Genomic DNA, 57,671 nt, shown 5'->3' with positions numbered 1-57,671 from the left:
CATAGCCTTAGCCAGTAAAATTCACTGAAAATTGGCCTATCCCTTGGTAATTAATGTTAACAGGACTATTCATCGCTACCTTTACAACACCACAATAGGAACCTGTAATAATAACTTGTCCTGCTCTCAATGATATTCCTCTTGCTGTTAAGTGACTAACAAGCCAATAAAGTGGATTCTGAGGTAACTCACATGGATGAATACCTGCAAAGACTTGCTCAGTTTTTTCTTGGCTAATATTAATGTCAATTTTTGCAGCTTTATAAGCAATAGGTTTGTCAATAACTGGGCCTAAATACAAGCCTTGATTACTTAAGCCATCAGCTAAGCGTTCAAAATGATTAGCATCGTAGTCTATAGAAAATCGTGGTTCAATTAATTCTAATGCTAAGCGTGTTTCCCCTACTGCATCATCGATTTCATCATTACTGTATGTTTGACCTGCAGATAAATCATTAGCTAATACAAATGCAATTTCAGGTTCAATTAGGGCATAACCTTTCATTGATTTTATTGATTTTATTGAACAATCTTGCTGCTCTGTGGATAATTGAGATAATAATGGCGCAACGATCACATTCCCGTTTTGTTGTGGAATTAAGCATTTCCACCCAATATGCTCACTGGAGGTTTGAGCCATCATGATTTGTTGCATAGCAAACGCATCATCAAGTGTCTTGGGCGCATTGTTTCGTAAATCGGAAACAGGTATAGCTTGTTGTCGCTGCTTTAATAAATGCGTTGCAGCATCTAATTGAGATTGACTGTATTCTTGTTTGTCCTCGTTCATGTGCAAATCTTGATGTTCTTGCACATCGCCCTGCTTTGTTTGATTAAACTCGCTCACAATAATTCCTTTAATAACATCAATTGATTTTTAACTGATTGAGCAACACGTTGCCTTGATTTCTATTAAATAAATTTAAACATATGATGTTTATATAAACAATGTAAATATATTCACTAAGTTTTTAGTCAGCACAAAAAAGCCCAACTATTGTTGGGCTTATGTTTTACAACTTAACAATGATTGCTAGTAAGAGAAACTTACTTCATTAACTGCGTCAGTCGTGCTTTAGCATCACTTAATAGTGTTTCAGTTAACGATTGCGCTAACTCACCATTACGGTCTTTAATGGCATCGAAGACTTCTTGGTGAAATGGAATTGAGCTTTTATTTTCTGCATCATTTTGGTTGGTGACTCGAATACTGACCAAAAGTGATGAAAAAATCACACACTCCATAGAAATAAATAATTCATTGTGAGATGCGCGTAGAATTGCGCCATGATAGTGGGCATCGGCTACAACGAAGCGATCAACATCATTGGTTGAAGAAGCCATCTCTTCAAGGGCAGCCGCTATTGCTTGAATATCTTCATCGGTCGCATTCATGGCCGCTAGTGACGCAGCTTTGGGCTCAAATGCGAGTCGAAACTCCATCAATTGAGTTAGGAATTCTGGATTCAGTGGTGCTGAAAGGTGCCAAGCCAGTACATCATCGTCAAGTAAAGCCCAATGATTTCTCGCTTTAACTTTCGTACCAATACCACGGCGAACATCTAATAAGCCTTTACCTACCAGAATTTTAACGGCATCACGTACTACAACACGGCTAACTTTGAAGCGCTCAGCTAGCTTGTTTTCGTCATCAATTAACGTCCCAGGAGTATAGGTGCCGGCAACAATTCTACGACCCAGTTCTTTCGCCACTTGAACAGGTAAACTCGGTGACATCGAATTTGTTCGTCTTAAATCGTAGTATGTTAATTCACTCATGTAATTATATTGTCCATAAAAATAACTACATACTATTTATCTGATTTTAGGACAATAGACAACCGCCAGAGACGATTAATTGCTGTTTTGAGTCAAAGAAAGTCGAATACTGGCATCATTCAGCAATTTTTCAGTGAGCTTTTCTGCTTTATCACCATCTTTAGCTGCAATAGCTTCATAAACTTTTCGATGAAAAGGCACCGACGCCCCATTTTCACGAGGATCTTTATTCGTGACTTTAATACTCACTAATAACGCAGAGTAAATCACTCCTTCCATTGACGCTAAAAAGCCATTGTTGGCGGCTTTCATCACTGACTTATGAAACAGTGAATCGGCAATGATAAAATCTTCTGCGGTATTATTAGCTTGAGCCATTCTCTCAACAGCTGATTCGATGTCGGCTAAATCTTCTGCAGTAGCACGCTCAGCAGCCCACCTAGCCGCTTTAGGCTCAAAAGCCAATCGCACATCCATCAATTGTTTTAAAAAGCTAAGATTTGGTGGCGCAGATAAATGCCATGCAAGAATATCGTCATCCAGCATATTCCATTTATCTCTTGATTGAACACGAGTACCAATTCCACGTCGAACTTCTAACAGTCCTTTACTTACGAGGATTTTAACTGCGTCGCGAACAACAACTCGGCTAACTTGATAACGGGCAGCTAATGCATTTTCATCATCAATTAGACTATGGGCTTCAAAAGCGCCTGACACAATTCTGCGACCAAGCTCTTTCGCGACTTGCACCGATAGACTTGGAGACATTCCTTGGGTGCATTTTAAATCGTAATATATTAATTCACTCATAAGTCCTATAGAAACATAGTATGTTTGCAGTGTCAATTGAAAACAATCAACACCTTGGTCTTTATTCTATATTTTTAGCCATTTGTTATAGGTCATAAAAATTAATAGCGGTTAAGTAGCATAAAAAACTAAAAAAAATGCAGCCTTACGGCTGCTAAAGATACAGAAGTGAAATAGGAAACTAACAAGGTAAAATAAAAAGGTAATTAATTTAGCAATTTATTACTTAATGAATGTTAACGGCGGCTTGATACCCCTCAACATAAGACAATGCATTTTGCTTCGTTTGCTCAGCTGACATGCCCGCTTTGTATAACCCGCTACCTAAACCAAAACCACTGGCTCCAGCATCTAAAAACGCTTTCATTGTACTTGGGGATACGCCACCTACCGGTAAAATCGGCATCTCTTTTGGTAGCACAACTGACATCGCTTTTAACCCTTTAGGGCCAACTGTATCAGCAGGAAATAACTTTAATGAATCTGCACCTGCATTAATTGCGGCGTAAGCTTCAGTCGGGTTCAAGAAACCAGGAACGCTATATAAAGACAGCTTTTTACTGTATTGGATAATGTCGATATCTGCATGAGGCGATATAATAATTCTCCCACCCGCCTCTTTGACTAAATCAACCTGCTCCTTCGATACTACCGTCCCTGCACCTATTACAACAGATTCACCATACTTTTCACTTAAGCGTTTGATGCTTTCATAAGGATTAGGAGAATTCAGTGGCACTTCAATTACACGATATCCTGCTGCTACAAGTACATCAGCTATAGCGATCACTTCTTCAGGAGTCACGCCACGTAAAATTGCCACTAAAGGTAATTCTTTTAATGCATCTGTTAATGAAATAGTCATTATCCTTTGTCCTTTGATGTTACAAGTTTTGCTTGTTTTGCGATATTTAACATGCCAACGGCAGACGCTTTCGAACTACTAACCGTCGTTGATAAATACCCCAATTCTTTTAATGCTTCGCTGTATAAATAATTAAGTTGTGAACCACCAATAAGATAAATATGTTCAAGATTAGGCGATGAGGTCAGTACTGCATTGAGTTCTGCTCCAATGAGTACACCAGAAATATAACTTGTGACATCTGATTCAGTTAAGCGCTGTTCTAACCTTAATGTTCTGGCGCTAAATAAATGATGTAATAATCCACCTTCACGTTGACTGGTATGAACGCCTTGCAAGAAGCTCGCAATATCAAAAGCCATTTCGTTATTGGTGTTGGCTAGACCTTTACCTAAAATGCTATGTTCAACAATCAGGTTATAAACCTCACCAGTCATATGCGTAGATAAATCATCAATTACTGCGTCACCCGCATCACTTTTTGCCATTCTGATCCACTTTGAGTGTGTACCAGGTAAACAAAACACGAGTTTTTCAAGTTGTGTGTTATTTAATAAGCCTAACTCTTGCTCCAATAAAGCCACTGCGCCAAATGCCTGTACTTCTTCTCCGCGCATGACATCGGGTTGTAAATGACTCGTTTGGCACTTTACTCCAGGCACAATGTGAATATTAAGTTGCGCTTGATTAGTCACTTTATGTAACTGTTCAGCCGCTTGCATGGCATCTGCTGGACAGCTGATATAACCTGCATCACTCCAGCCTTGCGCACTGCCAACCATTCCGGCCATCAGTATTGGTAAGCGGCTTTTGGTATTTGAACTGTTTTCCGTTTTGCCTTGATCATTTATCCAAGGACTTATCTGTTGAAATAAGGTTGATTCGAATTGCTCTTTGTCTAAATTAAGCATGCCTTTTGCTGCACTTACTTCAGATAATATTTGACCCCGTTGATCCAATAAGAAGGATCTAAAGTTACTACTTCCCCAGTCAACCGCGATTAACGCAGGTTGAGACGATGATTTTTCTATCATGAGAATGTTCTCGATATGCTATTAAGAGACTTCGTAATGCTTAATAAAGTCAGGATCTGGCTCGACTCCGATCCCTGGACCTTGAGGTAAAGCAACACTTCCTTGATTTTCTTTAACTTGTTTAAGAATGTTTAATGGCTCTTTTAACAAGTCTTCACGAAATCTATTTGGCGTTGTGTCATATTCGAGCATAGGTTGAACGGGATGGGCTGCACCAGGCAAATCGGGTAAGGCAGCCAAAAGGTGTAAGTTTGTGCCTACCGCAATGGCAGAGCCCCAAACATGGTTAATCACTGGAATAAAATGTGCGTGCGCCATTGCGAGCACTTTTTGATACTCAGTAATGCCACCGAGTGCACAGACTTCTGGCTGTAATAAGTCTACGCAGCGATTTTCAATGAGATCTCTAAAGCCCCAACGAGTAAACTCAGCTTCGCCACCAGCAATAGTCATATCTAAGGCTTCACATAAATCGCGATACCCTTGTTTATCTTCTGGTGCCACAGGTTCTTCAAACCAATAAACGCCGAGGTTTTGTAACTCACGTCCTAGTGGAATCGCTTCTCTTGCGGTGTAAGCATGATTAGCATCAACCATTAAACGCATGTCATCGCCAATGCCTTTTCGTACCGCTTCGACTAATTTAATATCGCGCTCAGGGCTTAATCCAATTTTCATCTTGGTTGCGTTAAAGCCCATTGCTTTTATTCTTGCACTTTCATCAGTAAATCGAGCTTCAAGATCATCGTAGCGCTGTAACATCATCCCATAACCATAAGCAGGGATACGTTCTCTAAACGCACCGCCAAGTAGCTTATAAACGGGTTGATTGTGGAATTTTCCTGCAATGTCCCACAAGGCAATATCGACACCTGATAAGGATTGGATTGGCATCCCTTTCTGACCATGATCTCGCATCAAGTTATAGACTTTGTGCCAAATCACTTCTCTGTCTAATGGATCCATCCCCAAGATCATTGGTTGGATAACTTTCTCGACTATGGTTTTGTTTGCAAAAGCGATCCCGCCGCCCCCAAAACATTCACCCCAACCTGTAATCCCTGCATCTGTTATAACCTCAACAAGGTGGGTTGTTCTTTGGGCGTAATATTGCTGTGAGTAACCCAATTCTTCTTCAAGATCGTATTGCAGTACGTGACTTTTTATTTCAATAATTTTCATGAGTAACTATCCTAAATACTGATTAAAGAGCACGTGAAATACGTTTGTAGCTAAGGTAATCGTCGAGCGCTAGCAACGAACAATCTACCCCAACTCCTGACTGCTTGATCCCAAAGTGTGGCAGATTAATCGCATATTTAATGCCGTTAACTTGCACTTCGGCAAACCTCAGTTCACTCGAAAAATGGGCAATTCTGGTTTCATCTTGGGTGAAAATATATGAGGTTAAGCCCGCATCAGTATCATTAGCATCAGCTAGCACAGCCTCATCGTTTGAGAAGGTTGAAATACAAATAACGGGACCGAAGATTTCTTCCTGATATATCGCCATCTTTGGTGTGACACCCGTTAAAATGGTCGGACTATAGTAGTAGCCAGTCTCTAATCCTTTTGGCTTTCCGCCACCTGTAAGTAGTGTTGCACCTTGTTTGATTGCATCCTTAACGAGATTATCAATACGAATCCAAGAAGCCTCATCCATCAAAGGTCCCATATCGATGTCTGCATTTTTATCGAAGCCGACCTTAACGTTGCTTGCTTTAGTCAGTAGCATGTCGATAAATTGTGCAGCGATCGTTTCATCCACAAATACACGGTTTGGAGTTACACAAATTTGACCCGCATTACTGAATTTAACGCCACTTATGACATCAGCAGCAGTATTTAAATCTGCATCTGCAAACACAATAGCGGGCGCATTACCACCTAGTTCCATTGAATATCGTTTGATCGATGTCGCACCGGTTCCGATAACATGTTTACCTACATTGGTTGAACCGATTAATGTTAAAAGTGCTGGAATAGTGGATGATGAAATAGCATCACCGACTTTATGATCAGGACCCGATATGATGTTAACAACACCAGCAGGCAAACCAATTTGAGCGCAAAGTTCACCTACTGCATAAGCTGATAATGGCGTTTTTACCGATGGTTTAATGACAATGGGACAGCCTGCAGCCATCGCAGGACCTATTTTGTAAGCCAAATTAAGTAAAGGAAAGTTCCAAGCTAAAAAAGCGGCAGCGACCCCTAACGGTTCACGTCTTAACTCATGTGAATGGGTGCCCTCTTTGTCTTCGAGCGGCTCTTGCTCCATGGTTAACATCGCATCAGCATAAAACTCTAAACTATCGACTAACATTTGGAAATCATCTTTCGTTGATGACCAAGGCTTTGCCATTTCTAGCTGAATACAATCTCGTAAATGCTGTTCATTTTCTACTACCGCATCACGGAGTTTAAACATCCAATCAGTACGTTCTTTAATCGATGTTTTCGACCAAATCGGAAATGCATTTTGTGCTGCCACTAATGCTTGCTCAGCATGTGGAATATCTGCAGCGGCGATACTGCCTACAGGTTGCAATGTTGCTGGATTAACAACATCTGTCGTTACATTGCTTGTTACAAGCTCGCCACCGATATAAAGTTTTTTATAAAGCATTAGTACAGCTCCATTTGTATCATTTTAAAACATTACTCGTTGTTAACTGCTTGCCTAGTTAGCGCAAAGCTAAGTCACCTATTAATAGGTCTCATCACAAGTAAAAATTCACAACCACATAACATGATAACTATTTAAACATATGATGTTTAAAATAACAATCCTATCGGCAGAGATTCTCTTAAAATTGTTAAAAAAATGTTTTACCCTCGATATGGGTTTTAAAGCAAGGTTGGTTAATAGCGTAAATTCAGACAGTTATTCAATAAAACAGCTAACACTCCAGCTGTGCTTGCCGCTCGAAGGAACCTGCGCATATTCATTTTTGGTAATAGCCTGTTGCAGTGAGTCATGCCCGCCTATACAGGGTTCCAGCCCAACAACATAGGCTGGCGCTAATGCACTTCCTGACCATCCTTGATAATTGAGCCAGAGCCCAACATGACTCACTTCATCGGAATAATATGAAAAGCCACAGCGCTGCGCACCGTTATCACGAGTCAGTGCAACTGTGATCAAGTTATTTCGAGCATTGTTATTCATGGGCTTACTAAAGAGCTTTGATGCAAAATGGCTTTGTTTGTCCATCACATAAGATAAACAACAATATTGAGAATATCGCTGATTATCGCAGGACTGACTCGCGAAGGGCTGATTTAAAGACTGAGCACCTGCTTTAAAGGTATGGTTTTCAATTAAGCTATCGATATTGGAAGGAGCGTAAGAGTATGGCCAATGAATTACTGACTCTGAATGATTAAAAAAACGATTAAAGCCATTATCTGTATAAAATTGTTTTACGTTGTCACTAAGTTGTATTTGCATGCCAGGTTGCGCAGCAAATATTGGATGCATTGACCACATATAAGGCAGTGGATTCAGACCAAGATTGACCAGTTGATAGTGAATAACAAATTCATGACTGTCTTTATGTAAAGTAATACTGCGAGTAAATTGATACGGCAGCTGCCTACCTTGGCAACATAAAGACAATGTCACACAGTTATCAGTTTCGATGATTTTAGTTATCTTCCAAGGTAAGCACCATAGTTCACCGTGATCTGGCAGCGCTAAACCCTTATAACCTTCTGCTGAGTAAATCTCTTGCTTAATACTTGGAAAACATTCATCCCAACCTCCCGTATCGAATCCATTAATAAAGGAGTCGCCATATTCTGGCACTGACATCTTGGAATAAGGTGACTGCTGCAGCCATTCATATTGATTCGTTAACGACTTTAACGAGATAATCTTAGCCCCTAATTCAGGTACAATGCTCATAGATACACGTGCATTAGCTAAGGTAATCACTTCAACATTGGTTTCTTTCTTGCCTGATAAAGCCTTTACGAAAGAACGAGTCAGCGTCAACATCAATGATAATTAATCGTGATAAATAACAGAACGTCCACCGTCAACAACTAAGCTTTGGCCAGTCATAAAACTTGAATCGTCTGAGGCTAAAAATAATGCCGGCTTGGCAATTTCAGCTGTCGTGCCATTACGTTTCAATGGATGTACATCGCCCATTGCTTTACGTGAGCCTTGTGGGTCATCGGTATTATCCCATGACTTGAATGCCATAGGCGTCTCAATCATACCTGGACATAACGCATTTACGCGGATATTAAACTGGGCAAACTCAACCGCCATATTTCTTGTTAACCCGATAACGGCATGCTTTGTCACTGCGTAAGGAAAGTAACCCGGTACAATTTTAAAAGAATGAACCGAGCCCACATTGACTATGCTACCTCGTTGATGCTTTTTCATGTATGGGTACACGGCTTTACTGCAAAACCACATTCCATCTACATTAACTGAAAAACTTTTTTTCCACGCATCTACGCCCACAGCATCTATATCATTGCCTGGACTTATTAATGCAGCATTATTGATGAGTATACTTGGCTCACCTAACTCTGCGACTGTATGAGCAACCATGGCATTGACTAATGTTTCATCTGAGATATCCACGGCAAAAAAAGTGACATCAAATCCTTGAGCAACAAGTTGACTTGCCACTTGCATACCTAGTGCTTCGTTCCTATCAGCAATACACACTTTAGCACCTTGCAGGCAAAACTCCTGTGCAATAGCAGCTCCAATACCATCTGCGCCGCCTGTAACAATCGCAACTTCACCTAATAAACGTTCAGACATAGTTATCTCTATTATTGTTTTGTGTTATTGATATTTCTTGTATGAGCCAGTTTTAGGATTAATGTAGCTCATTTCTTTGCCACTATTTTGCAGTGACCAAATCACGTTCAATCGCTTCAATCGTTTTACCTTTTGTTTCTGGCAAGATTAACCACATTACAATGCAGCCAATAAATGCCACGCCACCATAATACAAAAACGTATTGGCAGCGCCCATATTTTCTAATTGCCACGGGAAAAACTGCTGAATACTCCAACTTGATATACTTTGCACTAATGCTGCGAAAGGTAAAGCGACACTCCGTACTCGACTGGAGAAAATTTCAGAAAATATGACCCACATGATCGGGCCAATTGACATGTTAAAAGCAGCTAGAAATGCAAATAAACCGAACAATACAAAAGCTGGATTAATATTAATTGATGCGTTAATCACAGCGCCACTCACTAACGGCAACTCTTTTTTGGTATATACACTCGCTAAGTCAGCTTTGAGTTCAACGTCTGTTTGGTAGTGTTTACCTAATAACGGTAACAATTTATCGGCATCAACTTGCTGCTCTGCAACCTTTTCAATCACAGGTTGGTTAATCACGTAGCTTGCATTATCAAAACCATACCAAATAGAGACATGGGCTAAGGTAATTAACAACAAGCCAATCACGGTCAGCGCTTTTCGACCCAGTTTTTCAACGGTAAAAATAGCCACTAAGGTAAACAACACCGACACACTACCTAATACAATGGTCTGCAAAAAGGTGTTTTCTACACTCATGCCTATTTGTTCAAATACGGTAGGCGCATAAAATAGCACAGCATTCATACCCGTTGCCCCTTGAACCACCGCATAACACACGGCTATTAACACTAAAAACCGCATTGGCTTACTGAATAATAATTTAAGTTGCTGCATCACTGACTGGCTACTGTCTTGCTTAACAGTTTGTTTAATCTCAGCCATCAAAGGGGCAACTTCACCCTGCTCAGTAATTCTTTCAAAGACTGTTTGGGCTTCTTGATCACGTTGTTTACTGATTAACCACCGAGGAGACTCTGGGATGGTCAATAATAGTGAGAACCATATGATGTTAGGAATAATTTCGAAACCTAACATTAATCGCCAAATATTTTCATCTGTTAATGATTCAATGTTTCCAATTGATTTTACAAGGAAGTAATTAATAATAAATGCACAGAGGCTGCCTAAGGTAATTAACAACTGATTGACCGACACAAACTGACCACGCTGTTTAGCTGGCGCTATTTCGCCGATATACATGGCGGACACTGTGATGGAGGCAAAAGCAACCCCACCGATAAATCGGCCTACCACCAACATTTCATAACTTACTGCAAATGCCGATATAACTGTTGATAGTGAATACGTAAGCGAAATCCCAATCAGCACCTTTTTACGCCCAAAACGTTGACATAAACTGCCTGTAAAAAATAACGCTAGAATAACCCCAACAATCGCACAGCCCACAACATTGCCCGTTTGCAGACTGGTCAACTCAAATTGAGAACTCACATAACGAAGTGCGCCAGAAATGTTTGCAGCATCAAGTCCAAATACAAATCCACCGAAAGCGGCAATCATCGAAAATTTAATGGCTTGAATATGTTTATTCGTTTTTGTTATAGCGTTGTCTGCGGTTGATGTCTCTATCACGGTGAAATCCCCAGTTTTTTGCAGTCAGTTAACCTTGCTTATGTCTGGTAAATTCACTTGAGTTTCACCAAGGTACAATTTACTGATAAGAGGGTTTAGTTATAATTTATTAACAAGATTTAAACATATGATGTTTGAATAGGCAATATGTTTATGGGAATGTTAATAAAATTATTCCTGAGCTTAGAAAGTCCGGATTTACTCAGAGATAAAGGAATTCATCCAGGATGAGAATGACGAGATAAAAAAAACGGAGTCAGTGACTCCGTTCAATGAAAAAACAACAATAATCTAGGCAATGATCACAGCTGGCTCATATACGCCCTTGATCTGCTCAGAGACTAACAGTGTTGTGCCATGTTCATGCGGTAATACAGGCTCTTGTTCAAGTCCACATTGCGCTGTCGTCGTATATAGTTGATGGGCATTAGCGCCTCCGAAACCAGGACAAGTTGGCCGCAGAGTCCCCACATCAATGCGTGATAACTCTTCACCTGATGGTGAAATACACACCACACAAGCGCCATCCCATAGTGCTATCCACACATTGCCACTTGCATCAACAACAGCCCCGTCGGGTGAAAATTTTGTTGAAGAAAAATCTGCAAATAACGTCGGCTTAACGCCCGCTAGCGGTGCACCATTTTCAGGGTCTAGTTCAAGACTAAACATTTTCTGCGACTGTGAATCTGCGTAATATGCTCGGCAACGAGACTTATCAAAGCACATCCCATTAGGAATAGTCAGTTCTGAAATATATTGAGTCAGATCACCTTGATAGTAACGATAAAAACTGCCTTTATTGAGGGTTGCCTCGTTATCCATGGTGCCGATCCAAAAGCCGCCCCAAGGATCTGCCCTTCCATCATTACTGCGATTCGTTGTTAATGTATGTTCTACATTAATAATTAACACTGTTTTTTGAGTTAATAAGTGAAATTGATATAAGCCTGTTTCTGTGGCAATTAATAAATGGGCTTCATCAATCCAGCCAATGGCCGTGGCCATTTCGGCTAACTGATATTCCACAGTTTGTGTAGCACTCTTGCCTCTGATTAATTTATTGGGAAAATCAACCCAATAAAGCGTTTGCGTAAGTGGATGCCACAACGGGCTTTCACCAACATAGTTAATTCTTGCATCAAAAAGCTTACTCATAACATCCCTTGTAACACATGCTGTTATTTTGCAACATTCAATCAGTCCCTAGTCAAACTACCAATTGGTATGTGAGCCATCACGTTTGCTTAAATGCGGCGCTTCAACTTCAATCGGCGTCGCTTTTCTAAACGCGGCTTCATTCACTTCGACACCTAAGCCGGGTAATTCAGGTACCGTAAATTGAGGGCCAGATAAAGTATGCTGCACAGGAAATAGTGCCTTATCATGGGCTCCAAATGGGCTGAATGGCCCTTGATGGGTTTCCATTAAACTAAAGTTAGGTAAAGCTGCTGCAAAATGGTTGGTTGCTGCAGTACAAACTGGCCCTAGGGGGTTATGAGGCATGACATCAATATAATGCGCTTCTGCCCAGCCTGAAACTTTCATCGCCTCAGTGAGACCACCAATATTACACACATCCACACGCAAATATTGCGTCAAACCTTGCTCAATATAAGGCTTGGCGGCCCATTTAGAGCTAAATTCTTCGCCGATAGCAAATGGAATGTTTGTCATGCTTCTTAAAGTTTTGTAGGCATCAGGTGATTCGTGACGAATAGGCTCTTCAATGAAATCTAAGGTGTCTGGCGCTAAACGCTGACAAAATGAGGCTGTTTCAGCCACGCTCAACCTATGATGATAATCAATACCTAAGGTAATATCAGGCCCCAATATTTTGCGTAAGTCATTTAAACAGCGAGCTGTGCGGGTGATAGACTCTTGTGGTTCAAAGTAAACTGGATCATCAAAACGACTCGGTATCACTCGAATGGTCGTCCAACCTAACTCAACTAAGGCCAAAGCTTCTTTGGCAAGTTCGTCAAGTTTATCGGGATCAGCTTCTGTGTAACAGCAAGCAAAACAAGGAATAGTGTCACGCTGTTTGCCACCGAGTAATTGATATACAGGTACATTTAACTTTTTACCCAGTATGTCATACAAGGCGATATCAATTGCAGAGATGGCAGCGGTGACAACACGGCCACCTTCGAAGTAATGGCTGCGGTATAATTCTTGCCAAATACGGCCAATTTGTCTCGCGTCCTTACCTTTAAGGAAAGACGCAAAGTGTTTAACAGCCCCCATCACTGCATATTCACGATTGGATAAACCTGATTCGCCCCACCCAACGATGCCGCATTCAGTCACGACTTTAACAAGTAACTGATTTCTTGCGCCAACGCAGCCCAACAAGGCTTCTACTGATTCAATTTTCATTTATATTCACCGGCTTATTATTTTGTTTTTATACTTATTGAGTTGCAGGCTCACGATATTTATCCATTCTGTCTAAATCGTATTTTTCAAACTTACGCTTTAGTAACCATCTTGGGCGTTCAAGCGTTAATTCCCAATCGAATAATGACTTAAACATTGCTCTCACACGCTCAGGGTGTTTCGCAGCTAAATCGTGTTGCTCGCCTGTATCAGATGCTAGATTGTATAACTCTGCAGGTCTATCAGGGTAACGAATAAGTTTCCAGTCTTCGTCACGGATAACGGCTCTGGTTTCCTTTTTCCAGTACATGACTGGATGTGGTCGTGAAGTATTTTCACCATTAATGTACGGAACTAAATCCACACCATCTGTATCAGTAACAGTATCTAAACCACCCGCCGCAGCGACAAAAGTAGGCAGTAAGTCGATTGTGCTTACAGGATAGGTATAACGCTGATTTTCTTTAATTTTAGCAGGCCAACTCATAATAAATGGCACACGGATACCGCCTTCTAAGTGATTTGATTTTGTGCCAGCTAAAGGGGCATTGTTTGATGCATTCTTATCTGATGGCCCACCATTATCATTCGTGAAAACAACAATAGTGTTATCAGTTAAATTCAATGCATCTAGTTTGTCCATGACGACACCTGTTGCACGATCCATTGCTAATGTCATAGCAGCGAGTTCTTGATGTTTTCCTGTTAAATGAGGAAATTGCTTTAAATCTTCAGGCTTTGACTCAAGTGGAGTGTGCACAGCATTAAATGCTAGGTAAATAAAGAAAGGATCAGATTGGTTTCTTTCGATGAAGTCAGCCGCGGCATCACCCAAAATATCAGTTAAGTAACCTTCTCGTTCTTCAAAGTTACCCATGCCCTTTTCAAGTTGTTTATCGTACATAATGTCATTGATATCACTATGTGTAGTGTCAGGGTAAGGAAAATAACTGCGGTCGCCACCTCTGAAACCTAAAAACTCATCAAAACCACGATTTAATGGATGAAATCTATCTGCACTACCAAGATGCCATTTACCAAACACAGCGGTTTTATAACCTTGCTTTTTAAGATAATCAGCCATGGTTAATTGATCTAGTGGTAACCCCATTTCAGCACCATCTAAAGCTGAGTTATCACTCATAAAGCCAGGCACATTGATTTCTTCATAACCAAATCGTTGTTGATACTTACCTGTCATAAGCCCAGCTCTTGAAGGACCGCAAGTTGCATCGCTGACATAACCTTGCTCAAAGATAACCCCTTGCTGTGCAATATCATCCAAATGTGGCGTTTGCATAACCTTACTGCCCTGAAAACCAAAGTCTCCATAACCTGCATCATCAGCAAAGATTAAAATGATATTAGGTTGTTCAGTGACTTCTTCGGCAAAGGTATTAAAAGACAAGGTACTCGATAACAATACCAGAATGCCTATTATTGATGCTTTCATTTAGAAAATACTCCATTTCATATACACGATGATTTACAACTTCATGCTGACAATCGTGACTTACAAGCTAAGGTCTTTACGCCATAAACACTAATAAGGACTAACTACATGCCCAGCGACTATATAGATCGTGCTTAGAAAACATGACATTAATACCGACATCACTGTTAAAGGATTGGCGACCTCATATATTCAGCCAAGCCGCAACATATTGTTAACCTACCTTAAATCAACACTAAAACATAGCAATTTAATAAACATATGATGTTTGAATTTATAAACAATGTTTTCGAGGTTACCCAACAACTAGCAATATTGAACAACAGTAAATCGATTTCGCATGATGATGAAAAGTAACGTTAATCATTGAGCTTACTGTAAAAAGACATCAACAACCTGTCCTAAATTCTATCTCTTTTATTGATAAACCATCCTTTTTGAAATCTTTGCTTTTGGTTCTTATCACCACAATAAATTGATTTTTTTATTTACAAAAATACCACAAGCAAGGACAATTTCACCAATAAATAACAGAAAATCAATGCGATAGACCGTGAAAATAACAAAAGTTTAACATGTTGCACATTTAAACATCATATGTTTAAATACTTCATATGAACTGTATTGCCTGTTTTTTATACATATACCAACAAGCAGGTTTTAATACATCGTGAACAGTTAGTCGTCGTTTACTCGGTTCATTTTGTATGGGGGGGGAAGTCACATTCCCGCAATGAGACATAAATAATAAATACACGGAGTAAGAAAATGCCGAAATATAGTAAATTGCACAAAGCAATATTGCTGGCTGGTTGTTCTTTTGCAGCCACATCAAGCAATCTATATGCGCAGGATGGAACGGATAATGCTGAACAGGCCGCTTCAACAAAAGATATTGAAGTCATCATGGTCAGCGCGCAAAAGCGTGAACAAGCATTAAAAGATGTTCCTGTTTCTATTGAAGTACTCGATGGCGACTTAGTTCAAGAGTTAGGCGTACAAAATGGCTTTGATCTTGTTAAATACCTACCAGGTTTTGGTATTGATGAAAGCAGTGAAATCCGAACAACTACACTAAAATCACGTGGTATTGGAACATTCACTAACTCTATTGGTTTGCAATCATCAAATTTAGTAGTCATTGATGGTGAAGTTTTACCTCGACAGTCAATGCTTAACCTCGCGGTCGCTGATGTCGAACGTGTTGAAGCTTTACGTGGTCCACAAGGTACCCTATTCGGCCAAAATACCTCGACGGGTATGCTGCATTATGTCACCAAAAAACCAAACTTAAATGCTGTTGGCGGCAATATCCGAACTGAAGTCACTCAAGATAACGGTATTGATGTTAGTGGTGTAGTAAATGTACCGATCGGTGATAATTGGGCATTCAGAATGAATGCACAATGGAGTGAAGTTGATGGTTGGATCGACAATACCATGCCAGGTCATGAAGACTACAAAATCGGTGAACAAGATAAATCAGGACTTCGTGGTCAACTGTTATATGACGACGGCGAAGACTTTAATATTTTATTCCGTGCAGAATATGCTGAAACAGATACCAACTGTTGTTCTATGACTCAAATTGGACCTGTAAACCCAGATTACGGGCCAAGACCTATTATTAACGTGAAAGATGACGGTACTATCGAAGGGACAACCTACAACCGTATTAATTCATCTAAATCATTTGATGATGTTGGAAAACCAGTTACTGCACGTAACCCAGAAGCGAACTATGGTTCCACTGAAAATTTAGGTTTTTCTATCGCAGCTGATTATTATCTGAATGACGATCTTACCTTATCGTATAACGGTAGCTACCGTGATTTTGACTTATATAATAGCTCTGGATTCTTCACTCTAAACTTCCCATTAGAGCGCTCAGCCTTTGGTGGTAATGAATCTGTCGATGTGAGCCAACACGAAATACGCTTAAGCTCTTTTGATAATGAAAAGTTTGATTGGATTGTCGGTTTGTTCTACCACAATACTGAAGGTCAACGTTCTGAAAACCGTGATGGCTGTATCGCAGGTAACTTCGGTTTTATTAACGGTGGTGAGTTATCTGGTTGTTATGACCGTCAATCTACCCGTAACTTCTTAAGTATGTATGAAGGTCAAGTATTCGATGAAAGCATGATGGCTGACTTAACCCCAGGGCGTTTATTATCTGGTGGTAATTTCACAACGAATTTCGAAAACTACGCAATTTTTGGTCAATTTGAATATCAAATTACTGACCAGCTTGATGCAACTTTTGGTTTCCGTGCATTACATGAAAACGGTGAAGCAACATTTGAGCGTACAGACTTGTTCACTCCTGCTGATGGTATCGGAATGGATACATACGCCGATGTATTAGCCATGTCGCAAACTGACCCATCATTAATTAAACGTCAAACTGAAAAAACAACGTTTTCTGATTCAGATGATGCCTTTATCTATAAAGCAGTTATCGGCTACGACTTTACTCGCTCTATCCGAGGTTACGTCAACTATTCGACTGGTTACAAAGGTGCATCTTACTTTGTAACAACGAATACGAATCCAGCTGATGCCGATCAATTCCCAACTAAACCCGAACAATCTACTAACTTTGAAGTTGGTTTACGTTCAGGCTTCTTCGATAATGATGTGTTATTTAACATCACCTACTTTGATATGACTGTTGAAGATTATCAAGTTCGTGCAACACGTGTTATTGACGAAGAAAACGGCGTTGTGTTTGCAGGTTATGTTAATGCGAATGAAGCACGCTCTACTGGTTTTGAAGCCGATGCTATTGTCGATATCACCGAAGATCTTCGTTGGACAGCAAGTTACGCTATCTTTGATGCACGTTATGAAGACTTTTCTGATACGCCAATCAACTGTCCTGCTGGTGACGGTGGAGAGTTAGCAGATCGTTGTACTACTGATCCAGTAACAGGTTTACAACGCTTCGATCAAACCGGTCTTTCATTCCCGAATAATGCCGAGCAGCAATTGTTCAGTACGCTTAAATACTCTACCGAGTTCGGTAATACTGGTTGGAACGGTAGCTTACAAGCTAACTGGCGTTATAACGGTGCACATACTCAATCAATTAATGAATTAGCACTAAATCAAAGTGCTAACCCATCATCAAGTATTTGGGATCTGTACTTTAACTTTGGCCAAGATAATTTACGTTTCAGTTTATACGTGAAAAACTTATTTGACCAAGCTTACACTACACGTCAAAACACCAACCAAGAAGGTTACGGTCAAGGGTTCTACCCACGTGATTGGAATCGCTTTTATGGTGGCAGTGTTCAGTATATTTTCTAAGTTGACACTGATTTAACTAAAGTCACATTTGCTACATAGCTAACTTTGTGGAGGCTGCCCCAACAGCCTCCAAATAATAAGGTTACATTCCTTATTAAAGGGGCCAGCTAAATGATGACAACTGAGTTATTTAACCGCTGTATTTAAGCAATCGACAATGTATTTTGCATCCCTTTCTGCAACTTTCGTTGTCGATTTTTCTTTAAATATCATAATGTAATTTTAATATTCAACCTTCTGGTGTATTACCTTCATTAAGACTTGTATTTATTCTTTACCGTCTTAAATTAATAGGTTTTACTCGATAGCATCACGTTATTGTTTGCCAGTATGGGTATCACTCGGTATCCGCCCTTCTGTTCAGTTTTAACGAATAAGCATGTAAGCTTTCTGAGCGACTCCCCGCGTAAAGTCAGCTTCATGCTTATTGGTTACTGGTTCGGTTTTAATTATTGAAAAACCGAGTTAATGAGTCACAGTATTTACTGGCTAAATTCAGTTAATTACAATGAGTCCTAACCCGCTTATAATTAACCTTTACTAGTTTTAATGAACATGACGTTTTCACATTGACCCATGTTGTTATTTCTTAACGAGAGTGCTGAATAGACTATGACCAACTTAGTATTAGATCCCACAGATTTTGCCATATTATCGTTATTACAAACCCATGGCAGGCTCTCAAATCAAGATCTAGCTGCAAAGGTTAATTTGTCACCTTCTCCTTGCTCAAGGCGAGTTAAATCTCTTGAAGAGGCGGGTTATATCAATGGTTATGCAACATTACTCAATCCTGAACAATTTAACCTAAAACTCACCGTTTATATCCAAGTCAGACTTGCCAAACATGCGAGTGACGTATTAAACGCATTTGAGTTATTCATTAGTGAGTATGATGAAGTGCAAGAATGCTGTCTGATCACGGGCAGTGAGGCTGACTATCAACTCAAAGTCTTAGTTAAGGATATGGAAGATTATAAAGAGTTCTTACTTAATAAGTTGACCACAAACCCGCATATTGTGGGTATTCAATCCAGTTTTGTACTCAAAAAAGTAAAAAGTACCACTGCAATTCCTATGGGTTGACCCTGCCCTTTGTGAAGTAACTCTCACTTTGCCTAAGTCACTTAACTCAAATTAAATTGCGTCAGTTAACGCAATTGATAAAAACATAACAACAAATTGCTAGGGTTAGCCAAATAAAAGAATTTTATTTCAAAAAATAGAATCTAAACATATCATTTATTGCTCATTAACTTATCGACCAAGCTATTTTATTCATTGACCCATTATTGATTTTCACTATGATGCGCTCTCTTTTTTAACATATAGAGTTAAGCGTAAGCATGAGCGTGAATACAAGCGGACAATTTAGTTCAAGAATCGGTTTTATTATGGCTGCAGCAGGTTCAGCTGTAGGAGTGGGCAATATCTGGGGGTTTCCAACACAAGCGGCGACCTACGGCGGTGGTGCATTTTTGTTAGTTTACGCGTTACTGATCGTATTGCTGGGTTACCCGATGTTGATGGCGGAATTAATGGTCGGTCGTCATGGTCAAACTAACCCAGCTGATGCAATGGCAAAACTTGGCTCAAATGCCCTTTCAAGAAAAATAGGTAAAGCCATTGGCTTTGTTTCCATCATTACCGCTACGCTCATTTGTACTTTTTACAGTATTTTATCTGGTTGGTTTGTTAGTTTTGCATTAGCCCCCCTTGCAGAACTCACTCAACAGCAATCACTTTCTGCTTGGCTCACCGAATTTTCAGTATCACATAATTTAGTGTTCACATTAGTGTTTATTGCATTAGTTATCTTAGTCATTAGACAAGGTGTACAACAGGGTATTGAACGCTGGTCAAAAAGATTAATGCCACTACTGTTAATCATGCTTATTGCTGGTGCAATGTATATCTTGAGTCAGCCTGGTGCAATTGAGGGATTAAAAGCCTTATTGGTACCCGATTTTACTATGGTATTTCATACTGATGTTTTGGTTAGCGCACTAGGGCAAACCTTTTTTTCATTATCTGTGGGTACGGGCGCAATGATGGTTTATGGCGCTTACTTAAATAAACAAGAAAATTTAGCCAAGCTTACTGCATACGTGACTCTCACGGACACCTCAGTAGCATTTCTGGCCGCGCTGATGATTATTCCAGCAATGTATGTCGCACAACATAATGGGATTCAAATATTTGCAGAAAACGGCAGTTTACTTAATTCTGATACATTAGTGTTCACAGTATTACCGGCATTATTCGACTCAATTGGCGGGTATAGTCAATATATACTGGCAATTATATTCTTCGCCTTAATGACCATAGCAGGCTTAACGTCAGCGATATCTATTGTAGAAGTACCCACCAGTTACATAGTAGAAAAAACCACTATCAGCCGAAATAAGGCGACATTATTGGTCGGCGGGGTTATTGCAATCCTTGCCTCATTAATCGTGTTTAACTTTTCTAGTTTATTTGGTTTTATTATTACCATGACAACTGAAAGAGCTCAGCCATTAATTGCTTTGGGTATTGCGGTATCTGTTGGCTGGGTATGGCATAGAAATGATTTATTAAAAGATATTGCTAATCAAGAAGGCGTAGATGCGGATAGCTTGTTCTGGCGAGTATGGCCTGTATACGTCAAATTTATTTGTCCACTGCTCATTATCGTTATCATTATGCAGCTAGTTAACTAACGCAATCATTCGCGGCATAGGCATCAGTCTCAGATTTACATGCAGACTCATGTCTATGCCGCTTTGTCTTGGCCTAATTCACTCGGCTGCTTATCCATTTCGATAATGGTTTTGCCGTCATACCGTGTAAAATTAAACTAATAAACACAGTACAGATTACTGTCATTGCCATGAACTCTCCGCCCGGTAAATCTCGCTCGAGCATGATGACAACAAACACGATTGATGCAAGCCCTCTAGGACCAAACCAGCCTAAGAATAACCGTGACGCCACGTTTTCCCCTTTAAGGCCTAGGGATAAGAATATTGGCAACATTCGCACTACCGTTAAGCTTAGCAACGCATAAATCAACATAGTCCAGGTAAACGCTTCAAACGCACGACTGATAATCACCGCCCCAAAGAGCATCCAAGTTAGTAGCGCTAAAATCTCGCCAATGCCTTCAGTAGGCAATATCATTTTATGTTTGTGTTCTTTCATTAAGTAGCCAAATAATAATCCGCCCGAAAACGCTGCGATATAACCACTTCCCTCTAATGATTGCGCAATAGCAAAACAACAAAGCGCTAAGCTAAGAACAATATTTTGGCTCCAAATTTCAGTAATCCAATTTTTGCTATAACAGTAATGAATCAGTTTACTGGCCAAATAACTGGCAGATAACCCAACGATTAAGCCAATACCTAGTTCTTCTAATAAAAACTCAAATGCAATATGGGTCACTTGCCCTTCTACAACGCTGCCCGCTGCTAACGCAAGAAATACGAACAGAATAGGCACACATATGCCGTCGTTAAGGCCACTTTCAATATTTAAGCCTTCACGCAACTTTGATGGCACTATTGGGCTCGTCACTACGGCTTTACCTAACGCAGCATCTGTCGCTGCCAGCATAGTCGCAAGGGCTGCCACTTCGTAAACACTCAAATTAGGAAATAATAAGTATCCAACAGCAAAGCCCATTAAAATAGCACCAGGTAACCCGTATAGCAGCATTCTTGATGGAATCGCAATATGGCGCTTTAAAATGGATAAATTACTGTTTGACGCATCACAAAATAACACGACTGCTAAGGTTAAATCTGCGAATACTCTCATGCCTGAACCATCAACGCTTTTGCCTAACCAGCCAAGCATCTCAGGCCCTAATACAAAACCAACAACCACAAACACCATAGGCCCGGAAATCATCGAGTTTTCGACTCGGCCAGCGATTAAACAATAACTGAAAGCAAAAATAGTTAAAATTGCTAACTCTTCGTACATAACTCAATCTCCATATTGAGGTCATTAAGGCAAAAAGTCCGAGGCTTAAGCCAATCAATATTGTGTTTATTACCATTGAATACTGCGTCGCAATCATATAAGCCATAACTTCTTAGATTGAAAAACAGTGACTTATATCATCCTAAGCTATGATGATTATTTCACCAACCCTTATTACCAATAAAAACGCCCCGATATTATCGAGGCGTTGTTAACTTAGTCGTATTGATAAGGTTTAGTTGACGACATTGATTTGATTCAGGTTGATATTGGTTTGTTTTAGATTTTCACCATTAGTCCATTTAACATGAGCAGAATCCACTTTTTCACAACTGCCTAGACCAAAGTGTAAATGCTTATTATAAGACTGAGTATACGGCGCTCCTGTTGCACCAACTTTACGTGAAAGAGTTTGGCCACATGCCTTCAATAACACCACAGCTCCCATAGCTGTGGCATCGTTTGATGGCGAATTGCCAATGTCTAGCACAACATAATTGGTATTGTCTTTTGTTAGCGACTCATTTTTAAATAGGTGCCATTGACCCCGTTCATTAGCATAAATGATATCGACAAAGCCATCCTTGTTATAATCAAAGCTATCACTGCCAGCACCTAGCGCGCCTAATTCTTTCGAGACGACTCCATGCCCTTTTGCAAGGGTAAACTGTCCTTGACCATTATTGAGCCATAACAATTGACTTGTTTCAGTTGATAAATCACCTTGTTTTATGACTAATAAATCTTGATGTCCCGAATTAGTGAAATCGGCAACGGTCACACTTGAAGTATGCTCGTTGATCGCTAAGTTAGCTTTTTGAGTCACATCAACAAAACGTCCGTGTTTATTTTCTAATAGTAAATCAGTCGGTGCACTAGGTTGCACATTCGCATCATACTGTTTTACCCCTTTTATAACACCGGTGGTCGGCGAAAATGTATTACCAGCAATGCGCCAAGTGTCATTGCCTATATATCCGACATACATGCCTTTATTAGGCAGTTTATCGGGCCAACCTAAGGCATTACTGCTCACAAGTTTGACATTTTGGCCACGATGACGCTCACCTTCAAATTGATATTTATAAGTGCCTTCACCCACAAAAATATCTTGGCTCGGATAAGGTGATTGATAATTTTCTAACTCGAAAGTGTCGCCAATGACCAAGTCTTTAAACCGAAATTTGCCACGTTTTGTATAAAACGCAAAAGTGTTAGATTTTTCATCGAAAAAGGTGTCACCCGCTTCTAATGGCCTTGCTCTTGTCAGGTATAAATCAACGTCGCCATCATTGTCATAATCAATTTCAGCAATGCCAGTAACATGCCTAATATCCTGTTCAAATAACGTATCGGTGACATCTTGGTATTGATAATCCCCTGTGCCTTTAAGGGCAATCAGCCTGTTATGACCATAAATTAATAAGTCATCTATCTGATCTTGATTAAAGTCCGTGATAAGTACCTTTTGTCCATCTTGATAGGTTTGAGGCAAATTTGTCACATGTACAATATTGCCTTTACCGTCATTTTTGTAGACAAAGTTTTCAGAATCGCTTTTAGGCTTAGGCCCTTTTGCTCGTGAAGGAAAACCCATTAAGAGCAGGTCTAGGTCGCCATTATTATTAGCATCAAAAAACTTACTGGTTCGGCCTCGTAAATTTTGTAGCGGTGGTTTAAATTCATTTCCCTCGATGATTTCACGGCCATTAAAATGGTAAAGCTTTGCATTGCGAGCATTAGAACCCGAGCCACCGCCACGTGAAATGAGTACGTCTAATTTGCCATCATTGTTGTAGTCACTTACACCAATACCATGCATATCACCGACAATCAGATCATAACCTTTGTCGTAAACGCCATTATTGTTCCAATATAGTTTGACGCTATATCCATGATCAGTCAGTAATAAATCCTGAAAGCCATCTTGATCAAAATCGGCAATGACTGGGTTATCCCATTTACGGCGATTCACTTTCTCAAGTTTGATGTCTTCATGAGTGTCGCTAAATGACACCAAAGGCTTCACATTATCGATGTTATTATTATCGTGGGTGGATTGACAGCCGCCTATAGCCATCATAACGGCAAGGCTAACAAGTGAAAGCGATCGCTTTGATAAATTATGCATTTGAACATCCTGCTGCAATGCATCACCGTAAGGGCTTACGATGATGACTTAACTAAACATGGAAAAGCGTGATGATTACTTTTCGGTAGAGTAAGTTTTGTCAAAACGTGGCATGCCATGTAGACGCCATTCCGCTCCTTCAAAGTTTTCGTGAAACCACAAAGGCTGTTTATTATCCCAGCTCCACTTTTCCATCTCACGAACCATATCATTCAATTTATTGCGATGCTTTGAACTGAGATCTTCAGTTTCGTTGGCATCAGTTTCGACGTTAAACAGTTTCCAGGGTTGTTGACTGTGTTTAACCGCTTTCCACTCATTACGTCTCACTGCCGCATCGCTATAGCCTTTGCGATGACGAAGGACATAAAATAATTCATCTTGATGAGGGTTTTTATTGGCACTGAATGCTGGCCAGATGTTCTTACCGTCTAAACGTTTCTGTTGCGGGACGTCTGCGCCAGCAAGCGCTGCAAAAGTGGGATACAAATCCAATGCTAAAACAGGATGTTCAAAACGTTGCCCTGATGCCACCTTGTCAGGCCAATGGAATAACATCGGCGTTCTGTAACCACCTTCATAAACACTGCCTTTACCTTCTTTTAAAGGATAGTTATTGGCGCCTTTACTTAACTTGCCGCCGTTATCACTCATAAAAACGATTAAAGTATTATTAAGTTGATCAGTTTTATCGAGCGTTTCAACAATTTGACCGACACCACGGTCAACGGCGTACACCATGCCAGCATAGGTTTTACGTTTTTGGTCTTTGATAGTTGGAAACTGATCCATATCAGATTGTTTCGCCTCAAGTGGCACATGCGGTGCGTTATAAGCAAGATACAAGAAGAAAGGTTTATCATGCTTGGCGGCGTCAGCGACAAAACGGCTCGCTTCACGTGAAAGAGCATCAGTAATGTATTCGTTTTCGTCTACTTCTTTACCATTATGCTCAAGAGGTAAAATGTAGTGATTGATATTCGTATTCCCCTGCTTTATCTGCTCTGCATATTGCGCTTTGAATTGTTGTGGGAAATAATTGTGACCGCCTCCTGTGAATCCATAAAAGTCATCAAAACCACGAGCATTTGGATGAAATTCAGGCGCTTCGCCAAGATGCCACTTTCCAACAGCCCCAGTGTTATAGCCATTACTTTGTAATAGTTTACTAATAAACTGTTCTTCTAACGGCACCCCAACAAACGAGCCTTTAGTCGGTAAATTAAATTGAGAACCTATTTTATGCGGGTATCGCCCAGTCATGAGTGCTGCTCGACTTGGGCCACAAAATGGATGCGCGACATATGCCTGTGAAAAAGATGTCCCATTCGCTGCCAGTTGATCTAAATTAGGCGTTTTAATTTCCTTTGAGCCATTAAAACCAACATCGTTGTACCCAAGATCGTCAGTTAATATCAATAAAATATTAGGCTGTTTACCCTTCGTTATTTCAGTATTAGCATCAACCGATAACGCTGGTGCAGCTTCTGCTGATACAGAAATGGCCAGCATTGCCGTTGTTAACAGTGCAGTCATATTTTTAGTTGTGATATTACGCATTAACGACTCCCCCATTAGCGCACCACGCCAATGACTCACAGCCTCAACTATATTATTTATCCGTATATTATTCATAACATCCATTTCTCTATCGCTAAGTTATTATTTATATTTAATATTTTTGCCAAATCTTCTCTGTGATGACACAAGGTATTACTGATAATTACTTCATTTAAATGACACCAAACTCATACAATAAAGCTTCAATATGTTGTTGATGCTCGGTAGATAAACTATGCCCATTTTGTGCGTGTAACATTGTTAAGGCATTAATTAATTGAGGATCATTCAATTGTCTTTGGCCTATCACTGTTAAGGCTGCATTACTGACATCGTTATCAAGGTCAAACAAAGCTTGTTCAAGTAATTCAATCTCATCTTCTCGCTGTACAAGCCCAATCACTTCTATTGCCGCGGCTCTTACTTCAGCATAGGGAGAGTCGTAAAAAGGCTGATATTCCAGATTAAAAGACTGTGTTTCAGCGTCTGTCATTGCCCCTGTTTGACTAGTGAGTTGAATAGCACGCTTAATGTATTCAGGCTGTGTCATTGCATGTAATTGACGTCTTAACGCTTGTCGCTGCTCTGCGGTTATTTTATGTGAAAATTTTTGTTCCAATATTTCGAATGCGATTTCATCATCCGGGTTATCTAGTACAAAATTATATAAACCCTTGGCCACGCCCTCTTTAAAATCAGAGCTTTCATCAACTACCATGTTAATTGCTAAGCTTTTAGCTTGAGCGTTTTTTATTGAATTTATTTCACCCATTAACTCAATAAGATTTAATTCCGTATTTAAATTGTTCAGTTTATTGTCTAATCCGACCAATAATTGGCAGCTTGTTGTAAATTCATTTATGGCATTATTTGGCAATGTATTAACATCGAACTTCGCGAAAGATCTGCTCTGTAAAGCGCGTTTGTATTCTTTGCTATTACCAAGATGCAATTCACTAGCTAAATGATGCGATTCTTCAGCAGCGGTAATAAACTGATTTCCCTTTAAAGAAATAACGGCATATCGGTATCCCGCAATACTTGAAAATAAGCTGGCAACTAGGATGAGCAAAACCACAGTGAATGCACTTAGCTGAACTCGCTTGTTTGTGATATCCATATAGCCCCATCAAATATCAACTGTGCGGTAAAGTTAATTACCGCACTGGGTTAAGTATTAATAACAAGCCAATATATGGTTTGCTTCAAGGCAATTAAGCATTATTTATTAATCCAGGCTGTTGCAGGCTTATTGTTCAGCTTTATTGCATCTTCACGATAAAATACGTTCGTTGGACGCTCATAGTTGCCAGTTTTAATAATATTGGCATTTGAAATATCTATCCCAAAACGACCTTTAGCAGAGGTACCAACCGTATTGCGATTTAACGCCGAAGCTATTAACACTGGTGCCATTGGCTTGGTATGCCAACGACGTCCTGATGGATCATTTGGAAAATCTGCAATTTTCGTTCTGCCAACACTTTCACTTGGTTCAACAAAATATTGTGAAGAGGCTCCAATATCAGCCAGTGGTGTATTTTTGGTTTTAGTTAACGAAATACGCCCAGTAAACTTTGTTCTTTCAAAATAACCACGACTGAATGTATTAGAGTCGCTGGAATTGCTCATAATAGTAAAAGCACTATTCACGCCGCGAATGTTTGAGCCGGTAATGTCTGAACATATTTTCTGATGAGGTTTGAGGAACAAAGCTGCCATTCCTTCAGTGTTTTCAATATCAATCATCTTAATATCAGCGATGTTACCCACTCTTGGCCCAGCCTGATTTAAATAATCAGAAGGACGGCCACTACCAGGTTCTAACCTAATCGTTAACCCACCCTCAGCGTCTAAGTTTTTAAGACGCATTTTCTTACCACTAAATAGCTGAATTAAGGCATAGCCTGCTGCCACTTTGGTTGCAGAAATATTTTCTACTACGCCTTTTTCGGGGATCCGGCCATAAGTTGCGTTATTAGCCACCGTTCTTGCGTCACTGTCTGCCACCATAAATAACGAAGGGAAAATAGAATAGTTATCTTTGATGTTAAAGTTTGATAATGCGAAGTTTTTGACATACCCCACTCTTACTGGAATTGCATTAGAGAAGATGGCACTTTTATTTACGTCTATATTAAAACGACCGCTACCCGTTGAGGTTATTTCAACATTCTGCATTAACGGCGCACGGGGACCTTGGCCATTGCGGTTTAAGTTAAATAGCACTTTATCTGCCATTTTAATGGTTTTGCCTGACTGAATTTCTAACCTTACATTCGCTTTAAGATCGATTTGAGCTAATTTGATGTCGTTGCCCATAACTTTAACAACACCGCCATTTACTTTATTACTCGCACGGTTAATTGCAGCCTGCAGTTGACTCGTTTGCTGCGATGCGTTTCCTGATAAATTGACTGTTTCTGATGTTCCAGTCACTTTGTTAGTGAAATATCTTCCTTGATTACCAATACTTGCAGCTTCTGTTGACGTGCTATAAGTCATTGATGCAATAGAAAGCGTTAACATAGTTCCCATTAAACAATGCTGAATTGTTTTACCTATGCTTTGATTAATAACGCTATTCATAATGTCTCCTAATTGAAATTATTTTTACTGCTTTGCCAACATTGGAGCCGCAAAAACCCAGCTTTTAGCCATTGGCCAAAAGCTGTTTCCAATCTAAAACAGGGGTTAGTGGCAATGAATGCCGTGGTTTACGGTGAGCAGTTTTGTTATGTCAAACCGACCAGCGTAAATTCTGTTTACAACATTTCTTTCATATGTTGTTTAAATTTGGTGATAGCAGGATCATCGACTCTCACAAGCTCGTCATGCATATACTTAACCATCTGTTTCAGTTGTTTTTTGTACTTAGGGTCGTTAATTGAATTTGTCATTTCATAGGGATCGTTTTTTAAGTCGTATAACTCATCTCGACTATCCCCTGGGTTCCATACAAACTTCATCTCTGGTGTTCTAATCGCTCGAATACCAAACCAGCCGCCGTTGTACCATTCGTAAGCATACAAAGCGATGTCGGCTTTGTTACTATCAGCAATATCACCTTGTTCCATAAGGGGAACTAATGAACGGCCATCGACGTCCCCATCATTGGGTAATGTCATCCAATCAGCCAACGTAGGCGCGATATCTAACATAGACACTTGGCGTTCAATGATTTTAGGTTCGACATTCGGATCACGAATAATAAGTGGCATTCTCATGAGTTCGTCATAAGCATATGGGCCTTTATCGTATAGGTTATGCTCGCCTAACATACTGCCTTGATCGCCAATAACGATAATGCGTAAATCATCATACATACCAACTTCTTTTGCGGTTTTAATTAACTCACCAACCGCATGATCTATCATGGCAATAGCGCCATAATAAAAGGTGCGTGACTTGCGCCAATCTTCATCGGTCATATGACTTACATCATGCCAAGGCCACCAAATATCATCTTGTGACATTGGTTTATTAACGCGTTCAACACCATGGTTTTTAGGAAGTTTTACGGTTTTAGGATCAAACATACTCGCATAAGGTTCTGGCACACGATATGGTGGATGCGGTTGTTCGAAACTAATAATGCCAAAAAATGGTTCATCTTTTTTAGCCGCTGCTTTAAGCATTTTTTGCCCTTCTCGGACTTCCTTACCCGCTTTGGTATCCTCAAAAGTGCCTGGCATTGTGCGGTAATATTCGTGCTTTTCACCATTAGCATCGCGTTCACCACGTTTGAATTTAGCGATATTTTCTTTCGTTTCGTAAGGCGCCCATTGGCGGCCATGACGTTCTACATCTTTATCATGACCATAAACAAACTCAGCCCCTCTTAACGCTGGGCCTTGTGCGCCAATATGCCATTTGCCAACATAGCCCACTTTATATCCGGCATCGACGGCACGTCTGATGACTCCACCTTCTTCGACACGCAGTTCGTCTAAACGAGAATGATATAGGCCAACGTTGTCATCAAGCCCCGTTTTATGTCCCCAGCGACCAGTAAACATCGCGGCTCTTGAAGGTGAACATAATCCCGTACTCGTCATCGCATTATCGAATCTGATGCCTTCGTGCGCTAATGCATCAATATTAGGGGTATTAACCGGGCCATCACGATAAGAGAATGTATCAAAGCGCATATCATCAAACATCAAAATCAACACGTCGGGCTGTTTCTCGCTATCCTTTGCGCTGACTTGTATCGGTAACACACTCAATGTCATGGCAGTGACACATGCAAGTGCTAGTGCTGTCGTTTTATTGTGAAATATCATAATCACTCTCTTGAGACCGCTCGATACATCAGACTTCAGTCAATCTCGTATATTACTGCGCCAACATACATTTTCATCTGCTATTAACGCGGTTTAAATCCATTAAAATTAGCCACATAACTAAATCATTATGTGGCTTTCCTTTTAGCTTAACTTATTGTTTAACGACTGAAATGTCGTCGATATAAAACAATGCAGATGCATCTTTAATCTGGCTTGGATCAACCGTGATTGTTAACTTAGCGTCATTGGCTACAGGCGCGTTAAGGCTTATATCTTGGCTTACTGTAATCCATTGTGCTTTGTGCGCATGGTCAATTTCGCTTAGATTGAATGGCGCTAAAACAAAGCCTGCATCATCACCATTTGCATTATTAACAGTCACGTTAAACTCACTAAGAGAGTTACTAGTATCAACCCAAAGACGCATTGAGAAACGATAATCACCTTTGTCTAATCTCACTGCTTTTTCAGGTGAACTAACCTTGATTAGCTCATCTGTAGCATCTTTGTCTGCGGCAATTTTAAGGCTGCGTAAACCTGTGATTCGCTGTTCTTTAGTGATGGTCGCATAGTTTGCTGAGTTAGCATCAATATCCCAAAACTTTTGATATTGATTATTTTCAGAATTTTCAGGTACCAATTTAAGCGGACGTTTATTTTCTTGAAACAGTATAGGCCCTTCAAATCCGAAGAATGCACGGTCGAGTAGTTCTGGGTTAGGCTTTTGCCATACTCGCATATAGTCAACTTCAAAATCAGCTGGAAGTTCTTCTTTATTAGGCATACCTAACCAAGCAAAAATTTCAGAATCCAACCAAATTTCTAGCGGGTTATTCAGCACCCAACGATCGCCTAGCTCTTTTTGAGTAAAGCGTTGCAGTAATTTTCCATCAAGATATAAGTTTAAGTAATCTTCGCCCCACTCTGCTGCGTAAATATGAAACTCGTCAGCAACGCGATATGGTAAATTTTCCTTGTGATGGAATACACGAGTTGGACGTTTTGCTGGTGGGCTCCAATCATGAACAGTTGACTTAGATTGATCAGGTTTGATATCGCCAATGATTTTCGGATTACCGATTTGTTCATAGATATCTAACTCAGACTGATAACCAATGGCCCAGAACGCACTGGTCATTGAAGCGTTAACCGCTTTGGAACGTATTTCCATGTAGCCATTTAAAAAGCGTTTATTACTGACAATGGCAGCTGTTGTTATTGGCATAGGATCGCCATTAGCCAATGAACCATATTTCGCATCGACTTTGCCGTCTGCGTAGTTTTCATTAGCAAATTCAAAATCAGGTTCCCACTGACTACGTAATTTTAAAAAGCCGTCTTCAACAATCACATTATGAGGAGCAAACTGAGACGGTGCTCGACCTTTCCAAATGTAGTAATCACCGTTTTCCCCTTGGACAAACCACTTTTCTTGGTCAATTTCAGTGCCATCAAATTCATCACTGATTTCAGTATTAAGCACCCAACCACCTGAATTGGTTGGATCAGAGAAAGGCAAAATTTGAGTAGATGTTTCTTGTTCTACTGTTGCGCTATTTACAACAGACTCAACCTCTGCATTAGCTTCTTTATTTTGGCAAGCCATCAAGCTTTGAGATATACAAAGTACTAATGCAGTTTTTTTAAACATCGATTTGACCAATAGTGGCTTGGCAACGATAGACTTCATTGAAGGACGTCCTTTTAATTCAACCTTAATCATCTGAATAAATTAAGGAAATACTAGCTAATAATCATTCCACAGTTGCAACCTGTTATTACTAACGATTTTGTTTACAGATTTGTGAAACTTGTTAAATTAACCACTATGTAAACATATGATGTTTGCATTTGCAATATCTATTTGGGTCATTTTTATTCAATTTGTTAAAGCAGAATAAAACATTTTTTCAAAATCATAGCACTGCAAAGATAAAATATCCCATGCTCAAAGCATAAAGATAAGATATTGTAATTAAAGCTTTTATAAACTTAGATTTTGCTTAGAAGGATATGTTTTAAAAGATACTAAGCGTAAATTTATTGCCTAAAAACAAAGCATGTTCAGTTTTTTATCCTGAGTGGGGTTATGACATGTCAAATCACACTTGTGCCATTGTAGTGCAATTAATTAACACTACTGAGCAAAATACCAACAACTCGTCAGTTTGACATTTTAGGCTTCAATCAGGCTACAAATTGAGCCGTCGTACTGATAACGTGTAGTATATTTGCTGCTCGCCCTGTATCGCTAGTTAAATTAGCTACCATAGTCACAAGTCGTTAATTCATAATCTGATAACATGCTATTTATCGCGAGTAATGACTCACGTAATAAGTAAAGTTAAGCTGATGACTATACTTAACGTGACACCACATAAGACGCCTTATTAGGACAGTAAATGAGTGAATCCCCTTCATTAATACAACTCGGTTGGCAGCCTTTTTTTCAGCAACAATTATCGCTGGAAGAGATGGAATTAATTAGCGATGACAACGCAGATGATAGGCTAATTATTGGCCGAGTTATTGAACAACACCGTAGTGGCGTGATCGTACTCACCCCAAGCGGTCAATGGGCAATGTCGCAAACCGCACATCAAGCCAGTGTCACTGATAGATTGTGTGTTGGAGACTGGGTGTTATGTGATCAACAGCATAAATTTGTTCGATTACTTGAACGCAAATCAGTATTTCAACGAAAAGCGCCTGGAAGTAAGGTTGAGTCGCAGCTTATTTCAGCTAATGTCGACAGTTTGTTCATTGTCTGCTCATTAAATAATGACTTTAATCTAAGTCGAATTGAACGATATTTATCGCTGGCCAATGAGTCACAAGTCACGCCTATTGTTATATTAACTAAAGCAGATCAGTGTGACGATGTAGCAGATAAAACTCAGTTAGTTCAATCATTGAATCCTTTAATGATGGTGCATTCAGTCAATGCTCTTGATGAAACCGAAATATTACCGCTACTCGATTATTGCAAACAAGGACAGACTATCGCTTTGTTAGGCTCTTCTGGCGTAGGGAAATCAACCTTAGTCAATGGATTATTGGGAAGTTCAACTCAGCTCACTAGCGCAATACGAGAAGATGACAGTAAAGGTCGTCATACAACCACATCAAGAGCACTTAAATGGATGTCTCGAGGTGAGCAAAGTGGTGGATTAATACTCGATACCCCCGGGATGCGTGAATTACAGCTAGGTGCCTGTGAGCAAGGCGTCAGTGAAACATTCAGTGAAATAACACAACTTGCATCGCAGTGCCGTTTTTCAGATTGCCAACATCAAGCGGAGCCAGGCTGTGCAATTCAAGCCGCGCTTGCTTCAGGTGAGTTAACTGAAAGACGACTTATTAGTTACCAAAAACTAATGCGAGAACAAGCATTAAACGGGGCAACATTAGCGCAAAAACGCGCTAAAGATAAAGCCTTAGGGAAAATGATCAATTCAGTACAGACAGCATCCCGCTCTCGTAAAAAAGGCGATTATTAACTCGCTCAATACTGATTTTTACTTAGGCCGTGTTTAATTAATAATTTACGGACCGATTATTGACTTACCAAAACGAAAAATCAGTATTTTATCGACAAGTATCAATGTTTACTTGATGCCTTTAACGCTGAGTAGTTAGCCGTAATGCTTAAAAAGAAAATATTGTGCAGGACTTTTACCAAATGCAGGTGCAGAACCAATGACTTCAAATCCATGTCGTTGGTAAAACCCTGACGCTTGAAATGCTAAGGTATCTACTTGAGCAGCTAGGCAACCACGTTCAATAGCAGCGTTTTCTGCCAGTATCATTAATTTATGGCCTAATCCCTCGCTGCGCATAGACTCATCTACCCATAACACATTGATTAAAAATTTTTGATATATCGTTCTACCTGCAATACCAGCAATGATCTTGTCATTTCCATCTCGCATTACGATAGTTAATGGCTTTGATAGCTCACTTCCCATATTCATTATGTTAAACGCTCTTACCCCATCAACCAGTTGATCGACAATATCTGGGGCTTCAGAATAAATGATCTCTGTGTTCAATTGACATCCTTACTCTATAAGTGTGAGTGACTTAATACCGATTTTAGCTTTAATTTATTAAAAAGCATCCTGTATAGCAACTAGGGCCTGTTGATCTTTGCTGGTTAAGTTTTGTTTGAAATAAAAGCGTTTTAATTGAGGCGGATGGATTGATGCTTAGTCATCTAAGCAAAATTCATCCAACAAAGAGTAAAACGCTTTTACTCGAACCCTTTGGGCAGCGTTTGTTGGCCATTTTTACTGCGTTATTGACTTTTTATGTAGAATAACCACACCACAAAGTCTCTTCCATGTATAAATGGCCAACAATTCGCTGCAAAAACAACCTTGAAAGATCTACAGGCCCTAATAAAAAGCCATTTGATAATCAAATGGCTTTCTAATCACTTGCAACAATAGGCTATAAATACTGCTGTAAAAAGACTAAATATTTATTTGATGCACTAATACGGTTGTCTTTCTTACTAAAACCATGGCCTTCATCATCGAATACTAAGTAATCAACGTGTGTACCGCCAGCTCGAATAGATTCAACCATTTCATCACTCTCAATCTTCAACACTCTTGGATCATTTGCCCCCTGAACCACTAAAACAGGGCTTTTGACTTGATGACCAAAGAACACGGGTGAAATATTATGTAAGCGTTCTTTATCAGTGGCAGGATCGCCTAATTCATCATAAAGACTTTTTCTAAATGCTTCCCAGTAAGGCGGAATACTCTCTAAAGTTCTTACCCAATTAGTCACGCCGAAAATATTAATACCTACTTTAAACTCGTCGGTAAACGCCATTGCCGCCATAGTAAGGTAGCCACCATAGCTCCCTCCCATAACGCCAATTTTGTCAGCATCGACCCAATTTAAAGTTTGTAAGTATTTTTTGTTGAAAACCACATCTTGTAAATCATCTTCACCGTGTCGTTTATCATCTAAATGAAAAAAGGTTTTACCATAACCACTTGAACCACGGTTATTAATTTTGATAATGGCGTAACCATTATTAACCAAATGCTGAACGGTTGCAGAGTAGCCCTTGCGAGATTGACCGCCGGGCCCACCATGAATATAGATTAACGCAGGTACCTTTTTAAACTCAGCTTGTTTGGGCTTATATAAAATTGCTGGTATCTCAAGTCCATCAAAGCTTTTAAACCTCACCACCTCACCAGTCACTAGGTTTTGCTCCAAAATAGCTGGATTACCAGAATTGGTCAGACGTTTTACAGATGAAGAACCAATGGTATGGCTGTATAAATTGGATGGTGAGGTATCAGAATTGATATAAAACACCATTGATTTAGAATCCTGTGAAAAGTTAACGCCACGTAAATCGCCGCTTGGAAGCTTAGGTAATGACAGCTCTTTTTGCTCAACAAGATCAGTGATGGTTAATTGCGTTTGTGCGTCAGCATTAATCCCAGTAACTTGATATCGACCATCATTTGAGAAATAACTAAAACTAACATCCCAATCTGCTTTGTAATTAACTTTATGGGAACCCGTTGCAATGTCATATGCCCACGCTTGCTTAAACTCACCAAATTCGTTAGTTGAATATAATAGTTGCTCGTTATCTTTAGTAAAGGTGTAGGCGGAATAAGAAACGTTACCTTGGTGCTCGGTAATTAAACGAGGTTTGGCCATCTTCAAGCGTAAATCAACGAGATACAAGTCAGTATTACTGTTTGAATGGTCTTTACTCAATACAATAAATCGGCCATTTGGACTCATGGTTTCAACGGTATAACCTAAGTCGTTTTTGTACACTAAGTTACGGCTGTAGTCGTCAGTGTTGTATTGATAAATATCAAAGTATTTAGCATCACGTTCATTGGTCAACGCAAAGAAAGACTCATCATTTTCATGCCAGGATAACATCACGGCTTTGAGGCCCTCACCTGGAGTGAGATCGATTTGATTCCCTTCGACATCTTGTACAAACAAATGATCTAACTCATCCCCTCCTTTATCAGCACTAAACAAAAAGCGATTGTCATTGGGAAACCAAGATTTTACAAATACTGACTCTTCTGTGGAAAATGTTAATTGAGTGATTTCAGAACCGTCAACAGGCACTTTGTAAGCATTAAATATCCCTGTTTTATCATTACTTACCAGTACTGCAGTGCCATCATGGTTGATAGAAGAGCCGAATACACTGGTGGTTTTATAAAAGTCCTCAGCAGTATAAGTTTTAAAAACACTTTGCGCTGGTGGGGATATTTGTGGGGTGACTTGCACTTGCTTATCAGCAGTCGAGCAGCCAGTGAGCATTAGCGTTATCACTGCACTACTAATCAATGTTTTCAGCATAATATGTCCTTATTTTGCGTGAAAAAGGGTTAACTTACTAACGTAACGACTCTGAACGTTAATATACTGTTAGTTAACCTAGCACTGAGTTACTGCTATAGCGAATATTTTACTTATTTCTGATTATTTAGGACTCGTTGAATTTGTTGTTTCTCTTGTTTTGACAGGGCTTGATAATCTCTTGGGTAAGGCCAGCCGTAGCCCCAACGATAGGTTGTCGGAAAATATGGACTGCCACCAACTCTCACCCCTGCAAGCATAAGGCTAGCTATATGCGGTTGGCCAAGGTTGGCGACGCATTGCTTTAAGCGTTGATCTGATTCAAGGCGTTCCTTGGCCGTACCGCCCTGCCAATAGTCATAATCATGTGCAGTACAACATGCAAGCCATAATTGATTGTCGGCCAAAGTGCCATCGGGGAAAACACTACAACCATCAGAGGTAAATGGCACGATATCATCCGCATGAGCATAATTTACGAGGGATTGAGCGATAAAAATAGAACTTAACAACAGGTAAGCCCAAGCGCGATAATGGTGTTGTCTAAACATATCTAATGGCCTTACAAAATCATTAAAAGCTGTGCGGCTGAACTGTTCGCTAAAGAATTAACATAAGAATCAGCATTTGAATCAAGAACGAGTTGGGCCGTTTGCTCTGGAATATGGAATTCAATTAACGCCGCAATGACAAAAAACACTAAAAACGTCACTGCCAATGCTGCAAAAATAACCACAATAAATCGTAAAACGCTAGACATACATTCTCAGTTAACATCATGTTTAATACTGTACTGTCAAAACTAAACGACAATAAGCATCGATTAAAAGTAAGTGTTTCACTCACACCAATCAATCTCAGCAATCAATCAGGCCAGTTAATCACGCCAATCATAACTGAAGGTAATGCATCATTGTCGGTGAGATGAGACAGCCTAAAAACTCAATATATCACAGTTAATGAATCAGTTGAGCGTTGCAGTTAGTCGGTTATTTAGGCCAAAGACTGTTCGTATGGATTGATATTCACAACTTTTAATAGCACTGACAATGATAGAGATACTTAACATTCAGAATAAGTGAAAAAGTGTAGCTTGATTTTTGATTCAAAAAAAATTGATTTCAGAATGGATACTTCATTAAAAAAACCGTATCAAAACAAGCATCAGTTACCTTACTTGCCCCGAGCACTTACCTATAACTTTAAATAATCAGATAACCCGCTACTTCTATTGTGATTAATTCAATTTTATTGCACTAGCAGAAATATCGCCACTTCCCTTACTTTGGTTATATTTTAGCAATGCCGTCACATGTAATAAGGTATTAAACTGTTCATCTGTTAGCGGTGCAGCAGTATCTATTGAGTATGTTTGAGTTAATAACCGCTCTAATAGTGAATATTTTTCACTGTCAGATTTGTAAAACTGTTTGAGACTCAGAATAATGTCATTATTTAAATGACTATTATCTAAGCCTCTTTCATTTGAGTGATGATGATTTAACAATGAAACTGCTGTACCAGTTTTTGATAATTGCGCATCTTGATATTCAATATAGCGGTACAACAATTGACACACTTTAGCGTAATTTCCTTGCTCATATTCCTGTCGTAAGCTTACTTGTAATTGCTTAATTTCATACTGAGATAAAGATAAATATAACGCCTTAAGATTAGTGCGATTCTGGGCAAGTCGCGTTAGCACGTAAATCAGAATGAATAGGCTGACAATCACTAAACTATATTTACTCAACCACGCTTTAAATGATGAAGCGGTGCCTTCACTGCTCGCGCTTATAGCGCCACCTTTGACGACCCAAGTTACTGAAGGCACAGTGAGTTCTGTTACCTCATTTTGCTGTAAGTTATACCAATACAAAACTTGCTTGGGCGTAGTAAACTCACCTGCTTGTTCAAATATATAACTCGTTGTTTGCGACGTTATGCCAGTTAATTCACCTCGGTTAGATTGATCACTGAGCTTACTGGGTTGCTGGTAAACACTTAACCCACTCAATTGTGTTTGTGCTAATACTGGTAACATCATTGCAGGGACACCTTTTGCAGTGATAGAAACCGTTTGGGTAACTGCATCCCCGACATTAAACGTTCTCGCTACGTCTGTTATATCGAGTACTTCATTGCCGATATCATGCTTTACAGACAGTGTGACAGAAGGTGAAACAATTAAGTTATCTTCAATCTCAGTTGTAAAACCTACACCTGTATCCAGTTCTGTAACCACTTGTGGCATTCTAGCTTCAATTTGAAAGTCGTCAGTTTTAAGTACGCCTTCAACAATGCCATATTCTGTATTAACCGATGCAAATACATCAAAAGCTGGCAGCTCATAAACGCCCTCTTGCATGGGATATAAGGTTATTTCTCGAATAATGTATGTCCATGTTTGTCCATTAATCTTTTTTGTTCCAGTAATCGATGAACTCGAAGTAGGTAAAAAGACAATATCTTTATAAGCAGGAGGCGTTACCTGAACACCTTTTGAAAACCAGCGATCGCTTGACACTTCAACTTGAACAATAATAGGTTGTTTAACGACAAAAGGAGCTTTACTTTGAACACGAATCTCGATGCTTAATTGGTTCTTATCTATCAAGGACTCAAGTGTGATACTTGAGTCTGCAGATTCAACAGCTTGGCTAAGTTTAGCCACGCTCAAGCTAAAAAGGACTAAAACTAGCAAAACTAAGAGTTTAAACAGCAATATCTGCCTTGTAAAAACATCGCAGAGAAAAGACATCATTGACTCTCCTCATTGGTGGTTAACGGTCGCGAGTTTAGCGATGTTGGGGCTGTTTGCATTTGAAATTTATTCGCTAGGAACCGCGCAGGATCTTTTTGAACTTGTCTTAACCACATTTCATTTAACTTAGGGTCAAGCAACAACTGACTTGCGTCATAATGCTCAGCTACCTTTAGCACCATTTCTTTTTTCTTTGCACCATCACCAGTTTGCGGATCGTCACCTAGCTCTTGTGGCGAGTCTCCTGCTTCACCCTGCTGGCTTTCAGCTATGCGATTCACTTCATCAATAATACCTTGAACAAGGGCTAAATTATGCATCGCTTGCTTATTATTTGGCGCAGTTTGTAATACTTGTTGATAGATATTTTTAGCTGCTACATATCGCCTTGCGTGCGCTAAAGCATTGGCGCGAGCAATTTGATCTATTTCATCTTCAAACTGGTCATATAAAATAGCAGATTGATCAAATTCTTCTGCGCCATACAAACTGAATGCTTGCCAGCGAACAAGACTAAAATGATTACTCGCTTGCTGGTAATACCCCATATTAAACAGCAACATTCCTTGTTGATCTCGAGTCAGCCATAAATCAGCAAAAGATTGAGGTTTTAATATAGCGAATAACGCGCCAATGATGATAACAAAAATCATTATTCGAGTGCGCCACTTTGTATACCATGCAGATATTTTCGACAACGAACTCACAATCACCATGGTGAGTTCATTTACAATAAATTTGATCGACGAATTTACCATTGCAGTGTCCACCCTCGTCTAAACCAGAGTAAATATATTGCTGCAATGATATACACCAACCAATAACCAGCATCTAACCAAGGCCGGCTTTCATCTTCACTAATAACGAGATTGTTATTTATATACCCATTTACCTTTTCGATATCTTGTTTATCATCAGTCAATATAACTATCCGTCCACCAGCCTTATCTGTAAGGGTTTCTAATCGTTCTTGCTGCATTGGAATAATGGTTGAGCCAGATTCGAGCGAGCTTGCATTATCACGCCCAATCGCCCAAACCACTAACTGATGTTGTGCCTTTGAAAAATAGGTGCCAAAAGCGCTAAATGCATTATCACTGGTGCCATCGGTAATGAATAAAATGGTTCCAGGGGTTTGAGTTGCTTCAAGTAATCCGTTGGCAATCGGTAAAACAGTCTGTGGTTGCTTCCCTGAATTAGGCATTATCTTAAAACTCAGTGAATCTAAAAACTGCTTTATCATCTTGCTGTCATTAGTTATCGGCATCACTGTATGTGCCGAGCCTGTGTAAGCAATCAGTGCTGTGTTGGCATCACCGCGAACAGCCAATAACTCAATTACTTTCTGTTTCGCACGTGTTAAGCGTGTAGGTAATACATCCGTTTGCTCCATCGTTTCAGATAAATCTAACGCAATAATCAGCGCTGACTTATCTTCTGTAAATGGGCTTGGTTGCTGTTTCCATGTTGGACCTACTAAAACCAATACACTGATAATGCCTAAAACTATGGTCAAATTTAAAGGTGAAATAACCCGTTGATTATCTCCTTTGACTGTCAATGTCTGTAAAATTTTAGCTGACATATGCTCATGCCAATTCACTAAATTATCCTGACGGTACTTTAAACGATAAACAATATATGCCAGTGGTAATAAGGCTAATAGCCACCAAGGTCGGAGTAAATGAAAGTGCTGTAATTGAATTAACCATTGCTCCATTAGTTAGCCCCTTTTTTCACATTAGGGAAACGCAAGGTGACGATTAACAACGACACTAGATACAAACCTAAAAACAGTGCGATCGGAATATAATGAATACTGGTTTTTGGCCTAAAGGTTTGCGACTCGAATAACTCTGGCTCTAAGTCATTAATCGCTTCATAAACATTTTCAAGCGCTTGTGTATCAATAGCTTGATAACTTTGCCCGCCTGTTATTGAGGCAATGTTTTCTAGTACAGCTATATCAACTTTTTCTTCACCAACAGCGATAGGATCGCCAATGGCAATGGTGTAAATTTTGATGTTAGAGGCCGCAGCAACCTTTGCAGCTTCAACAGGGGGGACTTTCGAAGCGGTATCATTTCCGTCGGTAAGCACAATAAGCACTCTATTTTGTGTCTCATGGCTGTTAAACACGCTAATGGATAACCCAATGGCATCTCCAAAAGCGGTACTTTGTCCAGCCATCCCAACTTGCGTGTCATTCAACAGTGTTAACCATGTATCTAAATCATTGGTAAATGGCGCTTGAAGGTATGGCGCATCGCTAAAAAGAATCAACCCTAGCCTGTCACTGTCGTTCTGACTGACAAACTTACGTAAAACCTGTTTTACTGCCGTTAATCTATCAACCTCGTTAGACTGATTTTCTGGCAATACAAAATCTTCTACCGCCATAGATCCTGATAGATCCACTGCAATCATTAAGTCTCTAGCCGACTTTTGCTGGGTGACGGGTGTACCGATAACTTCAGGTTTGGCCATAGCGACAACAATGCATAGCCAAGCAAGTATTAACAGCAATTTTTGAATATGCTTTCTTGACAGTATTACCGCCCCTTTTTGCGGTTTCTCACCTGTAATATCAACTAGCTGTTCAAAGTACGGCACTTGAATAGAGCTGCGTTTTTCTTTATAAGCAGGCGCAATAAAATACATAATGACTGGGGCAAGCAGCAAAACAAAACATAGTGGGTAAGCAAACTCAATCATACTCACCTCGATGTTGTTCTATCCAAATTCGTATCTGGTTAATTAACTTCGTCATCTGTGCAGTATTCACTTCTAAAGCAGAATCATAAGCTAACTCATGTAATGTAAAGCCGATATCTTCAAACTTGGCTTGAGGACACTGTTTACTCAACCACTGTGTCCATTCATCAGCTGATAATGTTGCAATTTCGGTGCGCTTATAACCACCTAAAGCGGTTTTACGAACAAGATTCGGTAATTGACGATAGATAGGTTGAGCAGATAATTGTTCAAAGGGAGGTAATAAGTTTAACCATGCTATCGCATCACGACGATACTGATTATGCTGGTATAAACGCCAAGCAAAATACAGTCTACGACAAACAAGCGTAAGGCCGATTAGTGCAACAACCTGCCAGCCAAAAGTTTGTGGCCACCAGCTAATGGCATTGGGCGCATCTGTTTCAATTAAGTCTTTTACAATACTACTGCCCCACGTATCACCAAATTGAGTCATTCACCACCTCGGCGAAACGCATTGATCAACTGCGTGCTAACAGGGTCAATGGTATTAATGGTCAATAAGGGTACGCGATATTTACGAGCGGTTTGCGCATATAAAGTCAATTTTGACTCTATTTGTTGTTGATATTGCAGTTGATTTTTGCCTAAAGCATCAAATTGGATTTGAAGTTTTCCATCACTGACGACCATTTGCGCCATACTCGGTAATTTTTGCTCTAACGCATCAATAATGTTGCAGGCGATCACTTCATTATGGCGTCTAATATTCTTCATTAAATGCGTTGTTTTATCGTTCCAACCATTACCATCACCAATATAAATAATTAACGAGTCGTGACCACAAACTTGTGCAGTTTTATGCCAGCTTTGATTCAAGCTGTCACTCGCACGAGTGCTATTGTTGCTCGCACCTAATTGATGATTTTGTTTTACTATCGATTTAAAAATTTGCGCAAGATGCTGACCGCCTCTTTTGGCAGGAATAACCGACGCAGAATCATCATTAAATACCAACGCGCCAATGCGATCGCCTGCACCAACAATGCGCCAACCAATCAGTGCTGCTAACTCGGCACAAATTACTGATTTCATTTTGCCTTTACTTCCAAAAAACATCGCAGCACGTTGATCGACAATCAAATATACGTTGCGTTCTCGCTCTTCGGTATAGACTTTTATATGGGGTTTACCTGTGCGTTTAGTGATTTTCCAATCCATGCAGCGGATATCATCACCTGGACGATAATGCCGAAGTTCTTCAAAATTTAATCCACGACCACGTAACTTAGATGAATAGCGCCCATTTAAGACACTGTTTACTGCTTGGCGTGGAGAAAAATTAACCCCTACAGCTTGGTATTGCAGCTTTCTAAGTTGCTCAATAGAAACATAAATATCACTGTCAGATTTATCCATCATAAAGCTCGACTAGGCCGCTATCACTTGACGTAATATTTCATCGATAACCTGATCAGGCGTTACCCCATCAGCAATTGCATCGTAGCTAAGTACCAAACGATGACGCAATACACTATGCACTATGGAGCGAACATCGTCAGGATCCACAAAGGTTTTACCAGCAAGCCATGCCGAGGCACGAGCACATTTATCTAACGCAATACTGGCTCTAGGACTTGAACCGACGGATAACCATTGAGCCAAGGGAGAATCTGGATAACGAGAAGGTTGACGAGTGGCCATCACAATAGCAACTATATAAGCGGTTATTGCATCACTCATATGAATTTGATGAATAAGATCTCGTGCAGAAAAGATATGAGTAGGATCTATCGGTGCCGGTTTGTCCACTGATAAGGCTTCTTCAGCACGCACTAACTCAATAATTTTTACTTCAGTCTCATCATCAGGATAATCCAACAAGACTTTCATCATAAAGCGATCCATTTGCGCTTCAGGCAAAGGATAAGTTCCTTCTTGCTCAATTGGGTTTTGAGTCGCAAGCACCATAAACAGTTTAGGTAGCACATGGGTTTTACCTGCCACAGTGATTTGCCTTTCTTCCATTGCTTCAAGCAGTGCCGCTTGCACTTTAGCTGGGGAACGATTGATTTCGTCAGCCAATAGTAAGTTGTTAAATACTGGTCCAGGTTGAAAAGTCAGCGTGGATTTTCCTTCAACCTCTTGATAAATCTCAGTCCCTGTCACATCAGATGGCAATAAGTCGGGTGTAAATTGCACACGCCCTAAGCTCACTTCTAACGCATTTGAAAGCGCTTTGATTGAACGAGTTTTAGCCGTGCCAGGTAAGCCTTCTAGCAACACATTACCATTCGTTAATAAGGATAATATGAGCGCATCAACAACATGTTCTTGTCCAATGACTGATGCTTGAATACTTTGCTTTAAGCGTTGAATTTCATCAAAACAAACAGTCATAAATCACCTTTGTAAATTGTCGTTGAGTTAGCGAGTAATGTCGTTGAAATTTGAATGTACAACTGGATAGTGAGCCACAGTTTTAAGCCCATGGACTGTAGTGAACACAATGAAGAAACGATAAAGAAGACCATTCAAAATCCTTATGAAAGTTCTTGTATCTAGAAAGGAAAAATAAAACTCGTGCAACTTATTATCGAGTGCAACCTAATGAAATTGAAAAGCTAGCCATTCGGCGTTAGCAAGACACAGCGTGATACTTGCGCCTTAGTCTAGTCCATATTTAACACATTATCATAAGTCACTTATATAAAACCTATTATACTTGTGGCGAGACTGTCAATCAGTCAAACAAAGGATAGCTTTTCAAATTGAAGACTTTACTTATTAAATCTTGATGAGTCCTATGTCATTTTCCCGCTCAACTATCGGTTGCGGTTAATCCATTTAATAGTGATCACACTAAATAAAGTAATACCTACTGCATCAGCCGTTAAATCGCCAATATCAAAGGTACGTGTCGCGATAAAACCCTGACTGACTTCTTCAATAAACACTAAGGTGCTGATTGCGACAATGGCGTAATAAATTTTACGATCAAATAAGTTAAAATATGCCGCTCGAGATGCAATCAAGGCCAGTGATGTCAGTGTGCCAAACAGCATCATGTGGCCAACTTTATCGCCGTAAGGTACTACTCTCACTAAATCAAAAAATATGTTATTGCCACCAGTATTGGCTTGATAAATTATCCAGCCAATAAAAATAGCAAAACTGACCAATGCCAAACTCAATAAAGGTACTTGGGTTCGCACACAGCTTTTTACTCCATGCTGTTCTGATGAAACTGGCGCTGTTGCTCCCGACTGAGACTCAATATCTTGGGTACGTTGTTGAGGCGTTTGTTGGAGATTTGATTGGAGATTTTGTTGGGGTATGTCCATATCAGCTATTACATAAGTTTTGCAATGCGCTTTGGTATCAGTATTGATGAGGTTGCAAGTCGCCTTATTACTCTGTTGCTTTGTATCCTTAACAGCCTTGTTCATTCAGATAATCCATTAATATCATGTATATTTCTTGATATTACAGTAACTAAAAACACGCAATCAATGAAAGATGAACAAAAATAAATCCAGCCTAAGGCTGGATTTATATAGGGCTAATCACTATTGACCATATCGCTGTTGGTACATAGTAGAGGTGACTTGTTTAACAGCTTGAATCATTTCAGGATAAGGTACGTCAGTGACCGTTACAAAACCTATGTTGGCATTTTCGCCATCAAACGCCCTGCCAGTAATGGGTTCATCAATGTATTGAAACCAATGTGCGCCAACCATATACGGTTTTTCTAGCACACTTTTCATATAAGCTTTATACATACGCGCTCGATCGACTTGATTCGCAGCATGGACAATACCTGGGCTATACATACCTGAGTCGGTTGCAGTCCCAATATGGAATTCTCCTACTACAACAGGTAAATCCACTTTTTCTAAAAACTGCCAATAATCAGTTTGTAACCCTTCTTCATAAATATTGAAGCTGAGTACATCTGAGTATTTAAGCGATGCTTTAATGATTTCATCAGGCATCCCCCAGTTTGCCATTCTTGCCCCCATATATAAATGATTCGGCAATACCTTCTCTAGCGTGTTGTGAACAACGTTAAAATATTGCTCGCCAAGTTTTTCTAACAGCAGCGATAAATCGGCAATTAACTCAGGAGTATGGTCTGCAAACTCAAGTCCAAGGTTTAGATCGCTCCACTGAGTATATTGCGCCCCCCACGCTGCATTAATGTTATCGATAGCGCCATATTGCTCTTGCAGCACCTTAACAAAGGCTTTTTTAGCTGGGCTTTGGCTAGCGGGTTTTGAAAGTGCATCGAGAATCACACCATAACGCGCTTCAACTGAGCCTTCTCTCTCACCCCAACTTTTCTCATTATCAATAAAAATACCGGCACACCAAGGTGAAGATTGAATATCCTTTGCAATGGCGTCAATGGTAATTTTTGCTCGCTCGGCGAACACGGGATCGAACGGATCTGGCATTAAGCCCCAATGATTAGTTTTACCTGACAGGGTTTTAAAATCACCAATTATCCAGCCATTGGCAAAGTAAGGAACCTGATTGGATTGATAAAAACCAGGGTCAACCCAGTTGCCAAATGAAGTAAAGCCCCAATCATGCATGCGTTTTGCTGTGACATCCTGCCAAGCTTGTAAGTATTTAGCTTGCGAAGAATGTTGTGTTTTTTGTTCCAGATGCTGATTTTCTTCTAGATAGTTTGATGGCTTAAATACCGCAGGATAGGAAGCAACATCCAATTCATTATATCTACGCTCTAAATTAGCGCGGTAAAAGCTGTATGTTTCGCCATAAGGTATTGGCCCTTTATGAGTTGTTCTGCGATAACTGTAATGTTTAGCTAGTGGCGCATCATAGTCGGGTAACCAAGTGAACATGTCATGTCTTAATGATGAAATAACGTAGCGTTTTTCTTTCACCTCTTTAGCAACATCCACAATCCCCATCGAATCTTCAGGTGTAATTTCATCACTGGTTCTTACCCTTATCTGAGGTTCATCATAATCAATCCCTGTTAACGTACTCATGTTGGCCATTCGTACATTAGCTGGCCCATGAGAGAAAAACAGATTGCCCTCTGGATCGACCATCCACCACTTACCATCGACTTTTTCAGTTCGAAAATACCCTGTCGCGTTTAATTTAGGCCCTTGGGTATACCCACCATATTGTGAACGGTTAGGCATGCCACTAGACGCTTGTAACTGACTGAGCTCGTTATCTGCCAGCGCTTTTAATTGCGTTTCTGAATTGATATGTAGCGCCGTGGGTTGTTTATTATTTTGACCGAAACGATCAATTAAGCCAACGAGGTAGTCAAAGGGGTTATCTGTCTTTACAGGCGGGTTTTGACGGATACGAATGTCATCAATTATCACCGACTTAGCGCGTAAATTGCCAATAGTAAAAAATGATAATGACGACAGTTCAGTAAATGAGGCGCCTTTTTCACGCCAAGAACGCCACACCATCATATCGTCATTGGTATTCCAAGGTCTTACGTCACCCCATACACCGGTATCGGTTTGCGCCTCAATTCCACTCAGTGGAAAATATATCGTGCCATTATATCCAGCAACTAAACTGATTGAGCGACTTTGATACTGTCCAAGAGGGTTTGTAATGTCCAAATAAAGCTGAATAGATTCATCACTGGTATTCGTGATATTCAATGCTAAGTTTGCACGAGGAAACTCATCAACATTCCAAGGTGAATCAGGTTTGATGGTTAATTTGGGAATATTGGCTGTTTGCGGAAAATCCACTTTTAAACTTTGGCTATTATTACTGGAATTGTGAACAACTGCGGTTTGCGTATCAGTAAGTTTGAGCCAACTGAGCTGCTCATCATTATTAAAATCAACCAAGTGTTTAAGGACGACTTCGTCAGCAAACACATCATCAGCTTGATGGTTTTGCGTATTAATTATTTGCCCCTTACTTGCTTTATCGACACTTGCCTCCTGCGAATGGCAAGCTGTTAACGCAACCAAAACGCCTAGCAATAGCGCACTCAATTTTGTTTTAGATTGACTAAAAGTAATAGGTAAAGTGCTTGAATTTTCCGCACAGTGATCTGCTGAACGAATAACAGATGCTTGAAATGCTTGCGTATTAGTAAGATAAAACTTCCTTTTCATTTTTATCATCCTTTTAATGAACCAAGGTAATATCAACCACAAGTGCTATTGCGGTTGTTTGACCAAATCGAGCGAATAAAGATGTTGATGTGCAGTAACAAACACCGTGGAGTAGTCATCGTTAAAGGCAAGGTTGGCAGCAATACTGGGCAAATGTACTTTGGCTAGTAACTTTCCCGAATGATCAAATAGCCATAGTCCATCTGGGCCTGTGGCGAGAACATCTCCAGAAGGCAGGACTTTTAATCCATCGGGTAAACCGCGTCCTTCGTCTTTCACTGGCGGTAATTGATGAAATACCTGACGCTGTATCACTTGCCAATCAGTATTCAAGGTATATTGATACCAGGCAGGCTTTTGTGGATTTGAAGCTGCAACGTACAAGGTATAGGTATTGTCGCTCGACGGCACGGATGCAGCCAACGCAATCCCATTGGGATAGCGTAAACTGTCATCAATTAGGCTTAATTCATGTTGCTTAGATAGCCGATACACCCCTTGAAATGACAATTCCTTTTCAGGATCGTTAAGCTGCTGCGCTAGTCCATAAGGCGGATCAGTAAACAGTAAACTACCATCTTGGCTTAACACACCATCATTAGGACTATTTAAGCGCTTACCGTTGAACTGACTAACCACTCTTTGATAGTTAGCCTTAGGTTTATCAAGTGGGGCCTGCATCACTGCAACCTGACGAGAGCGAGACTGTAGCAATATTAATTGCTCAGCCTCACTTTCAGATGTGTTAATCACCAGCCCATTAGAAAAGCCGCTTACAGGTAAATACTCATTAAGCCCTTGATCGGGATGAAATTGAAACACTTTGCCTGCAGGGATATCTGAAAACAGCAAATACTGGCCAGCAGAAGACCAAACAGGCCCTTCTGCCCACTGAAACCCAGAGGCTAACGTATGAAGCGGCGCAGATGTGTTAAACACTTCATACGCCCTATCATCGAAGATCTCATATCGAGTATTACTTAAGCTTGGTTTTTCTTGCTCTGGTAAATTCAGCACCGGCGCAGCTTGGCTATGATGACTCACAGATAAAGTGTAATACATCACTAACAGCGCCAATAACTGTGACCCGAAACGGCGAGTTATGTTACTGCACGAATTGCTATAAATACTATAATCACTACTGTAATCACTACTGTTATAAACACTGTTATAGCCAGCGGCAGAAATAGTGTTGCAATTTGGCCGAGACATCATTTTATTTAACGTGAACATCACCAAAACGCCTCGTATAAATTTGCTGATTGACCGCTTTTGCTGCATCAACTAATGGCTGATAAGGAATATCTGTCACACTCACGAACCCAACGTTATAGTTTTCACCATCGTAGGCACGACCTGTCAGAGGTGAATCAATATATTGGAACCAATGCGAGCCAACTAAATACGGATTATCTAATACGCTGTTAACGTATTCTTGGTATTTAGCGCCTCGGTCGGCTTGTGAAGAAGCATGAATAAGTCCAGGGTTTAGTAAACCAGAATCCATTGAACCATTATGGAACTCACCTATGATACTTGGCATATCAATGCCTTCAAGAAATGACCAGAAGGAGTCATTCACCGATTCTTTGTAATAGTTATAACTCATTACATCGACATGTTTAGCCGCGGCCGATCGCACTTCGGGTGTCATCCCCCAACTGGCAAAGCGAGCACCTAAGTACAAATGATTTGGTAAGTATTGCGCAACTGCATCGCTCACCACCGCAAAATACTCGCTGGTATAATGCTCAAGTAATAACGATAAATCCGTTACCACTTCATCCTTAAAATCAGCAATCTCTATACCGGTTTCAACTCGCTTCCATGTAGCAAAATTTGTTCCCCATTGGCGGTTTAATTCGCCGATGTCGGTATATTTTGTCTTTAATACCTTAACGAACTCAGCTTTAGTTGGGCTATCGCTTGCGTCTATACCTAGCGTGTTGATGACAAGACCATATTGAGACTCTATGCTGCCCATTTGTCCCCAGCTTTTCTCGTTATCGATAAATATACCAACACACCAAGGATTATTTTGAACTTCAGCGGCAATTTGTTTAGCAGTGAAATGAGCCCGTTTTACAAATTCGGGATCAAAAGGGTCAGGCAGTGGGCTCCAATAATCATTACCACTACTGACCGTTTTAAAGTCACCGATAATCCAACCATTAGCAAAGTATGGAATTCGATTAAGTTGGTAAAAGCTGGGATCAACCCAATTACCAAATGACGTAAAGCCCCAGCTAAGCATGCGATCGACTGTGGTATCTCGCCATTTAGGCATAAACACATCAGCGTCGTTAGATTGATATTTACGCGCAAGATTTGCTTGATAAAAACTAAAGGTTTCGCCCTTTTCTACTGCACCAGTATGCACTTCACGACGATAACCAAAATGTTCAGATAACGGCTCGCCATATTTAGGCAGCCAACTGAACATCTTAGCTCTTAACTCAGAACTGACATACCTTGTATCCCAAGCAGATTCAGGCGCCCTATTTAATCCAATAGAATCCTCAGGCGTGAAATCGCCTTCAGCTCTTGGGGTAATATGCGTGGTATTAAAATCATACCCTGTGATGGTAGAAGTATTTGCCATGCGTATATTAGCAATACCGTTTGAGAAAAATAAATAACCTTCAGGATCAACAAGGCTCCACTTTCCTTGATACTTCTCAACTCTAAAATATCCTGTTGCATCAAGCTTAGGTCCAGCCTTCCAGCCATTAAAAGTTGAGCGTCCCTCTGGTACGGTCTTACGTAAACTCGCTTGCTCTTTTGCTGAAATGGCGATTAATTCATCTGTAGATTTCACTTTATTGATAAAATCAATCTTGGTGCTTTGGCCAAATTCATCCACTAAATTCTCTAAATATTGATCATTAAGTTTTGTCGCTTTAATCAATTGTAAATTGCTTAATAAGATTTGCTTGTCTTCTGGTACACCATGGACACTAAACTCAATTTCAGCGACATTTTTAAGGTCAATATTTTTCACACCATAACGCCAAATTATAGGCGTATAATCGGTTAACCAAGGATTAGGATTACTTCTAATGCCTGTTTCAATTGACAAGTCTTCACCAGATAACGACATAAAGTAGTTATCTTGGCTTTTAGCTGGTAACACAATATTTCGATTATGACTTAAGCCAGCACTGTCTTTTATTTTGACATGAATAAAGACTGACGTTGACTTCGGGTTAGCCAATGAAACAGCAAACCCTATTGGCTCATTCGATTGCCAATTAAAACTTTTATCAGGTTTAACACTAAAGCTAGCGCTATGGTGCTGCTTTGAATCAAGATGAACAACTAATTGCTCTTTACCATCAATTTTTTTAATCTCACCACGAGAATGTTCAAAATCAAACTGATTTAGTATTCCCGGTTTACTTAAATCTTCGTAACCTGTTAACGGCGACAATAAAACTGATGCTTGCGTTTTTTGCTGTTCGATACTGTTTACAGCCTCAGTTTCACCCCTTGCTTCCATGTCTTTTTCGGTGATTTGATTATTGCCGTTATCATTAACACCATCACTGCAAGCAAGTAATAAACTGGATATCAGTAAAGATGAATAAAAACGTTTGTGCCTTGAGCTAGGTTTAATTGTCATTAGCTTGCCTTCCTTGTTAATTCTTTTGCATTAATTTTTGCGACTATTTCACTGACATTTTTGGTCAATTGTTCGGCTTGTTGCGGACTGTAAACGGGCTGCGCCAAACTCCCGCCGATACCAACACCTGACGCTCCACTATCAAACCAAGCGTCGATATTGGAGGCATCGATACCACCAACGGGAAAAAAGTAGGTATCAAGAAAAGGACCATGAGCTAATGCTTGTAAATAGTTTGCTCCCATAGGTCCTGCGGGAAATAACTTAATAATGTCAGCGTTAAATTGAGAGGCATCAACGATATCTGTCGGGGTCATAGCGCCCATGACCACAGGCACATCTAACGCGTGGGCATGTCGCACAATCGCCTCGTTAGTATTAGGCGTTACCAAAAACTGAGCACCTGCTTTAATTGCCCGTTTTGCAATTCGATGATCGGTCACCGTTCCTGCGCCAATTAACATGTGTGGGAATTGCTGCCTGAGCTGAATTATTGCCATTTCATAACCTGGAGTATTGCTGGTGACTTCTACCGCCAGTACGCCAGCATCAGACATACATTGAACAATGCCTTCAATGTCACTGGGGTCTTTTACTCTAATAATGACAATTAATTTTTGACTGATTAATTGCTCAACCACCTCGTGTCTCATGTCGTCTCCCTTTGTCTATTTTTCCTAAATGACTGAACTGATAACCTTGTTCATCGAATAATGTGGCCAGATAGATTACCGTCCGCAATGTATTGAATCTCAGCTTCATTTGACCAATTTTGATCGCCAATGCCCGTATGAGCTAGAGCAAATGCAGCATTGGCAAATTGCGCAATTTGCTGCCCATGCCAACCACGTTCTAACCCGTGCAATACCCCAGCAGCAAAGGCATCACCTGTGCCTAAACGGTCTTTAATTTCTACGGTAATCGGTGCTGAAAAACTGCATGTTGTCGAAGTAATATAAAAACCAGTTAAGGTATTTTGATTAGCGCTATGATGCACTCGCTCAGTCATTGCAAAATCAACATCAAATTTAGCCCGTAAAAATTCAGCCAAATCATTAGCTTGATACCAGCTGCGCTGGCTAGTTTTGCCCAATCGTTCAAGAGAATGCTGAGAAATAACCTGGGCGAGTTCTTTTTCAGAGATATCTGGCGTCTGATAATCAAACACGTCACTTATAACGCCAGCATTTCCAAAGGCTAGATTGGAATAGGTTAGGATTTCGCTGAAATAATCACGTGCCTTTTGGCTGTCATCCCAAAGCGAACGTCGATAGTTAAGATCAAAACTGACTTTTACCCCAAGAGACTTGGCAATTTTGACCGCTTTAATCGTTTCTGCTGCGCATTGGGCCGATAATGCTGGTGAAATACCACTAACATGCAACCAACGCTTACCAGACAAAATACTTGGCCAATCAAACTCGTCATTAGAGATTTGCGAAAAAGCGGAATAAGCGCGGTCATAAACCACTTTAGATGGCCTAATAGACATGCCCATTTCAATAAAATAACTGCCAATACGTTGTCCACCTCGACAGATATAATCAGTTTGAATCCCGTATTTTTTAAGGCTTGCAATGCCATGATCGCCAAGTGCATTACTTGGCAGCTTAGTAACAAAATGGCATTCATGGCCCATTAATGCCAAGGAACTGGCCACATTCGATTCAGCACCGGCAAAATCTACAGATAGCTGTTCTGCACACACCAGTTGCTGTTGTGCAATTGAAGGCGTTAAACGCAGCATCATTTCACCAAAAAAGAGCAAACTCATTTTGATTTGCCCTCAATGATTGACGCTTCAACTAGTTCAGCCGTTGAATCAAGCTCCATGTCAGATGGCACAGTTATCTGCTCGACTTTACCGACCAAGAACAAGTACGAGCACAAACCACACATACCCAAGGCTGCGATTAACATTAATGCAGGTTTAAAGTCGCCATCTTGTGCTAGGTATCCAATGGCAATGGGGACGATCACGGCAGATAATCCACCAATGAAATTAAAACACCCTCCCACTAAACCAACCATATGTTTAGGCGCGAGTAATGAAACAAACACCCAATTGATAGACGCTAACCCATTTCCAAAAAATGTCACTGACAGGAAGAATGTCATCCAAGCCGTACTATCGACATAATTTGCGAAAATTACACAACTAGAAAGCAGCAACCCTATAATAATCGGTGCTTTTCGAGCAACTTCATTTGAAATGCCTTTTCGCACCAACCAATCAGAAACAAAGCCAGACACCAAAACACCGGCAAAAGCACACAAAAATGGAATAGCGGCAAGAAATCCGGTATTGATATCGCTTAATCCACGATATTCAGCCAGATAGGTAGGAAACCAAGTTAAAAAGAAAATCAAAGTCCCGCCTAAACAAAACTGACCTATGTAAATGCCCCATAACTTGCGACTGGTAAAAGCGACTTTTAGATTTGACCAGTTGATTACAGCTTGTTGAACAGGCTTTTGAGATTGCTTTGATAATGGCTTATCTGACAGCGTCTTTTCTGTCTCAGCAGAGACAGCCTCATCAGGATCTTTATAAAGCCAATACCATATTCCAGCCCAAATAATGCCGATGGCACCTGAAACATAAAACAAACCACGCCAACCAAAATACTCCTGAATAACCGCCAGCACAGGCATTAAAAATGCCAAACCGATGAATTGACCTGAGGTATACACAGCAATCGCGCTCGCTCTTTCTTGTTCTTTAAACCATTGCGTCACGATTTTATTATTAGCAGGATATGAAGGCGCTTCGAAAAAACCAATCGCCATTCGACAACCGATTAACGCTGCTAATGAACTGACCATCCCCTGCACTATGGTGGCTAACGACCATGCCACTAATATAAAGGGATATAAAACACGGATCTTGATTGCATCGACCACCATGCCGCCGGGAATTTGCATAATGGAATACGTCCATGCAAAAGCAGAAAATATCATCCCCATTTCTAATTTACTGATGTCGAGATCAGCAGAAATTGCCTGCGCTGCAACCGAAATGTTGGTGCGATCCATGTAATTAATAACCACACTACAAAATATCAGCGCCAGTACAGCAAACTTTTGTTTAGGCTGATGAGGTGTAACTTGTTCTTGTTTCATTTTCTATCCATGAAAGCGTTAGCATTGTTAATAACAGCTTTATACAAGCCTCTAAAATGAGTCATACACGATGCTGTTGGCTAGATTGACTTAATTCGTTATGTTGCCTGTTACCAGTTGGTGTAGGAGCCATCCGGTTTGTGTAATCTTGGCGGCTCCCAAAACTTGAAAGCCTGCTTAGGTAATGAGGCCTCATCAACATCAATGCCTAAACCAGGCAAGTCAGAAACGGGATATGCATTGTGAGAGACACGAGGCCGATGAGTAAAAATGGCGTCATATTCAGATAAATCACCATCATAAGGCGGTAACTCCAGCCAGCTTAAATTACTTATTGCAGCGCAATAATGAATCGAAGCTGCGGTACAAATCGGACTCAATGGATTGTGTGGCATCATGTCGATATATTTGGTTTCACACATCGCGGCCACTTTCATAGCCTCGGTAAAGCCACCAGCATTACAGATATCAATTCGGGCAAAATTGGTAAGCGCAGTATCGACATAAGGAGCAAAATCCCATTTACTGGAAAACTCCTCTCCAATAGCAAATGGAACGTCCGTCATTGAGCGTAGATTTTGATAACTCGTTAAGGACTGATCGCGAATAGGCTCCTCAATAAAATCTAAGGTACCTACAGGCATTTTTTGGCAAAAAGATACGGTCTCAGCAACTGTTAACCTATGGTGATAATCAATACCTAAAACAATCTCTCGGCCAATACTCTCTCGAGTTTTAGTTAGCCACTCAGCGGCGATTGAAATTGATTTTCGTGCATCAAACAAGCTTGATTGTTCTGCACAGCCATGTTCGCCTGTGGTGGCTCTAATAGCTTGCCAACCCTGTTGTTTTAGTCTTTTTACTTCATCAACAAAGTCGTCATTAAAGGCTAACGTAGAAGTGACAAATAGCGGGATCTGTTTTCGCTGTTTACCCCCTAATAGTTGATAAACAGGCACATTAAAATGCTTTCCTGCAATGTCATGTAACGCGATATCGATAGCTGAAATCGCAGCGGCAAGCACTCGACCGCCTTCAAAATACTGACTTCGGTAAAGCTCTTGCCAAATATGAGAAATATTTAACGCAGATTGACCAATTAAAAACTGTTTGAAGTGTTCAATTGCACCAGTAACCGCAAGCTCACGACCAGAAAGACCAGATTCTCCCCAACCATAAACGCCGGAATCGGTTTCAACTTTAACCAGGCAAACATTTCTAAAACCCAACCAGAAGTTATAGGTATAAATATCCGTTATGATCATCTGTCATTCCCTATACATAATTAAACCTAAGCCGTTTCACTTTTCAGCTTTCAAGTGCAACATTGCTCTGCCAGTAATCACCGCCACTTTTAACGTGTTTTGTTAACGTTCTAACCGCAGACTCTTCATCTTTTGCGTTTATCAAATACAGTAAATGGCTGTGCTCACGTAAAATAGCCTCGTATCGACTTGGTTTTACTGCCAAATTCCCCAATAAAGCCTGTAACATTAACTTCTTGTTTTTCCACAACACTAAAGCACTTTGGTTATAATGATGGCGATACATTTCCCAATGAAACTCTGTATCAAGTTGCCTAAGTTGACTCGCTTCATCCTTAGGTAATAACGTCATTTTGTGATGTATTCTTGCTAACTTGTCTAAACTTTCTTGGCTTGCGTTACTGACATACCAAGACAAAAAATATGGCTCTAACAATTGCAAAATTTCAAAAACATCCCTCATGCTTGAATAAGCAAAATTAGCGACCCTAGCACCGCTATTTTTTTTAAAGGTTACAAACCCTTCGCCCTCTAACAGCTTTAGCGCCTCACGGACGGGATTAACGCTAGAGTCATAGCGTTTAGCTAACAAGGTCGTAATCAATCTATCGCCACTGACTAATTCGCCCTGCGCAATATCAGCTAAAATCCTGCTATAAATATCAGTTTCTAATTGCATAACGTCCTATTTGGCAGACAGATATTGTTTAGTGCCACAGCTTGATTGCACATAATCCTGAGTTAGTAACAGCATTTTTTGCGTCAAAAACCAGCAAGCAAGTTCAAAAAAGCAGCAAATACTGTTGGATTACACAATCTATTAATTAACCATTATTGTCAACAATTAACATTAAATAATTTATCATTTAATAAACAATAGATAAGATTCAGCGATGGTAATAGAGAAAAAATATCAACTAGAAGGCGTAAGCAGTATGACTTAAGTGATTGAAAAAATTTTATAAAAAATCCTGTTAAAACTGTTGTCATACAGCTTTGGCATAAAATGATGAGCGTAATAAATATTTAACATTCACTAGCAGGTATGAGCCCACGAGGTGTCATAGATATACCTACATACAAAGCAGCTGGAATACATAGATGTGAGAAAGGTAGTGACAACCGCCCTGTTACCCTCAACAGGCAGAGGATTACAATTCAATAAGTGAAGTGAGTGAAGTGAGTGAAGTGAGTGAAGTGACTAAAGTGAAGTGAATTTAAAAAAAGAAGTATCTTTTTATCAAATTAACTAAATGATTTATCAAGAAGTTAGCCGCCCCTCATCCTAACTCAAAGTAAATTGGCAAGAGCTGTGGATGTCCAATAACTAGAATAGAGAGCAGTGAGCAAAGTGAGCAAAGTGAGCAAAGTGAGCAAAGTGAGCAAAGAAACGATATTTTATGCTCGATAAACATCTACTTTCCTGATAACTTATTGAATTTGCGATGATTGATAAAAGGTTAAAGAGACCTCTACATTATTATTGCGCTCACTTTATACGGGCTTAATATTGATAATATCGGTCTTAATTTTTATTTTTATCATTATTAAACAGTCGGTTAGCTTGGTAAGGTTACTGCTAAATTTGATTTTAGCCAGAAGATTATCGAGCAGCTATATAATACGCT

General features: G+C 40.0%; 44 protein-coding genes. 4 read left to right on the top strand and 40 right to left on the bottom strand.

The genetic code is table 11. The features are described 5' to 3' along the window. Window positions 1-7: 7 nt before the first annotated feature. From J8L86_RS17430 to J8L86_RS17370, 13 genes are all read right to left on the bottom strand, one after another. Window positions 8-847 carry a 2-keto-4-pentenoate hydratase gene (locus tag J8L86_RS17430; protein ID WP_211031155.1) on the bottom strand — a complete coding sequence of 280 codons (840 nt, stop codon included), beginning with the start codon at window positions 845-847 and terminating at the stop codon, window positions 8-10. Window positions 848-1,047: 200 nt separating this feature from the next. Next, window positions 1,048-1,779, bottom strand: a complete 732-nt coding sequence (locus tag J8L86_RS17425; protein ID WP_065108156.1) for a FadR/GntR family transcriptional regulator — start codon at window positions 1,777-1,779, stop codon at window positions 1,048-1,050. A 75-nt stretch (window positions 1,780-1,854) separates the two neighbouring features. Continuing rightward, window positions 1,855-2,592: a FadR/GntR family transcriptional regulator gene (locus J8L86_RS17420; RefSeq protein ID WP_211031154.1), complete on the bottom strand. Its 738-nt coding sequence runs from the start codon at window positions 2,590-2,592 to the stop codon at window positions 1,855-1,857. 226 nt (window positions 2,593-2,818) lie between these two features. Next, the gene (locus J8L86_RS17415; protein WP_231919033.1) at window positions 2,819-3,457 is read right to left on the bottom strand and encodes a 2-dehydro-3-deoxy-6-phosphogalactonate aldolase; all 639 of its coding nucleotides are present in this window, start codon (window positions 3,455-3,457) and stop codon (window positions 2,819-2,821) included. Continuing rightward, entirely contained in the window at window positions 3,457-4,491 is a 1,035-nt protein-coding gene (locus J8L86_RS17410) for a 2-dehydro-3-deoxygalactonokinase (protein WP_211031153.1), read from the bottom strand. Before J8L86_RS17410 ends, J8L86_RS17415 begins: the two co-directional genes overlap by 1 nt. A gap of 21 nt (window positions 4,492-4,512) precedes the next feature. Then, window positions 4,513-5,673, bottom strand: a complete 1,161-nt coding sequence (locus J8L86_RS17405) for a mandelate racemase/muconate lactonizing enzyme family protein (RefSeq protein WP_055024027.1) — start codon at window positions 5,671-5,673, stop codon at window positions 4,513-4,515. 22 nt (window positions 5,674-5,695) lie between these two features. Continuing rightward, on the bottom strand, window positions 5,696-7,120 hold the full coding sequence (locus tag J8L86_RS17400) for an aldehyde dehydrogenase family protein (RefSeq protein WP_211031152.1): 1,425 nt from the start codon (window positions 7,118-7,120) through the stop codon (window positions 5,696-5,698). A gap of 258 nt (window positions 7,121-7,378) precedes the next feature. Beyond that, the gene (locus J8L86_RS17395) at window positions 7,379-8,494 is read right to left on the bottom strand and encodes a hypothetical protein (protein ID WP_211031151.1); all 1,116 of its coding nucleotides are present in this window, start codon (window positions 8,492-8,494) and stop codon (window positions 7,379-7,381) included. 9 nt (window positions 8,495-8,503) lie between these two features. Further along, the gene (locus J8L86_RS17390; protein ID WP_211031150.1) at window positions 8,504-9,283 is read right to left on the bottom strand and encodes a glucose 1-dehydrogenase; all 780 of its coding nucleotides are present in this window, start codon (window positions 9,281-9,283) and stop codon (window positions 8,504-8,506) included. A gap of 82 nt (window positions 9,284-9,365) precedes the next feature. Further along, on the bottom strand, window positions 9,366-10,955 hold the full coding sequence (locus tag J8L86_RS17385) for an MFS transporter (protein ID WP_348772662.1): 1,590 nt from the start codon (window positions 10,953-10,955) through the stop codon (window positions 9,366-9,368). A 291-nt stretch (window positions 10,956-11,246) separates the two neighbouring features. Then, on the bottom strand, window positions 11,247-12,113 hold the full coding sequence (locus tag J8L86_RS17380; protein WP_065108163.1) for an SMP-30/gluconolactonase/LRE family protein: 867 nt from the start codon (window positions 12,111-12,113) through the stop codon (window positions 11,247-11,249). 57 nt (window positions 12,114-12,170) lie between these two features. Next, complete coding sequence (locus J8L86_RS17375; protein ID WP_211031149.1) at window positions 12,171-13,334, bottom strand: mandelate racemase/muconate lactonizing enzyme family protein; 1,164 nt, start codon at window positions 13,332-13,334, stop codon at window positions 12,171-12,173. Window positions 13,335-13,368: 34 nt separating this feature from the next. Further along, window positions 13,369-14,787, bottom strand: coding sequence for a sulfatase-like hydrolase/transferase (locus tag J8L86_RS17370; RefSeq protein WP_211031148.1), 1,419 nt, complete (start codon window positions 14,785-14,787; stop codon window positions 13,369-13,371). A gap of 768 nt (window positions 14,788-15,555) precedes the next feature. Between J8L86_RS17370 and J8L86_RS17365 the strand changes: the two genes are divergently transcribed. The 3 genes from J8L86_RS17365 (at window position 15,556) to J8L86_RS17355 (ending at window position 20,804) form a co-directional block, all read left to right on the top strand. Further along, complete coding sequence (locus J8L86_RS17365) at window positions 15,556-18,102, top strand: TonB-dependent receptor (protein WP_055024034.1); 2,547 nt, start codon at window positions 15,556-15,558, stop codon at window positions 18,100-18,102. A 612-nt stretch (window positions 18,103-18,714) separates the two neighbouring features. After that, window positions 18,715-19,188, top strand: a complete 474-nt coding sequence (locus J8L86_RS17360; protein WP_055024035.1) for an Lrp/AsnC family transcriptional regulator — start codon at window positions 18,715-18,717, stop codon at window positions 19,186-19,188. A 260-nt stretch (window positions 19,189-19,448) separates the two neighbouring features. Continuing rightward, entirely contained in the window at window positions 19,449-20,804 is a 1,356-nt protein-coding gene (locus J8L86_RS17355) for a sodium-dependent transporter (protein ID WP_211031147.1), read from the top strand. 73 nt (window positions 20,805-20,877) lie between these two features. On the opposite strand, the gene J8L86_RS17350 is transcribed toward J8L86_RS17355, so the two are convergent. From J8L86_RS17350 to J8L86_RS17320, 7 genes are all read right to left on the bottom strand, one after another. Beyond that, on the bottom strand, window positions 20,878-22,071 hold the full coding sequence (locus J8L86_RS17350) for a cation:proton antiporter (protein WP_055024037.1): 1,194 nt from the start codon (window positions 22,069-22,071) through the stop codon (window positions 20,878-20,880). A 235-nt stretch (window positions 22,072-22,306) separates the two neighbouring features. Then, window positions 22,307-24,202 (bottom strand): CRTAC1 family protein, encoded by a 1,896-nt coding sequence (locus tag J8L86_RS17345; protein WP_211031146.1) that lies wholly within the window; start codon window positions 24,200-24,202, stop codon window positions 22,307-22,309. A gap of 75 nt (window positions 24,203-24,277) precedes the next feature. Next, window positions 24,278-25,762, bottom strand: coding sequence for a sulfatase-like hydrolase/transferase (locus tag J8L86_RS17340; protein WP_231919035.1), 1,485 nt, complete (start codon window positions 25,760-25,762; stop codon window positions 24,278-24,280). 172 nt (window positions 25,763-25,934) lie between these two features. Continuing rightward, complete coding sequence (locus J8L86_RS17335) at window positions 25,935-26,882, bottom strand: HEAT repeat domain-containing protein (RefSeq protein ID WP_065108169.1); 948 nt, start codon at window positions 26,880-26,882, stop codon at window positions 25,935-25,937. Window positions 26,883-26,983: 101 nt separating this feature from the next. After that, the gene (locus tag J8L86_RS17330) at window positions 26,984-28,351 is read right to left on the bottom strand and encodes a hypothetical protein (RefSeq protein ID WP_211031145.1); all 1,368 of its coding nucleotides are present in this window, start codon (window positions 28,349-28,351) and stop codon (window positions 26,984-26,986) included. A gap of 176 nt (window positions 28,352-28,527) precedes the next feature. Further along, the gene (locus J8L86_RS17325) at window positions 28,528-30,048 is read right to left on the bottom strand and encodes a sulfatase-like hydrolase/transferase (RefSeq protein ID WP_211031144.1); all 1,521 of its coding nucleotides are present in this window, start codon (window positions 30,046-30,048) and stop codon (window positions 28,528-28,530) included. 154 nt (window positions 30,049-30,202) lie between these two features. Continuing rightward, window positions 30,203-31,741, bottom strand: coding sequence for a family 16 glycosylhydrolase (locus J8L86_RS17320; RefSeq protein ID WP_211031143.1), 1,539 nt, complete (start codon window positions 31,739-31,741; stop codon window positions 30,203-30,205). Between the two features lie 712 nt (window positions 31,742-32,453). On the opposite strand from J8L86_RS17320, the gene rsgA reads away from it, so the two are divergent. Beyond that, window positions 32,454-33,551: a ribosome small subunit-dependent GTPase A gene (rsgA, locus tag J8L86_RS17315; RefSeq protein ID WP_211031142.1), complete on the top strand. Its 1,098-nt coding sequence runs from the start codon at window positions 32,454-32,456 to the stop codon at window positions 33,549-33,551. A gap of 135 nt (window positions 33,552-33,686) precedes the next feature. On the opposite strand, the gene J8L86_RS17310 is transcribed toward rsgA, so the two are convergent. The 20 genes from J8L86_RS17310 to J8L86_RS17215 form a co-directional block, all read right to left on the bottom strand. Beyond that, window positions 33,687-34,103 (bottom strand): GNAT family N-acetyltransferase, encoded by a 417-nt coding sequence (locus tag J8L86_RS17310; protein ID WP_065108173.1) that lies wholly within the window; start codon window positions 34,101-34,103, stop codon window positions 33,687-33,689. 400 nt (window positions 34,104-34,503) lie between these two features. Beyond that, a complete protein-coding gene (locus tag J8L86_RS17305; protein ID WP_065108174.1) occupies window positions 34,504-36,417 on the bottom strand; it encodes a S9 family peptidase in 1,914 nt (637 codons plus the stop codon). 113 nt (window positions 36,418-36,530) lie between these two features. Next, window positions 36,531-36,968, bottom strand: coding sequence for a hypothetical protein (locus J8L86_RS17300; RefSeq protein ID WP_247663510.1), 438 nt, complete (start codon window positions 36,966-36,968; stop codon window positions 36,531-36,533). Window positions 36,969-36,979: 11 nt separating this feature from the next. Then, complete coding sequence (locus tag J8L86_RS17295; RefSeq protein WP_211031141.1) at window positions 36,980-37,177, bottom strand: hypothetical protein; 198 nt, start codon at window positions 37,175-37,177, stop codon at window positions 36,980-36,982. A gap of 477 nt (window positions 37,178-37,654) precedes the next feature. Further along, window positions 37,655-39,091 (bottom strand): BatD family protein, encoded by a 1,437-nt coding sequence (locus tag J8L86_RS17290; protein WP_211031140.1) that lies wholly within the window; start codon window positions 39,089-39,091, stop codon window positions 37,655-37,657. 86 nt (window positions 39,092-39,177) lie between these two features. Then, entirely contained in the window at window positions 39,178-39,834 is a 657-nt protein-coding gene (locus J8L86_RS17285; RefSeq protein WP_156669088.1) for a hypothetical protein, read from the bottom strand. Between the two features lie 98 nt (window positions 39,835-39,932). After that, complete coding sequence (locus J8L86_RS17280; protein ID WP_065108177.1) at window positions 39,933-40,901, bottom strand: VWA domain-containing protein; 969 nt, start codon at window positions 40,899-40,901, stop codon at window positions 39,933-39,935. Next, complete coding sequence (locus tag J8L86_RS17275; RefSeq protein ID WP_211031139.1) at window positions 40,901-41,896, bottom strand: VWA domain-containing protein; 996 nt, start codon at window positions 41,894-41,896, stop codon at window positions 40,901-40,903. Before J8L86_RS17275 ends, J8L86_RS17280 begins: the two co-directional genes overlap by 1 nt. Further along, on the bottom strand, window positions 41,889-42,392 hold the full coding sequence (locus tag J8L86_RS17270; RefSeq protein WP_065108179.1) for a DUF4381 domain-containing protein: 504 nt from the start codon (window positions 42,390-42,392) through the stop codon (window positions 41,889-41,891). The genes J8L86_RS17275 and J8L86_RS17270 overlap by 8 nt, the downstream gene beginning before the upstream one ends. Further along, entirely contained in the window at window positions 42,389-43,318 is a 930-nt protein-coding gene (locus tag J8L86_RS17265; RefSeq protein WP_211031138.1) for a DUF58 domain-containing protein, read from the bottom strand. The genes J8L86_RS17270 and J8L86_RS17265 overlap by 4 nt, the downstream gene beginning before the upstream one ends. Window positions 43,319-43,327: 9 nt before the next feature. After that, window positions 43,328-44,296 carry a MoxR family ATPase gene (locus J8L86_RS17260; RefSeq protein WP_065108181.1) on the bottom strand — a complete coding sequence of 323 codons (969 nt, stop codon included), beginning with the start codon at window positions 44,294-44,296 and terminating at the stop codon, window positions 43,328-43,330. A gap of 425 nt (window positions 44,297-44,721) precedes the next feature. Next, window positions 44,722-45,345: a VanZ family protein gene (locus J8L86_RS17255; RefSeq protein WP_247663508.1), complete on the bottom strand. Its 624-nt coding sequence runs from the start codon at window positions 45,343-45,345 to the stop codon at window positions 44,722-44,724. A 120-nt stretch (window positions 45,346-45,465) separates the two neighbouring features. Continuing rightward, window positions 45,466-48,033, bottom strand: a complete 2,568-nt coding sequence (locus J8L86_RS17250) for an agarase (RefSeq protein WP_211031137.1) — start codon at window positions 48,031-48,033, stop codon at window positions 45,466-45,468. Window positions 48,034-48,078: 45 nt separating this feature from the next. Beyond that, the gene (locus tag J8L86_RS17245) at window positions 48,079-49,266 is read right to left on the bottom strand and encodes an SMP-30/gluconolactonase/LRE family protein (RefSeq protein WP_211031136.1); all 1,188 of its coding nucleotides are present in this window, start codon (window positions 49,264-49,266) and stop codon (window positions 48,079-48,081) included. After that, on the bottom strand, window positions 49,250-51,655 hold the full coding sequence (locus J8L86_RS17240) for a beta-galactosidase (RefSeq protein WP_247663506.1): 2,406 nt from the start codon (window positions 51,653-51,655) through the stop codon (window positions 49,250-49,252). The genes J8L86_RS17245 and J8L86_RS17240 overlap by 17 nt, the downstream gene beginning before the upstream one ends. Then, window positions 51,655-52,308 (bottom strand): bifunctional 4-hydroxy-2-oxoglutarate aldolase/2-dehydro-3-deoxy-phosphogluconate aldolase, encoded by a 654-nt coding sequence (locus J8L86_RS17235; RefSeq protein ID WP_211031135.1) that lies wholly within the window; start codon window positions 52,306-52,308, stop codon window positions 51,655-51,657. The genes J8L86_RS17240 and J8L86_RS17235 overlap by 1 nt, the downstream gene beginning before the upstream one ends. A gap of 50 nt (window positions 52,309-52,358) precedes the next feature. Then, the gene (locus J8L86_RS17230; protein ID WP_065108183.1) at window positions 52,359-53,429 is read right to left on the bottom strand and encodes a sugar kinase; all 1,071 of its coding nucleotides are present in this window, start codon (window positions 53,427-53,429) and stop codon (window positions 52,359-52,361) included. Then, the gene (locus J8L86_RS17225; protein WP_065108184.1) at window positions 53,426-54,778 is read right to left on the bottom strand and encodes an MFS transporter; all 1,353 of its coding nucleotides are present in this window, start codon (window positions 54,776-54,778) and stop codon (window positions 53,426-53,428) included. The genes J8L86_RS17230 and J8L86_RS17225 overlap by 4 nt, the downstream gene beginning before the upstream one ends. Window positions 54,779-54,888: 110 nt before the next feature. Continuing rightward, window positions 54,889-56,043: a mandelate racemase/muconate lactonizing enzyme family protein gene (locus J8L86_RS17220; protein WP_211031134.1), complete on the bottom strand. Its 1,155-nt coding sequence runs from the start codon at window positions 56,041-56,043 to the stop codon at window positions 54,889-54,891. A gap of 43 nt (window positions 56,044-56,086) precedes the next feature. Further along, a complete protein-coding gene (locus J8L86_RS17215; RefSeq protein ID WP_211031133.1) occupies window positions 56,087-56,722 on the bottom strand; it encodes a GntR family transcriptional regulator in 636 nt (211 codons plus the stop codon). Window positions 56,723-57,671: the final 949 nt, after the last annotated feature.

The organism is Shewanella sp. MMG014 (assembly GCF_018100775.1).
GTDB lineage: Bacteria > Pseudomonadota > Gammaproteobacteria > Enterobacterales > Shewanellaceae > Shewanella > Shewanella japonica.
Note: the sequence above shows the minus strand (reverse complement) of the source record. Positions and strands in the feature narration are given on the sequence as shown.

Excerpts from the sequence above, each read along its gene's own strand:
- J8L86_RS17295 (WP_211031141.1), bottom strand. The coding sequence starts at position 37,177 with ATGTCTAGCGTTTTACGATTTATTGTGGTTATTTTTGCAGCATTGGCA.
- J8L86_RS17425 (WP_065108156.1), bottom strand. The coding sequence starts at position 1,779 with ATGAGTGAATTAACATACTACGATTTAAGACGAACAAATTCGATGTCA.
- J8L86_RS17250 (WP_211031137.1), bottom strand. The coding sequence starts at position 48,033 with ATGAAAAGGAAGTTTTATCTTACTAATACGCAAGCATTTCAAGCATCT.
- J8L86_RS17335 (WP_065108169.1), bottom strand. The coding sequence starts at position 26,882 with ATGGATATCACAAACAAGCGAGTTCAGCTAAGTGCATTCACTGTGGTT.
- J8L86_RS17275 (WP_211031139.1), bottom strand. The coding sequence starts at position 41,896 with ATGATTGAGTTTGCTTACCCACTATGTTTTGTTTTGCTGCTTGCCCCA.
- J8L86_RS17265 (WP_211031138.1), bottom strand. The coding sequence starts at position 43,318 with ATGATGGATAAATCTGACAGTGATATTTATGTTTCTATTGAGCAACTT.
- J8L86_RS17355 (WP_211031147.1), top strand. The coding sequence starts at position 19,449 with ATGAGCGTGAATACAAGCGGACAATTTAGTTCAAGAATCGGTTTTATT.
- rsgA (WP_211031142.1), top strand. The coding sequence starts at position 32,454 with ATGAGTGAATCCCCTTCATTAATACAACTCGGTTGGCAGCCTTTTTTT.
- J8L86_RS17350 (WP_055024037.1), bottom strand. The coding sequence starts at position 22,071 with ATGTACGAAGAGTTAGCAATTTTAACTATTTTTGCTTTCAGTTATTGT.
- J8L86_RS17260 (WP_065108181.1), bottom strand. The coding sequence starts at position 44,296 with ATGACTGTTTGTTTTGATGAAATTCAACGCTTAAAGCAAAGTATTCAA.
- J8L86_RS17365 (WP_055024034.1), top strand. The coding sequence starts at position 15,556 with ATGCCGAAATATAGTAAATTGCACAAAGCAATATTGCTGGCTGGTTGT.
- J8L86_RS17305 (WP_065108174.1), bottom strand. The coding sequence starts at position 36,417 with ATGCTGAAAACATTGATTAGTAGTGCAGTGATAACGCTAATGCTCACT.
- J8L86_RS17330 (WP_211031145.1), bottom strand. The coding sequence starts at position 28,351 with ATGAATAGCGTTATTAATCAAAGCATAGGTAAAACAATTCAGCATTGT.
- J8L86_RS17325 (WP_211031144.1), bottom strand. The coding sequence starts at position 30,048 with ATGATATTTCACAATAAAACGACAGCACTAGCACTTGCATGTGTCACT.
- J8L86_RS17225 (WP_065108184.1), bottom strand. The coding sequence starts at position 54,778 with ATGAAACAAGAACAAGTTACACCTCATCAGCCTAAACAAAAGTTTGCT.
- J8L86_RS17235 (WP_211031135.1), bottom strand. The coding sequence starts at position 52,308 with ATGAGACACGAGGTGGTTGAGCAATTAATCAGTCAAAAATTAATTGTC.
- J8L86_RS17360 (WP_055024035.1), top strand. The coding sequence starts at position 18,715 with ATGACCAACTTAGTATTAGATCCCACAGATTTTGCCATATTATCGTTA.
- J8L86_RS17405 (WP_055024027.1), bottom strand. The coding sequence starts at position 5,673 with ATGAAAATTATTGAAATAAAAAGTCACGTACTGCAATACGATCTTGAA.
- J8L86_RS17320 (WP_211031143.1), bottom strand. The coding sequence starts at position 31,741 with ATGAAGTCTATCGTTGCCAAGCCACTATTGGTCAAATCGATGTTTAAA.
- J8L86_RS17420 (WP_211031154.1), bottom strand. The coding sequence starts at position 2,592 with ATGAGTGAATTAATATATTACGATTTAAAATGCACCCAAGGAATGTCT.
- J8L86_RS17380 (WP_065108163.1), bottom strand. The coding sequence starts at position 12,113 with ATGAGTAAGCTTTTTGATGCAAGAATTAACTATGTTGGTGAAAGCCCG.
- J8L86_RS17280 (WP_065108177.1), bottom strand. The coding sequence starts at position 40,901 with ATGGAGCAATGGTTAATTCAATTACAGCACTTTCATTTACTCCGACCT.
- J8L86_RS17285 (WP_156669088.1), bottom strand. The coding sequence starts at position 39,834 with ATGATTTTTGTTATCATCATTGGCGCGTTATTCGCTATATTAAAACCT.
- J8L86_RS17230 (WP_065108183.1), bottom strand. The coding sequence starts at position 53,429 with ATGAGTTTGCTCTTTTTTGGTGAAATGATGCTGCGTTTAACGCCTTCA.
- J8L86_RS17220 (WP_211031134.1), bottom strand. The coding sequence starts at position 56,043 with ATGATCATAACGGATATTTATACCTATAACTTCTGGTTGGGTTTTAGA.
- J8L86_RS17415 (WP_231919033.1), bottom strand. The coding sequence starts at position 3,457 with ATGACTATTTCATTAACAGATGCATTAAAAGAATTACCTTTAGTGGCA.
- J8L86_RS17245 (WP_211031136.1), bottom strand. The coding sequence starts at position 49,266 with ATGTTCACGTTAAATAAAATGATGTCTCGGCCAAATTGCAACACTATT.
- J8L86_RS17410 (WP_211031153.1), bottom strand. The coding sequence starts at position 4,491 with ATGATAGAAAAATCATCGTCTCAACCTGCGTTAATCGCGGTTGACTGG.
- J8L86_RS17300 (WP_247663510.1), bottom strand. The coding sequence starts at position 36,968 with ATGTTTAGACAACACCATTATCGCGCTTGGGCTTACCTGTTGTTAAGT.
- J8L86_RS17400 (WP_211031152.1), bottom strand. The coding sequence starts at position 7,120 with ATGCTTTATAAAAAACTTTATATCGGTGGCGAGCTTGTAACAAGCAAT.
- J8L86_RS17345 (WP_211031146.1), bottom strand. The coding sequence starts at position 24,202 with ATGCATAATTTATCAAAGCGATCGCTTTCACTTGTTAGCCTTGCCGTT.
- J8L86_RS17255 (WP_247663508.1), bottom strand. The coding sequence starts at position 45,345 with ATGAACAAGGCTGTTAAGGATACAAAGCAACAGAGTAATAAGGCGACT.
- J8L86_RS17215 (WP_211031133.1), bottom strand. The coding sequence starts at position 56,722 with ATGCAATTAGAAACTGATATTTATAGCAGGATTTTAGCTGATATTGCG.
- J8L86_RS17375 (WP_211031149.1), bottom strand. The coding sequence starts at position 13,334 with ATGAAAATTGAATCAGTAGAAGCCTTGTTGGGCTGCGTTGGCGCAAGA.
- J8L86_RS17370 (WP_211031148.1), bottom strand. The coding sequence starts at position 14,787 with ATGAAAGCATCAATAATAGGCATTCTGGTATTGTTATCGAGTACCTTG.
- J8L86_RS17395 (WP_211031151.1), bottom strand. The coding sequence starts at position 8,494 with ATGTTGACGCTGACTCGTTCTTTCGTAAAGGCTTTATCAGGCAAGAAA.
- J8L86_RS17270 (WP_065108179.1), bottom strand. The coding sequence starts at position 42,392 with ATGACTCAATTTGGTGATACGTGGGGCAGTAGTATTGTAAAAGACTTA.
- J8L86_RS17340 (WP_231919035.1), bottom strand. The coding sequence starts at position 25,762 with ATGCGTAATATCACAACTAAAAATATGACTGCACTGTTAACAACGGCA.
- J8L86_RS17240 (WP_247663506.1), bottom strand. The coding sequence starts at position 51,655 with ATGACAATTAAACCTAGCTCAAGGCACAAACGTTTTTATTCATCTTTA.
- J8L86_RS17390 (WP_211031150.1), bottom strand. The coding sequence starts at position 9,283 with ATGTCTGAACGTTTATTAGGTGAAGTTGCGATTGTTACAGGCGGCGCA.